Below are 57,671 nucleotides of genomic sequence, written 5' to 3'. Positions count from 1 at the left end.
CGCGCCGGCGGTGGGGGGCGGCTGGGTTGTGTTTTTGGGGTCGGAGCTGCTCCCGCAACCTGCAAAGAGAACACACATTGCTGTGACGGCAACAGTCAGCCGTGCTGTGTGACGGTATCTATCCATTGCTGAGGCGCCCCTTCCGCCGCTCCGCCTACGCGGAGGTCCAACGGTATCGGGTTCAGTAGCCACCTTGAACTCGATTCGGCCTAGAAGAAGATCTTCACGAGGACCAGAACTACGACGATCACGCACAACACCGCTGCCGCTGCACTCGGTCCGAGTCCGGTGAGTCCTGCGGGATCGACCCCTCGACGCCCGGCAGTCCAACTGGCCCACGGCCGGGGCTCGTCCTCGTCGACGAGATCTGAGAGTCGCCGAACGAAGTAAGGGTCATCTGTTTCGAACTCAACCGATCGGCCCGCCAACCGAATGTCGCGGGCATCTCGGACTCCGGCGGTGAGTTCGTCGATAGCTTGGTCGTCGAGGGGGACATGAACCTCTACGTTCAGGCCTTCATCGTCGGCGACCAGGACCAACAGTCGGACTTCGCCAGTTTCATCGTCAACGACGATGTGGGCGCTATCGCCGAGGATGACAACTCCGTCGGTGCTGTCTTCTTCGGGTGCGGCGTGCGTGTCGGCGATGGCGGCCGCATCGTCGTCGGGTGCGATGTGCTCGAAGGGGGAGGAGTCGTTCGTCGAACCGGTCACTGTCACTGGTCCTTTCCTTGTGGGCTGGACTTGCCCTGCTCGGCTTTCCTGGCCGCGAGCTTGTCCACCGGACTGCGGGGAAGGCGCCGCTGCGCGGCTTCCTTGGCGGCTTCCTTGGCTGCGAGAAGTCGGTAGTCGACGAGGAATTTGGCTTCGCGTGCCTTGGCGGCCGCGCTGTCGACGGGGCGCAACGATCCGCGCTGGTAGGTGGGCATCTTGCCTCGTGCGCCCTGGTAGCCGCCGCGGATCGCGCCGCGAGTGCCGACACCGACGCCGGTGACCAATCGCCTGGCGGCCATCCGTGGCTTGCTGTAGCCGAGTTCGCGGGCCGCTTCGTTGTTCGCCTTGTGCTCGCCGCCGAGTGCGTTTGCGGCACCGACTGCAGCGCCTCCGATGGTTCGGGCACTAGCCTTGCCGGCATTCCACAGCGACCGATCGGAGCCGACCTTTCGCGCGGCGGCCGTGACGCGCCGCCCAAGAGCGGGCGTTCGGCGGCGGCCGCCACCGAGTCGCTGACGGCGAAGCTCGCGAGCGACGCGACTGCGACGATAGGACCGCGAAGCCTGGCTGACTTGCTGAGTGGCCGCCCCGGCGACGTTCATGTTCAGTGATCCACCATCGGGACGGATGTAGTCGTCGATACGATGAATCAGTTTCCAAAACCCGTACAGGATCAGGGCGACCAGCAGGATCTTCATCCCGGCGTAGATCGAGGGGCTGCGGAAGACCAGACAAACGATGTAGATGATCAGTGTCATCGCCAACGAGTAGGTTGCTCGGGCGGTGAAGGTATGGATGACGTCGATCGTCCAGGTGCGCACCACTTGGGTCTTTCCCATGAACGAGCCGATCGCGAAGGTGACCGGTCCGAGCATGAACAGCGCGAACAGCACCATGTGCCACACCAGGGTGATGACGGCGAGGGTGAGCAGGGTGATCGCGATGACGATGGTGCCTACCAGTGCTGAGGATGCCTGGGTCAGCCGTGATTGTCCGTCGCCGCCGGCGTAGGCGGTGTACATGGTCACCGGCGCATCAGAGTCGGCGCCGGTGTTGTTCTGATTCTTGTCGGCCACCCGGATTTTGGTCGAAAGTTGCTTCGCCACAGCGAAATACGGGATACACGCATCGGCGTAGCCGCGTGTGTAGCCGTTGCTACCGCCACCGAGGCAGCTGTTGACCTGCTGGGTGATCGATGGGCCGCCCTGCTGAGCGATCAGGTACGCGCGAAGGTCTTGGCAGTCACCGAATTTCGTGTAGCACGGCAATGAGCCGTCACCGACTTGGATCGGCAGCGGTGACTGCGTCACCGGTGGCGGTGGTTTGGTGGCGGTGGTGCCGTCACCGGCAATGGCTGGGATCGGTTTGGTGCCGGCCGGGCCGAACTGGCCGATCGCCCACGGTTGATAGGCCAAAGTCTCCGCCAGAACACAGGAGGACACTCGCTGGCCGAGGTTCTCCTCGTTGCCGGTCGGGATTCGGCAGAAGGTGTTGTCGTTGGGGTCGGTATTGATATTCGACAGCACCGCCGCCGCGATCGCCGAATTCAGCTGCCCGAGGGTGCTGTCCAGTGTCGAGGCGACCGTATAGAACCCCGATCCGTCGGGGCGCTCTAGCGACGGACCCGCGTCGGTCATCGACAGTCCCCCGAACATGAACCCGCCGAACGCCATCACCCCGATCGAGGCACCAAGCTTGCCGAGGATTTCCCGGCCCGCGCCACCGCGGCGGACAACCCCAACCCCCAGCGCGATGGCGCTGAAGATCATCGCGATGCTCATGCCGGGCACAACCACGCGCACAAACATGCTCGCCACCGCGGAATCGGTGCGATCGTATAGCCAGGCAACAGGATTGGTGCTTTGCGACAGCTCCTTCAGCGCGATCGTCGCCTGCAGCAGATACAGATTGAAAGTGAGAACGGCGTTGCCCGCCATCGTCCACATCCACGCCGACAGCGAACAGTTCTCCGGCTTAGCGCTGTTGCTGCCGGGATCGTACTGCCACGCAACCCAATCCAGCCCGCGCAGCCCAGCGATCTCGTACAAGGTGTAGCGGGACATGTCGTCATCGGTTTTCAGCACGACGTCCTTGGCGTTGTCCGGGATGTGACCGTCGCCAGCGGCGGCCCCGGCGAGATTGCGGTTGGAGAACCACGATTCAGGCCCTGATCCCACTGGCTTCGGCGCCAGACTCGGGGTGGTCACCCCGCACAGCATGTCGTGCACGCTGTCGGAGACGCTGTTGGAGACGATGGAAAACGGCCACATCGCCTGCGCGGTCCCGCTCGAGGAGAACATCAGCGCCGCCGCCAGCAACACCGTCGAGACCGCAGCGAACACCACACGTCGGACCCTGTCAGCGATCCGCCGCGCTCGACGACGCGACACCACTGCGGGCGGGGCCAGCCGGGTCCGCCACCACACCACCACACCCGCCAGCACCATCGCACCGACCGGTGCCGCCGACAGCGACGGATCGATCAGACGCGCGGGCACGGTCGCCAGTACCGCGACATGTGCCAGCACCACGGTGCGACCGACACCGAAATCGCTGCGGCGCGACGCCCACACCGACATAGTGGTCGCCGAGATGACCAGCAGATACGAAACGTAGTAGGCGAACCCGCCCATCCACATGTCCACAGGATCGGTGGCGATCCCGAAAACCCACACCACCGCCCACGCGACCACCGTCGATGCCGCCGACACCACCACACCGCGGTGCCAACGCCACAGCGCCCGAACCGCGACCACCACCGCCAAAGCCGTTGCCACCACCGCCGTCGAACCCCACCCCAGGTTGACCGTGACGGTCACCGCAGCGAGCAGTCCCCCCAACCCAATGATGAAGTGCTGGTACGCAACTCGTCGATGACTTCCGAGCCACACGCTGAACGGCTGGGTTCCTACGGTGGTGTTCACCAGTCCACCTCGCTGCCCGACATCTCATCGCCGGGCACAGGCAACACCACGGGATCGGATTCCTCGCTGCTGTGCTCGCCGCGGTCGGCGAAGGCCAACCACTCAGCGTCGTAATCGATGTCGCCGCCGCTGGCTGCGGAAGCGTCGACGCTGCTGATAACGCCAGTGCGGACTTCCAGCATCGTGGTCGGATCCAGCTCCCACTCCCGTCCATCACTGCTGATCGGAAACGACTGCGCCGTCGGCCGCTCGGTCGCGTTCGTTTCCGTCGCGCGCGCCAACTCGTGGAACATCTGATCCACTGCGACGGTCGCGACGCGACCGTCCGCGTCACGCATGACACACACACCACCACGCAACAGCCCACCCGCCGGTCCCTCTTCGCGCAGATTGCGTGCCAGCGCCCGGATCTCCGCCGGAACCTGGTCTCTGTCCGTGGTTCCCGTGTCCCGAAGCAACGCCAGAGCCTGCAGCGCTTCAGCGAGGCTTTTTTGCTGGAACACCAGCACCGTGCCGAACTGATTGACATCCACGTCCCCGGCGTCCCGCGCGAGCTGCTCGAGCATCTGGATGTCGAAAGCCTGCTGCGACAGGACGAATACCGTCAACTTCAACGACCGGCCCTGGCGAAGGCATATCGATATCACCGCCTGGCCGCGCGGCAACCGCGCGATCATGTAGGCCTCATCGACAAACAACGACCGCGGCGGAACTCCCGGACGTCCCGTGACAGGGTTCGGTCGCATGCTGTCGTCGAACAGCGCATTGACCAAGGTCAGCGCAGTGAACATGCATGCGGCGGCGTTGCTTTCGCCCTCGCTCCAGTGGGCGGGATCCTGCGACACGGGCGGCTTGAATCCATGCAGCGTGAAAACCACCCGCCGACGCGACATATCACCCAAATCGACACGGGTGCCATCACCGATCATCAACTTCGCATACTGCGTGGTAGCAGCACGTTTGAATCGATCCAACACGCGGTCGAACCGCTCGAGTTCCTTCTTCTCCGCGACACCGCGATTGTCGTCCCAGATCGCCTGATATTCCGCGCGCGCGGCCCCGATGAACTCCACGACCGCCCCGAGGCACGGCGTAATCGGTTCGCCATCAATCAACGTGCCTGCCTGCTGACGTTCCCAATGCTCACGCATCGCGACCAGACCCTGCTCCACGATGGCGCGGTCCTCAGCGTGCGGAAACAAGATCTCGAGCTGCCCTCGCGCCAGCTCTTCGGCCTCGGCGTAGTTGCCGTGGATCGACCAAGCATCGAGTTGACCAGCGACGCCCCGGGTCAAATTGACGATGGTGGTGTCCGCCCAGAACTGTTTGTTCACCGGCTGGAACCGCGACCCCTCCAGCCCCAGCGTCCCTGCCTGGGCCTCGGCCTGAAAATCCGGATGCATCACCTGATGCCCGAACGCCAAGTAGTAGCAGAACTTCTCGAAATCGTTCTTCGGATCCAGCGCCACGCACTGCACCCCGGACTCCGACTCCCAGAAGAACGTCAGCAACGCCCACGTGCTCTTTCCGCTACCCGAGGCGCCGATGACCCCGATGCCGGGGCCTCGGTCACGCGCAACCTGCGAATGAGCCATGAAATGCACCGGCAACCCGTGCGCGTAAGTCCATCCGATCGGGAACCCACGAGTGCCGCGCGGGCGCCCTTTGTGCATGCTGATCGAATCACCGACCCGGATCTCGGAGTCCAACCGAGCCACCGCAGGCGCCCACAGATCAGTGGTACGTTCACCGATCGCGACACCGCCACCGCGCGCAGCGACCAACCCACCGATGATCCGGCCGGTGAAATCTCCCGGGAACTGCTCCATCAACAGCGGACGTTGAACGCGCGGTGGTCGAACCATCACGATCTCGCCCATCACCGCACGCACTTCGCGCTCAGCCATCGCCAGCTCCCGAGGGCTCGGCGCCGACAGCACCAACCGCAGACGCCCGATCATCGCGGGCTGCGGATTGCGGCCGGTGTCCTCGAGCAACGTATCGGCGCGCTCGTCCTTGGACGCGAAGAACGAATCCCGTCCGGCACGCCCTTTGAGCCTGTCCTGCGCTTCATCTTTGATGTTGTTCGCCACCTCGACAGCGCGGTCCTTGAACAGCTCGGCGGGAATCAGCTCATACCGCCATGACAGCTCCACCTGCCGCGCATGCCTGGCCAGCAGCGGACCCCACGAGTACGCAGGGTTGAACTCGGTCTCCGCCGGTGCCTCCGCCACCACCAGCGTCGCAGTGAACGAAGACCGAGTGGCACCAGTGTCGGGGTCGGAATCAAACAGCTCGAGATAGTCGTGCCCGTTGCGGCCGTGCACGTTCAACGCCATGTCGAAAAAGCCGTTACGCACCGGCTTCGACGACAGGATCGGCTCCTCAGCCGGGAACCGGTGCCCCGAAACAGTTTTGCGGATCAACCAAATCAGATCACCCCGGGTCATCGGTGTGGCATTGAAGACCGCCAGCTGCCCATGCACCCGCTCCGCGCGATCCCGGAACGGCTCCAGATCCGCCCTGCGGAAGTGCTCGTCGGCGACACCGCTGATCGTAGAAGCGATCGCGGACAACGGATCCGGCACAGACTCAGCAGTGAAATCACCCAACCGAACCATCAAGAACCGCACCCGCTCGGGAGTCGACTCCTCCAACAACGCCGACACCTGCCCGATCAACTGCCGGAACAGTCGCGTCGGATGCCACAACGACCGCATATACATTCGCGCCCACTGCTCCGCCGACGACGGCCGATAGCGGATGACCTCATGGCAGTGCACCGGCTGCCCGTCGAACACCGCCAGCAACGCGTTGTAGGTACCCGCGACCGCGGCCGCCGCGTCGGCCTTCTCCTCGTCGGTGAGGTACTCATCGGTGGTCCCCGCCAACTTGACCCCCGTCCACACCGCGTTACCGCTAATGAACAGCTGGTCATCGGCATACCGGTACGGCAGCCGCAGCGCCTGCGTGGTCTCACGGACCCGCTTTTGCCGGTTCGCCGGGTTCAGCAGCAGCCGCTCCCGCCTCTGTCCCTGCGATCGGCTGATCACATACGCCGCAGGCACAGCAACCACACCGATCAGCATCAAAACGACAACGAGCACCTCAACGCTCCACAACGCGGATGCCGTAGAGCGCGGGCTCGGGAAAGTCGTTGTCGGACTCCGGCATCCACCCCGGCCGCCACAACAACACCTGCAGATGCAGATAGGTCGGCTCATCATCGGAGCCGGTTCCGTCGAACCTGCGCGGCTGCCGCAGGTGATAATCCAAGAACAGGAACAACCGTTCGACCGGCGACACTTTCCCCCGACTATCAGTCGACACCATCGCATACACCGCCCCCGCCGCGGCGACGCCGAGCATCACACCAATCCACCACGGGAACCCCACCAGACTCAGACACACCGCCGACCCGACCGCCACCGCAGCACCAGCGGCGGCACCCCAGGCGAACCCAACCCAGTCGACACCAACCGGAATCGCAATATCGTCGAAGGTGTAGGAGCGGCTCCTGTGCCGGAACAAGTCGGTGTAGTCGACGCTGATGATCTTCGAATCCTCAGACACCACGAACTACTGCCCCTGCACGTTGCTGACCCCAGGGCCGCCATTCGAGCTGTTACCGATCTGGGTGCCGATGGCGACCAGGATGGCTGGTGCGAAGCTGGCCAGGCCGAGAAACACAGCTGAGAAGCCCCATATGCCGAGCTCTTGGAAGACTTCGCGGATGTTGCCTTTGCCGCGGAAGCCGGCCTTGATCCCGAGGACGACCCCGAGGACGGTGAGGGTGCTGATGCCGAGAGTGGTGGCGGGAATCTTGATGGAGTTCATCATGTTGGTGATGCCGTCCCAGCCTTCTGCGGCGAGGATGACGGGTTCGTAGGCCATGAACGGTGGTCCTTAAGTTCGTAGGGGGTTAGTTCCCTGGGGCGGGCAGTGTGGGGGCGGGGATCGTGCCAGTCGTTGTGGTGGGGGCGGTAGATGGTTTGCCGGTCGTGGTTGACGGGTTGGCTTGGGTTTGCACGGGCCCGCCGGTGGGGTCGATCGCGGAGCCGGTGATGTCGAGGACCGCCCATTTGCCTTGGACCTGACGTAGCCGGATTTGGTAGACGGCGGACTGTTTCGTCACGGTCGCGGTGGTGTTGGTCCACTGGACGCTGGTTTGGGCGATGACTTCGTCACCGTTGCTGTAGCGGATATCGGCCGACCCTTCCGCGGAGCGGGCGGTGAATACCGTGACGGTGCCGACGGTGGGGTCGGTAAACAGGCCGCGTAGACCGGTTTTCGCTGTGGCGGTGGCGTCGGTGGTCAGCACCAAGCCGAGTTGTTGGGTGTCGGAGGCGCCCCAGGCGGTGAGGAACGGTTGCAATACCGACGAGGACAGCCGGGAGGCCAATGTCGGGTCTTTGGTGCGGGTTTCGGTGAAGGCGGGCGGTGCGCCGAGGGTGGTGACCGGCATGAACCCGAGGGAGCCGACGATCCGCATCGTGGTGGGGTTGGCGCGGTCATTCACCCATATGGGGAGGACGGCGTTGACGAGGCGGTCGTCGCCATAGGCGACCTGGAACGTCAGGAACGCGGCAGCACCTGATTCGTAGCCTTGAGCGGTGCGGAACTGGCCGGTGAACTCGATCGATCGTGGTGCCGTTGCGGCGGAGGAGGCTGTGTCGGTGTATCCGCAACCGGTATCGGTGCCGCCGGTGGCCATTTGGGTGAGCAGCGCGAGGCGGGCGCGGGCGGCGGCGAGGTCGGAGGCGGCGGGGTGGGTCAGGCAGGTCTGCAGGTAGCGGCGCGCGAAGACCGCGGCGGTGTCCGCGGGGAAGGTCGACAACCGGAACCTCAGTGCGTCTTCCTGGGAGATCGCGCCTGCGGCGGGCACACGGTGGCTCCCGGTGTTCACTCCGCAGGTGAACAGGCTGCCGCCTACCGCGACCAGGACCGCTACGGGGATTCCGAGCCTCATTGCGGCTTGGCGGCTTCGACCGGTCGAGGGTCGGCCGCCGGGGGGCGGGACATCGAAGTCGTCGATCAGGTCAGCAGTTGCTTCTGTGTCGACGGGGCGGGTTGTCGCCCGGAAGCTGCGAAGTGTCCGCAGGCGCAACAACCGCGGCGGCCTCGGCGCTGGGGTAGCTGCTGATGGAGTCGCGGTTGTTGTGCTGTGGCGCAGCGACTTCGGTTGCCGGGTGCTGCTGGTTGCGTCGTCGGGGGATTGTCGAGCGGTGGCGGCTGCGGCATCGGGGTTGCGAATCGGTGTCGCGGGCGGATCTGGCGCGGGGGAGGGGCGCGGGTGTGCGGGCCGGTATCCCGGCGGTGGGGGAGGCGGTGGGTTGGGCATGTGGCGGTCGCCTTATAGCTCGGTGGCGTCGATGTAGTCGTCGCGGGACATCGGTGGGCTGCGGTCTATTGAAGGCGTGGGGTTCTCCACCACCGAATCAACCGGTTTGTGCAGGTCGCCGCTGCCGGGTTCGTCCCAGCTGGTGTCCCAGTCCTCGGTACTTGGGGTCGCTGCGCCGGAGCGCGCCGTCGACGGCAGCGCATTGGGTGGGCTGGTGGCCCAGGGATCGGTTGCCGCGCTGAGCGCCGGGTCGTGACCGGTTGGGTGGGAGTCGATGGCGGCGAGGTCGGTTGGGGTGTCGCAGGCGAGGACGTGCGCGAGTGTGGGATTGGTGCGGAGGGAGTGTTCGAGTGCGGTGATGACTTCTTCGCGTCGGGTCTGAGCGTGCTCGACCTCGTGTGGATCGGCGAAGAAGTCGTGCCGGTATGGCGGTTCCTTCACGGTCACCAGGCGCAGCTTCTCGTACCAGTTGTTGGGGCCTTCAGGCACGGTGTGGGTCGCGGACAGGGTCGGGGTTTTGGTGATCAGGACGAACTCGCGGTGATCGGTCGCCGAGTCGGACACCAACGCCTGCAGCACGCCTGCGGGGACTCGGGTTTCGCGGACTGTGTCGGTGACGCCTGCGTTCATCGACCGCGCTCGGGCGCGGAGCCGGAAGCGGCCGCCGGTGTCGATGGTGTGCTTGACGCGAGGTTTGATCTTGTCGACCTGTCCACCGAACGCGGTGATGATCGCGTCATCGTCTGCGGGGCCAAGTTGGAAGCTGGCGAGGGTGCCGAAGGATTCCAGCGCTTGGTTGGCCCATACGCCGGTGCCGTCGATCGCGACCAGGTCGGAAACACCTTGGGAGGACACGATAGTTCTAAGGCCTTCATCGCTGGCCTTGTTGAGCAGGCCGAGCAGCGCGGCTGCGGCGGCTGGCGACTTCAGCGAGCTGAACTCTTCGACTTGAACGGTGAACGGGTTCCACGGAGTTGTGCCCGCGCTGAGGGAGGTGTCACCGGTGAGTCGGCGGACGTCGATGATGTTGCGCCGCAACGTCGATGCCGCGTTCTGTAGATCCAGCAACACCATGGTCGCGACCAATACCGACAGTGTCCGGTAGTCGTTTGTTGGTAGGGAGAACACGACGATTTCGTTGCGCAGGATCGCTCGAACCAAGTCGATCGTGTCGGCGGGGCCGTGTCCAGGCCGTAGTCTGCCGCCGAGCGCGCTGGAGTTGGCATACATAGAGACCGTGGTGCGGGAGTCGGTGACCGCGCCGCGCAGCAGGTCGTTGCGTTTGGACTTGCCCACGATTTCCTGTACCCGCTGCTGCAGGTCGCTCACTCGCCGCCGTGCGTCGGCTTCGCTCATGTGCGGGTGCGCGGCGAGTACCGCGTCGACGGTCAGGGTGGAGGCCTGCCGGTCAAGGGTGTCCAGGTCCAGCATGCGGGCCAGTGTTTCCAAACCTCCCTTGCCTGCGGAAAGGCCTGTGAGGTCGGCGATGTCGAAGCCGAGCATCACGATGTCCTCGGCGGTGCGCAGGTAGGCGGCCGCGTCGCCGTCACGGTCGACACTGTTGAGCAGCATGTTGGTTTTGCTGTCACCGTTGCCGCGGGTCAGCGGATCGTAGAACGCGGGTGCGGGGCTGGCGTATGGGTGGGGTCGTTTGTATCGGCCACCGGACTTCTCGTTCAAGGTGAAGTGGTGGAAGGTGCGGTTCTCCTCGAGCGCGACCTGTCCCCAATAGGCGGGGATGTCGTCACCGCCCTTGAGATCGATGATGAGTGCACCGCCGCCGAGAACGCGGACCTGTTGGGAGGCTACGGAGTTCGCCAGCCGTGTTTTGCCGGAGCGCGGTACACCGAGGATCAGGAACGCGACGATCAGTGACCGCAACGCCAGCGTCGCGACCGCGCCGTAGGTGCCGACACCGACGGCGACGGTGCCGTCGCCGGGTGTCTGGCTGGCGGTCGTGTGGGCGCCGCAGCGGATCTTGGTCCTGTTGCGTCGGGTGCGTAGGCGGTCGAGCACTCCGACGGGTCGATGGTTGGAATACTCTGCCCCTTCGAGCTTTCCGAGCTGGGCGCGCTCATACCGACGGAATTGGACATAGATAGCGGTGAACAGGAACGCGACAGGTGCCCCGAACACGAGCTGGCCGACGGCAGCGTGGAGTAGGTCGCTTGTGAGCAGGTTGTTCGCGATCTCCACGCTGCTGCCGCGCGCGGCCTGGAAGACCCTGTCACCCAAGAACTTCCGAGCGAGGTAGCCGTGCAGTTGCAGCGGCAAAAGCAGCCACCACTGTGACGAGCCTGCGAGCATGAGCCCAACCGCTGCCGCTACACCAGCCCAGGCAAGCCACCAGGTTGTCCGCACTCGCCGCCGCTCCACTCCCCACAGCATCGACACCACAGCGATCACGAACGCCGCCGGCGCCACCACGAACACGGCGAGCAACGCCACTCGCTGGATGGACGCCCACCGAGGCCGCGGTTGTTCGGATTCCCTGATGTCGTCTTCGTCCTCGACATCGACCATCGACTGGACTCCTCTGCCAAACGAGCTGGGACTGTCCAGAGTCTGGTAAGGCGGTTCTCCATCCGGACTGTGGCTGCGTGGACGTCGAGAGGGGACCCAGCTGAAGGAGTGTTCTTTGAGGAGACCTTTGGTGTTGGTGACAGGTCGCCGGATCCCCTCAAAGTCGCTCTGGCTAGCTCTGTGGAGGTGAGCGACGGGGGCAAAACCGCCAGCGTCAATTGGCGACTGATGCTGCGACTACTTCCGCCTATTCAGCGCGACTTTGAGTGGGTCTTTTGAAGCTTCAGCCCCGCTCAGCGGAGGTGGTATTGGAGTGCAGAGTTTCCTATACCAGACCTCCTGGCCACTGCTCCTAGGACATGGCATGTCGCTGGGACTCTGCGGACGGGTCGAAAACCCCATTTCGTCAACGGGCACCTGCATCGGGGCGCAGGTTCGTCCCGGGGGCAGGTCAGGAGTTGGGATTTGAGCCTGGTGAAGGGGTGACATCGTCTCCGGCTGCGACGATTTTGGCTTCGTGGGTCGTGTGGCTCCGCATGCGGTCCGACCGGTCTTGTGGTTGCTATCTGATTTTACGGTAAACTACATCATGCTACTGGGGTTGGCGTCTTGCGCCAACAAGCGTATGTCCCAGCAACCGGGCCGGGTTGCTGGGACATACGGGTTTGTTTGGCGTCAGCTACGAGGGGTTGAACTCGCCGTCGCGCACCCCTTCGAGGAATGCCTCCCATTCTGGTCTAGTAAATGTCAGAATGGCTCCCGTTCCGTTGTCTTTGGTGTCGCGCACGCCGATCATCCCATGCGTGAGCATCGCGACCTCGACGCAATTTCCTTGGTCGTTGCTGTAGCTGGATTTGCGCCACTGGGGTTTGGCGGTCATGTCTTTCTCATCTCCTTTACTGCTTTCTCAATTGCGGTCCTGGACGCAGCAGGATCCAGGGCGGCTTTCCAGGTCGCTTCGAAGGCGGCGCGATATCGTTCGACCTCGTCGACCTGGTCGGTGTAGAGAGCGCCGGTGAAGCCCTCGGCGTATACCGTTGCTGGCTCGGCTGGCTCTCCGTTGTCGTCTGGCGGGAAATCAAGCAAGACAAACGAGCCACTTAGGACGCCGTGAAACATACCCGCACTGAATGGCACGACAGTGAGGTGAACGTTCGGCAGATCAGCAACTTCGAGCAGACGTGTCAATTGGTCGGCCATTACCTGGCCTCCTCCAATTGGTCGATGGAGGATCGGCGCGTCCAACGCGAAGTGCCAGTGCTGAGGGTCCGAATCGCGGGTGAGCAGCGACTGTCGCTCAATGCGGAGTTGAACGCGTCGGTCGATCTCGGCGTCGGTGATGTTCGGTTGACCCGTACTGATTAGCGATCGGGCATATTTAGGGGTCTGGAGCATCCCAGGCACCAACACGTCTTCATACCAGCGGAATTGGTCTGCGGAGCCTTCGAGGCCTATGTAGAGGTCGAACCACTCTGGGATGACATCGGTGTATTGCGCGTACCAGCTCTTGCTGTTGGCCTTCTTCGCCAAGCGCCCCATCTTCTCGGCCATGTCCGGGCGTCCATACAGATTGCACATCGCGGCGGCATCGAGTGCGCGTAGCCCGTTCTTGCCTGCCTCGATCCGTGACAGCTTCGACTCGGACCACTCCAGCGCTTCCGCGGCGTCGTCCAGCTTCATGTCAGCGTCTCGACGCAGCTGCTTGAGTAGGCGAGTTAGCTGTCGTCGCGCCATCGCCGAGCCACTGCTCCCGACCATCTGAATCGCCCTTTCGATCGGCTTGGTCAGACAGTACCAGTCATTTTGACTGGCCAAGGTTCCCGCTACGTCACAGTGACGGCAAGCCATCTGACTATTGTCTATCTGCCTACTGTATATCTGACGCCTTGCAGATTGATGGTAGGCATGTTTGACTGGAGCTGCGGCTCCGGCCCTCCACACACGGCCGGTCGGGAGATCCGACGGAGTGCGAAATGCCTAGTGAGAGCTATAGATTCCGCTATTGCGGTTGGGGAACCTGTGCTGCAACAGCCGCAAGTGGCGTTGACGACGCAGCCGAGCGATGTGCGCACTGCCGAATGGGCATGGATCCATCCGTAGTCGTCACGCCGTTCGGACGAACCATGCTGCTGTTAGCAACGAATGGCGGGCTTGTCATGCGTCCCGGCTTCGTGAACAAGGCGCGCCACCAACCCGTTTTGGCTGGCGTGTCCTCCGGTGTGTCGACGTTGATGTTGGTCGGTCAGTACGGCTTGTGTTCCATGGCCGGGGTATCCAGGCCGGAACCGATGTTCGTACACCTAGGTTCCCGCCAGTCCACGACCCTGACGGGCTTCAGCGGCGGCAACCAGTACTGGATCTCGGATCCGTTGAGGCTCAGCAGCTTTGCCACGCCTGATCGGATCCATCTGCCCCGAGCCCAGGGTGCTCGAATCTTCCGAAGGCTCGTCGAGCCGCACGGTGTTGTCCAACTTCCCCAACGCGTGGTCGTTGACTCTGCGTTCGAGGAATCGCGATGACGATGTGGGCCTATCTGCAGGTGCGGTTGGTCGGTGATTCTCGTGTGGCCGCTGTGTCTGCTGAGCTCGAAGAGCTGGCCGCATCGTACGGAGGTAGCGTGCGCGGCAACGTGTTCCGTGAATCGGGCTCAGCGGTGGGGGTGCTGTGGGGTCTCGTTGAGGAGCTGAATCTCACCGATCAGATCCAAGGCCTGGCGCAGCGAAAGCATCTGGATCTCCGTCGAGTGATCGGCAGCCCGCCGTCTACTCCGGCGTTGTGGTCGCTGCTTGGCAAGTTGGATGGCGCTCGGGGCGGCTATCTGTTCGTGCCATCACCCGCGCATTTCGGTGGGTTCGGCGTTCCGGAAGCCGTTGTCCTGCGCAGGATTACAGCGATTCGCCCGGCCGTGAGCGTGATCTATCTCGACCCGACCCCGACAGCTCCGCGCCCACGTCAGGCGCGAACTGGGTGGCTGGGGGAGTGGCGGGTGGACGCCAACGGGATCGCGGTCACCATCGCCCAGCACAGTGCCCGGCATCGGCTCAGCCGGGCCGGGCTGGGTGACCTCGTGGACCCGGTGAGCATCCTGTTGGGTGAGCTCGTCGGTGACGCAGTCAAGGCCGCAGCAGCCGACCCGACGGCGCCGCCGAACACATTGACGATTCGACTGTCCGCCGACACGTCGTTGCTGGTGGTGGAGATCGACGAAACCCGACACCACGCCAGCCAACCGGTCAGCGAAGCCGTGCAGGCGATCTGCGCCGTCCGACCCGGCGGCGACTTCACACGCTGTTCCCACCCGCGCGGAACCCTGACCCGCTGCGCTCTGCCGCTACCTGTTGCCGAGACCGCCACAACGACCGAGCCCACCGACGTCAGCCGTATCGAACTAGCCGATGCCCTGCAGCGTTGGCGCGAACTGCGGAGCGAACCATGAACCAACGCTTGGCGTACGCGATCGTGCGAAACGATCGATCCGGCTCCACAGGCGCCGCCGCCGATCACGCCGATCAACTGCAGGCGCTCGCCGAAAAGATCGGGGTCGAGCTGGCCTCCGGCCAAGTCATACACACCCACACCGCTCGGGAGTTCTGCCTGCTGCTGGCGGCATTGCCCGACGACGGTTCGAACGCGGTCCTGGTGCCGTCGGTCGCGAACATCCAGCCTGGCTGGCTGCACGCGCTGCGGTGCCATGCAGACGTATGGACCGCCGACAATCCCGGCTACTGGCCACGCAGACCCACCCCCGCGGAGCCCGCAGACTTCGTCCCCCTAGAGCACCACCGCCAACCAGACCTCACACCGCAGCTGTGTGCCGCGCAGCCGCGTCGAGGCGGCAGTGAACCAACGAACAGGAGTCGATGATGGCCGCGATCGCATCGGCGCACATCCACGGTCTGGCGGCAGCGTCCCCAGCCGCCAGACCGTGGACGACGAAGCTGCTCACGCGTTGCAGCCAGCCCGCCACCGCCTCGGGCCTACTCCTCGAGTCCGGCACGGCACGGTCGTGATCTCCCATGACCGTCTGTCACGTGGCTGTTGAGTTCGGGGTTCACGGGATGCCACTCCAGCACTACCGCGCTGATTCCACCGTCGCTCAAATATTCGCCACCGAAGCTGTCCAGCTCGGCCTCGCGGTCAAGGTCACAATCGACGACCTCCTGGACCTAGCGACGAAAACCCTTCCCTGCCAACGGCTCTTCAACCCATCCTGCGAGGACGTCACCGATGCTGATCGAAAAGACAAGCAGCGCAAGACCTATGACGGTGATCGGACGCTTGCCGACCGTGATCTGCACTGACCTCGGCCACGGACCAGACGACCTGCTTGCACTGGTCATCGCAGCTGCCACGCTGCCGGTGCGGCTGGTCGTGACCTCCGATGAGTTCGGCGGTGGCCAACGCGCGCGGCTGGCCAGATACGTGCTGAATCTGTGCGGGCGGACCGGTGTGCGTGTCATCGCCGGCACGGAGATCGAGGGAGCGGAATCCCGATGGGTATGTGAGGGGCTGGTTCCCGCAGGGGTCGCGCCGACGTCGGCGCAGACAACCGGATCTGTGCGAGACGCCGTGCGTACGGTGCTGCGTGAGCATCCCCGAGCAGCCTGGATCGGGCACGGTCCGCTCACGAACTTGGCGCGACTGGTCACCTGCGAGCCGGACCTGGCCCGCCAGCTGGTCATCACCCAGATGGGTGCCCCTGTCTCCTACCGCACCCCCGAAAAGGCCTCGCGCAACCTGCGCATCGATCCGCACAGCGCGCGAGTGGTGCTCACAGCGCCGGAGCTGACGATGTCGCTGGTGACATCAGACATCTCCCTCGCCAAAGAGATCGAGATTCGCGCCGACAACGAGATCTATCGGCTCCTGAGCGCACACACCGCACCGAGGTGGGCGCGAGTCCTCGCTCAGGGATACAGCCGATGGTTCGCTCACGAACAGACCGGATCCATAGCAGCGGACCCGTTGGCGATCGCCGCGGCCGCGGGGTTGCCGTTCGTGCAGTTCGACACCGAAGCAGTCACCATCAGCCCGGACGCGCGGATGCTTCTGGACCCCAACGGGATACGCCTGCGGATGTCCACAACCGCTGACTACTCCGGATTCCGGAGCTGGGTTGTCATGGTGATGCGCCACGTGCTGCAGGCAGGCATGGGCTACGACCCGTCGCTGATCACCCGCCACCCCGGCGACAGAACCATCGCCCCAGCGGTCCGGGCGGCCCGGATCGGGGTGCGCTGATGAACGAGCAGAGCGAGCACTCCGCTGAGCCCGCGGCCAGCGGCCGCATCCACGACTATCTGCTGGGCGGCAAAGACCACTACATGGTCGACAGGGAAACTGGCAAAAGGCTCGTCGAGGATGTCAGCGAGTTCGCGATGGTCGCACGCGCTGCCCGACGATTCCTGGTCCGCGCAGTGCACTGCCTGGTCGCCGAACATCGAGTCCGCCAGATCGTTGAGCTGGGCAGCGGGTATCCCTGCGAGCCGAATCTGCACCAAGTCGCGCAGGCAGCCAACCCGGCCGCGCGCACCCTGTACATCGACAACGACCCAGTGGTCGCCGCGCACGGGCACGCGTTGCTGGCCAAAGCCGCGCGAACCCACTTCAACCGCGCCGACCTGACCGACACCGCCACGATCATCGACAGCATCCGCGACATCATGATTCCTGATGAGCCGATAGCGATTTGCCTGGGATTCGTATGCGAGTTCATCGACGACCCTTGGGCGGTCCTCGACGCGCTGACGAAGTCGCTGCCTGCCGGATCGTATGTGGTGCTCAGTCACGTCACCGATGACGTCACTGCTCGCGTCGCCGAAATCTACGGCGATAGAGGCATTATGTTCCGGCCGCGCACCTGCAGCGAGATTGCTGGCCTTCTGGCCGGATGCGATCTCCTGGAGCCCGGTCTTGTCGCACCGCATCGCTGGCGCCCAGAAGGCGAGCTGAATCGGATTCGATCGCAGCAGCACGGATGGGAGCCACCGCAAGCGGCGGAAGTCAGCTGCAGAGCAGCGGTCGGGAGGCTGCGATGACCCCCGTGCCCGTCGAGCAATCACAACCAATCCAACACCAACCGCCCCCCGTTCAACCTCGGCGATGTGGAACCAGCCTCGAGCAGCACTGCTCGATACAGGATCGGTAAGGGAGAGCCCTCGAATGTTGCAAGCAACGACGCTGGACACACCGGATGTACTGGTGGTCGACGACGGCTATCTGCAAGCTAAATGGCCTTACCTGCGCGATGCTCTGTGCAGGGGCCTGACTAGCCGGGACCTGACGGTGATGTGGGTCAGTCTGGACCAAGGGAATCGGATTCGAGACCTGCCCGGTGTCGCTGAGGTTCCGGCGTTGGTAGTGCTGGGTATCGAGCCGGAACCCGACGACATCGCGGCACTGCGTGAGCTGGCGGTGCTGGCCGCAGTGACCGGCGGGGCGGCATTGACGGTCGCGCCAGAACTGGCCGCACGCAACATTCCCCTCGTCGTCGGCACGCGGGGACGTAGCCAGTCGCAGGCGGAGCTGGCGATGGCGCTGATGCTCTGTGCACTGCGGCAACTGCCGCGCTGGCACACCAGAATGGTGGCGCAAGGGGCCCAGGCGTGGCCGCACCCGAGTTGGCAGTTCGTCGACCACGCGGGCTACGTCAACGGCACGATCAACGGCAAACACATTGTGGTGCTCGGCTTGGATCCGGTCGGGGCGAAGATCACCCAGCAATGCCTGGCGTTCGGCGCCACCGTCTGGGCGGTAGACCCGAACGCTGGCGATGACGAGTTCACTGCTTTGGGTGTACAACGCATCGAGCTCGACGAAGTGTCCTCGGTCGCCGACATCGTCGTCGTCGCCAGCGGTGGCCCCTCGCTGAGACTGGACGCGAAAATGGTCGAACGACTGGCACGCCGGGCACTCGTGGTCACGGTCAACCACACAGGGATCGACCTCGCCGCAGTGCGTGCCCGCGCGTTGCGCGGCGAGTTGGCTTGGGCCACAGATGTTTATGACCGCGAACCGGTCCCGTCCACCGATCCGATACTGCGCTGCGCCAACATTGTTCACGTGCCCGGCATCGCCGGACGTACCCGCGACGCCAACGTCGCAGTAGCCGATGTGTTGTGCGACAACATAGTTCGTGTCCTGGCCGGCGCTCAGCCTCTTCCCGGCGACTGTATACCGGCCGCCCAGCACCTGTCCGCCGACCGCGATCAGGTGGCAGACCCGTTGCCGGGAGAGGAGGTGAAGTGATGACAACGACAACGAATCTGACGAACCCGAACACGCCTTTCGGCACACCCGGACAGGCGAGCCGGGCCGGACACACCGACGGTGGCCGCCCTCGCGTCCACCCCGGCGGGCATAGGGCTGCTTTACGTGAAGTTCGCCGCCACACAACCACGCAACCTCGGCGCCGACCGCAACACGTTCAACTTCGCCAGCGTGGTGAGAATTTCGGCCGAATCACCGGTGCGTTGTTCCGCAGCAGTTCCCGCCGCAATCGCGGCAAGCCGATCGGATTGTCGGCCCGGTTGAAGGTCGTCGAGGGATCGCGGCCCGGGCGAAAGTGCCGCAGTTCTCGGACACATACGTTCCGGCACATGCGCCTGACCGATCTGGCGCGTGCTGGATGGAGATCGAGGACATCGCCCTGTATGCGGGGCATCGGGACCTGTCGAGCACGCTGACTACGTCAACCTCCTGCGACGGCGCCTGACTGCGGCCTACCGCAAGGCCGACTACTTCGCCCGCAACGTCCGCACCATCGGGGTCCTCATCGACCACGAAACCATCCTCTCCGGCGCGGCAGTCGACGGCGGGCAGCCCTGGACGACCCAGTGCGGCGTTGTTCGTAGCAAGTTGAGACTCGTCGTTCAAGGCTGAGCAGCACCATCTCCCGGCCGAGCACACGCGTTGCTCTACAACCCGACAGGAGGCTGCGCGTCTGCCGGTGCCGTGCGCATCCTCGGCCACGTCACTTCCACACCGAATCCCGCGATCAATACCGCGAATCCGATTGCGACGACCTGAGCGATATGCGATCCGCCGTACTGCGTCACGGCGACCAGATTCCACAACGTGTGCGCCCCGATCAAACCCATGATCGATCGGTACCGGTAGTAGGCATACACCGCGGCCGCGCCCCACAGCAGCGCGGCCGCCGCGGGCCACCCACCCTGATACAGGTGCAACGCAGCTCGCCCACACGCCGAGACGACCACCGCGACGATCAACGCCCCACGCCCCCGCAGCCCGCGAGTCCACCGGATCGGCAGCAACGCCAGACCGAGCACCGGCAGCATCGAGAAGAACGGTTCCTCCAAACACCCGGCCAGCAAAGCGCGAATCTCCGCCAGATGACGTGCGGCCGCTTCCGTGCCGATCCCTCCCGGCCGGACCGGGGCCCCCGGCTCGGCGAACACCTGCGCTCCGATCAACCCCGCCGCCGCGAACATCGCCGCCGAGTACACCCGACGCCTGGTCAGCGACTCCGACGGCACCGCCAACCTGTGCAACACATGTGATGCCCGCAGCCGCGGGACCGCTACCACTATCCCCGCGATGACGACGGCCTGCACGACCACCACGATCAGCGTGCCTATCAGCGACTCGCGTGCCTCGGCGACCGGCAGCGCCGCGTCCGCCGGCCGGGAACCGACGCGCACCGCAGCGAACTCCCGTACCGACTCACACCAATCCGAAATCCAAAACAACACCACCAGCAGCGCCAGCATCCCCCATGCCCCGACGATCACCACACGCACCAACCCGACCGCGGCCTCGCGGGGCACCGACGTTCGGTTCGCGCGCTCACGCGGCTGATCTCGCATCTGCTCCATCCGACGATTCAACCGTGATCACTGCGATTGCGCCGCCGACACCACACCGTCGGTATGACACCTCTGTTGTTCGTGATCGGCTGTCATCGGTGTGGCGGGGGTTGCTCAACACAACACCCCTACCGGTAACTGCTCAGCCGAGCGCCATGCCGCCCCCGGTGGTTGCTGCTGCAGATGTGCGAGCACAGTCATGTGCTGGTCGTATACATCACGGTGAACCGACAGGTGAGCGCGGATGCGGGTGCGGGCGGACTCGGCGTGATCGCGAATCACGCCGCGCCGCTGGGTGATTCGGTCGGCCAAACGCCGTCCCCAGCAGTTCAACCGCACCTGCCGATCGGGTCCGTACTGGCCACGGAACTGCAAAGCGACCGGGGATTGATAGAGCAGCTCCGCCTCGAACATCTCCCGAAGCGCCTGGTCGATCGTCGCTGCCGTCATGGTCGGCAGGTTCCATTGCGCCACCGTGGCAACCGCCGCCACCGCGGTTGTGGAAGCCAGGTAGATCCGGTCATCGAACAAGCCTGCGGATCGAAACTCGGTGTCCCACACCGACATCAGCACCGCCAAGCCGAGCATCGGACACGCCATGCTCTCACGGATCGGGTCGGCGAGCTCGTCCAGACCCGCCTCGAGAACGGCGGTCGCGGTGCGGCCACCGGTGGCGGTGACCGCGACTTCTGAGCTGGGGTTGTTCCATTGTCTGGTCAGTGATACCCAGCTGACCGAACCTGTCGCACAGCGGCGGAAGGCAGTGCCAGCGGGGATCATCAGCCACGGCACACGCAGATCCGGCTCAACGCTGCATGCTGGGATCACGAACCGATGATGCTCTTGGGCAACCGATTCCGGCTTGTCGATGGACACTGAGGTTGCCTTTCACCACGTGGTGGAGGAATCGGTGCCTTGTCGCATGCATCGAACGGTCAGGTGAATGTGATTGCACCGCACGCGATTCAATCCACACCGTCCTGCGATTCGACGTTCGCCTCGGCACCGTCGGTGGTGTCCGGCGGCCAGTCGTGACGTGCGTTGACCGGCGGTGCTCCGAGCCCGCAATCCAGCAGCCAGCACGAGCGCGACAACCGCGCGATCATGGCGAGAACGACCAACGCTCCGAATACCGTCAGCGCCATCGCGGCGCCGCGGGTCAGGTTCTGTGAAAGGGCTCCGCACACAGCGGTCCACCTCCATATCGTTTGTATGCATCCAAATCGGCTCCTTGCCATCGGGTGCGCTGAGGTCGGCAAGAACCCTCGTACGAGCAGACCGCGAACCGCGCTTTCGGCGGAAGTGGTGCATCGGGAGCATTTGGAGCATTTGGAGCAATCGCCAGATCACAACGACTACAGTCGCCCCGCGAAGACACCTCCGATCGGTTGGTGCCCACGCCCAGGGAGGCGAGAAAGGATGACCAGATCACTACTGGCCCAAGCGCTGCAGGAGCTGAACTGGACGTCAGAAACGTTCGCCCACAAGCTCATCCAGTACGCGAACCTGCATGGTCGCAGCAACTACCTCCACCCCAAGACGCCGTACAAATGGGTATCGGGCCACCATCCGCGCCCACCCTGGCCACAGCTGACCGCCGAGCTCCTATCCGCACAACTGCGGCGACACATCACCCCCACCGACCTTGGATGGACCGCCACCGGCCACGGCGAACATCCACACCCGCTCGCCGCTGACAGCGGGCTCACCGGACCGTGGACCGTGGAGAGGGCCTTGCACTCGATGCACGCAGTCACCGACGCTGATCCGATGGAACGGCGCACATTTTTGATCCTCACCGGCGCCGCGATGGGATCCGCGGCTCATCAGTGGCTGCTCGCGACCGAGGAGGCCCCCGATCTCGCCCACTCGGGAGGCACTCGCCGGATCCAGATCAGCACAGTCGATGAACTGGATCTGATGGCAGGCGGTCTGCGGCGGCTCGACGACCACGGTGACGGCGATAGTCTGCTGCCCGTCGTCCGCGCGCACCTGCGCCATGTTGTCGAGTTGCTCGAATCCGGCACCTACACCAACACAGTGGGGCGGCGTCTCTACAGCATCGCCGGCGAACTCCTGCGGCTGGCTGGCTGGCTGTGTTTCGACAGCGGGGCGCACGCCCGCGCCCAACGCTGCTGGCTGGCGGCCTTGCGCGCAGCCCACGTCGCCGGGGATAGGGCGTTGGCCGCCAATGTGATCGGCTGCATGTCCTGCCAAGCCAAAGACATCGGCGAGGTCGACCAGGCGGTCACCCTGGCCGAGTCTGCTCTGGCTGGCTATCGGCGCGCCACTCCACGCGTGTCGGCGATCCTTCATCTACGGGCGGCCGAGGCCCATGCGTGCGCGGGCACCGAACTGCGGACACGCGCGGCAATCGAGGCCGCTTTCACCAACCTGGACAACCACGCTGGCGACGCCCCGGATTGGAGCTACTGGCTCAATGCCGGGCATGCGCACGGTCAGGCCGGCTACGCCTTCCTCCGGCTGGGACACCACCGCGATGCCCGGCGCCACTTGCGGACCGCTATCCGACTGCAAGACCCCTCCGCTACCCGGGAAGCAGCCCTGCGGTACACCCTGCTGGCAACGACCTATCTGCGCGAGCACGATCTCGAACACGCCCTCACCCTCGCTGGACAAGCCGTGAAAGTCCTCGCCTCCGACGTCACCTCCAACCGAGTAACCAGCCACCTGGTCACCTTCATGCGAGAACTCACCCCACACCAACGCAGACCCGATGTCCGACACCTCGCCGAAAGCATCCGATCCCTACAGCCGACAACCTCCACAGCACGCAACTGACACCCTCCGAGCTTCCCGGATCTCTTGGCTGATGTTGATGCGGACATCGAGCGGACAGCCACGTCGCAGCAGGGAACCACCCGCGCCGCGTCGGCGTCGGACTTTCATGGGCGATGACGTACGCAGGATCCTGATCGAACGTGGCCAAGACCCCGACTGCCTGAGCGGTCAACTCCAGATCGCCATTCTGAGATTCCGGCACCGCCGCTGGCAGATCGAGACCGGACAACGCCCACCCCGCCTACGTCGATCTCTATAAGACACCTGCCGTCCCGCGTTCTCGCTCACCGCACGAGGCGAGCGGATTCGCCCGACACAATCGGTTACTGATCGATAGCCCCGTCATCAGCGAGCGCGTCTTTCACGCGCTATTGTCTATCGAAAATATGTTCGATAGACGGGGAAGGGTGACGATCGATGGGCAGCAGCGCGAATCCGCAATCCAAATCAGAAACCGTCGCCGACCTGCGCCAACGCATGGCGGCGGTCAAAGCCCGCGGTGTCGAGGACCGGTCGTCGGTGCCGGACTGGAGTACCCGCGCGATGCTACCGATCCCGGCGGCGATTGCGCAGTTGCTGCCCGGCCGGGGACTGGCCGGTGGGACGCTCGTCGACTATCGGGGTGCGACGTCGGTACTGCTCGGCATCGCCGCCGCAACGACGGCCAGCGGGTATGCGGCGCTGGTGAATATGCCGAATGCGAGTCTGCTCGCCGCAGTTGAAATGGGAGCCCAGCTAGAGCGGCTCCCGTGTGTCACCGCGCGCCATGAGGGATTCGTGCCCGCGCTCGGCGCGCTCCTCGACGGCATGGCCCTAGTCATCGCCGACACCGGCAACCGCAAGCTCACCCCGACCGAGCTACGAGGGCTGCGGGCCCGCGCACACAGCAAAGGCTGCACGTTGATCCTGTCCGGTGCATATCACCATGTCGGTGCCGATCTGCGGATCGTCAGCCGGGTCATCGCTGTGGACGGGCTGGGAGCGGGGAGCGGGCGTGTCACCTCCACACGAATCGCGATCCACGCCACGGCGAAGTTCGGGACGGGGGAAGGTCAGGTGCAGCTCGCCGGGCGCGTAGGCAGAGTCGAGTGGACCAGCTACACAGATCCGACCACTGATGTCGCTGTGTTCGCAACGGACGCAGGATGACTCGATCCTCGGGCTGGCCGGGCTCGGGTGACTACCGGGCGGTGCGACCGGTGACACCACCGATCCTGGTCGATGTTTGGCCTGACCGGATATGGCCGCCGGTCCGCGTCCGCCGACAGAACATCCGCCTGTGGCATCATGCTCGGGGGCTGCGCCTCAACGCAGTCGTTGCTGGCGAGCTCACCGAGCTGGTGATCACCCAGGCCGGAGATCTGCTGTTCAACGTAATATTCTCGATCCCGGTCGACAACAGCGCCCGCACCGAATCGATGTTGCTGCGCGCAGGCCTCGACATGTGGGCGCCGAGCAGCCCCGCGGACCGTCAACGTCTGGCGGGGCTCGTGGCGGAGTTTGTCACCGGGACCTGGTAGCCACGACTACGACAGGCGGTCGGGGAAAGGTACTTCACCGAGTGCGAGGTTCCACGTACTCGACTTCCCATTCGGAGTTCAACATCTCGTCGATATAGGCGGCAACTTGGTGTGCAGTGTTGACAGGGTTGATTCCATCGGGTTCGACCACCAGGGTTCGGCCGACGCCTGTGGTGATGTTCTTCACGACAACGAGATATTTGTCGACGGTCATGGTGTGACTCTCCGGTCGTGATGTCGGTTTTCCGGGCAGGGCGTGCCTGTCATGCCTGGGGCTCCAGTGTGGAGCAACCGTCAGCGGGGAGTTTCTGTGTCGTCGATGTCGATCAACTGACGGTGCACCACGGTGAGGCTGTCAAGGATGTCGGCGACTCGCAAGGTAATCGGGTCGCGCTCCCGTAACGCCATCGCAGGCGCCAGCGCGTCCTGCAGTAGGTGCAGTGAATCGCCGATCTGGTCACGTCGTGCCCGCAGCCGCTCCAGGCCGATCGCGGCTTCCTGTCCCGGCCGCGGAACGGTGGCCACAATCGTGGCCGCGAGAGCAGCGGCTCGTGCGAGCTGGTCGGTGATCTCAGGCCAGTGCGGGCGGCGTTGCGGCCCGGGCGCACCTGGGGGCGACCAGCTTCGATCGATCTCACCCAACGTTTGCAGTAGATCTGTGCGGAACGACTCGATCAGCTGCAGCCGCGGAGAGCCATGTGGCTCGGTGCCGAGGGTGTAGTCGGACTCGAATGTTGCTAATACTTTTCGGCAACTGTCGTGGAGCTGATCGAGGATGGATCGTGCAGTGCGGCAGTCGGTGTCGCAGCCACTGAAGCGCCGATCGTACGCTCGGCGCCTATCTAGGTCGTCGAGGGTCATCTTCAGCAGCTGTTTGTACCCCTCCATACTGGTCAGCATGTCATGAAGGTTCGAACGCCATCGAGGACATCGTCGGCCGTCTAGCCGGCCGCTCGTCTGGCGGGTCGACACCTCGGTGCCGCATTGCTTCGCGGTCGGACCGATCTGTCGCTGCGCAGCAACCTCTGATCTCGACGGCTCCAGCCCCTGTAGTCCGGTCATGGATATCCAATCGGTGTCCAAGGCCCAGACTTGTAGTGTCCAAGTCCAATACGGGCTGTACCGGCGTCCACCCTCGCCCCATGGTCTGCAACATTGGTCGAATCGACCACGAAGAGTCGGCGGCACCTCGATCGAACTCATCGAAACGGACCGCCAATATGACTACACAGGACACATTCGCTGTAGGCGACTACGTCATCCTCGACCACTCTGACATCGCTGCCAGCATCCGACGGACGGTATTCCAGGTCGCCAAGGTCGCCAGGGTGAACCTGCACCTGACCCCAGTCGGCGGAGGGCAAACGTTGGTCGCTCCCAAGCACTTCGCACGGTCCGCAACCGCCAAAGAGCGAGCAACTGCGGTTGCGGCAGCCGAATCGGCTCCGGCACCGCTCTATCTCGGCTCCGTGGTGAAAGTACGCGACCGTACCGGCCTCTACGTCGTCATCAGCCTGCCCAGCAGCCGGTCAGACCACTACCGTGCCGCGCCGCTTGGCGGCAGCACGAACAACTCCTACTGGTCGGCCGCCCGGCGCTGTTTCGAGCTGGTCGACCACAACACGGTCGGCATCGCTTGACCCCCCGGGGGTGCGGGCCTGCCAAGCGCATTCGGCTGCCCGCACCCGCGCGAGTCCATCGCTGCGTGAACGGAAGTGATTCAGCTCTAGCCTCGCAAGCTCGAGGACGCCCGCACTGTCCACCTGCAGGCCGACTGCTCCTGTGATCTCGAATGGATCCGATCGGGCAACAGGCAGGATTGCCGACTGGCGCCTGGCCGCTTGGTGGCCGGATCACTCGCGATGCCGATGTACCCGCGCGAAGACGTCAGGGTGACCATGCTCGTTCAGCTGACGACACTCGCGGCTGACCGGCGGCTACTTCGCGGCCTGGGCTTCGAGTTCGGCGAGCTGGTCCAGGATCTCGAACAGCTCCGCGCGGGCCTCGCGAGTCAGTGCCAGTACGTTGAGGTCTTCCAGTGACACCGTGACCGTGCCCGCGCCACCGAACCGGTACAGGCGCCGCGACCGCGCCGGTTCGACACAAGCATCGTCAGCGACGACGTCGCTGACGATGTCGGAATGGGCAGCAGGTTCGAAGGGTGTGATCGACCCTGCCGACCTTATGAGTGAGTGCTTCATTGCACGGTTGGATTGTTTTGGTGGCATGCGGCAAGCCTGTCCTACCAAGTGCCTGGGCGTTAGCTAATTCGCTGCGCGTGTCGGGTTCGTGTCGATTTCGGAAGCTGTGAACTCATTGCGCGAGATCACCACTGGTGTACACAGGTGCCACCATCGTGTCCATGAACACGCGCCAGGACACGACCGCTGTCGATCCGACCGCATGTGAAGCCGAAATGTGGGTGCCCGCCTTCATGACGCTCGGCGGTATGTCCGACCTTCACCTCGTGTGCCACCGCCCCGCAGGACACAACGGCAAACACCAACAGGTCGCTTCCCACGGTCACATCTCCGATTGGTCGCAAGCTCGGTCCGAATCCGAACCAGGCCCCAAGGCCTCGCGATGGGGCGGAAGCTCAGGCTCCACCTCTACCCGGTCGAACAGGCGGCAATCCCCCGACATATCGAATCGTCGAGGCGAAACGACTCGCCGCCGATAGCGTCGACCTCCGTCCCGCGCTGAAATGGGGAATCAGGATGCCCAACAACTCGTTCGTCGTGCTGCCTTACGACATGAACGGCCGCTCGCTGCACGACTACTGTTGTTCCAGGTGGCGCTCGACCGATTCCAGCTTCGTATGCAGGGTGTCGGTGTAGCCAGGGCGAATGTCGGCTTTGATGACAATGCTCGCTCGCTCGCTGTCCTTCATGACGGCATCGGTCGCTTGCTTGATGACCGCCATGACTTCGTCCCATTCGCCCTCGATCTCGGTGAAGCTCGCCGCTGTGCGGTGGGGGAGCCCGCTTTCGCGGATGATGCGGACGGCTTCGGCGACCTGACGGCCGACAGTCACCCCGGATCCGACCGGGGTGATCGAGAATGCTGCGAGCATGATTTGTCCCTCCTGAGGGCGAAATGCGTTCCAGCACTACAGGCTACGCAACAGCCCCAGCGACGCTCGGCGAAGCTCGGCAACCTTGTGGGCCTGCTTGATCCGGGGTGTGCCGGTGAGCTGGTAGATCTTGACGATGTTGTCGGTCACGCGCCGCGACGTCGTTGCGGCCGCCTTTTCGACGACCTTGGTGGCCAGTGCGACACCTTCGTCGACATCGCCGCGGCGCAGGTGGAGAGCGGCCAGATGAGCTGTGCTGATCAGGCGTGACCGGGCGTGTTCGTCGGACAACTGCATCGTGGTGTGGAGACGGTCGATCGTCGGTGACAGTTCGACTCCGTGATCGAATGCCAGCTCGTACAGCCCGTGGGCCAGGTCGCCGCACAGAAGCTTGTGGTTGTAGTAGGTCTTGAAATCTTCGAAGGCGGTGTCGGGGTGGTCCTCGTCCTGTGCCTCGGTGAAGAACTGCTCTGCCTCGATCACCGCGCGGACGCATTCGCGCCGGTTGCCTTGTTTGCCGAAGGCGCGTGCTTTGACTGCGGCGATGTCGGCTCTGCGGAGCAGGGAGAGTTTATCGGCCCGGACGCTGGCGAGGCCGAGCTTGTCGAGCGCGGTCTCCATGTCGCCGCGGTAGATGGCTTGGCGGGCGATGCACGTGAGGAGGGCAGCGCGGACCCACCACGGGCCGTCCTTCTCGACTAGATGCCATCCGAAGTCGAAATCTTCGCGACCGTGAGCATGCTCGCCTCGGTCGAAGGACGCCCAACCAACCACGCGGTGAAAGGTGGCCACCGCCGTGATCAGGTCTCTGTGCACATGGGGTGGCATGCTGGCTTGGAGGTAGGTGTCGGCGACGCGGAGCTGTGCATCCATTCCCGCGGCGATGGCAGCGCCGGCGTCGTCGGCTTGCCGGAACAGCGCGGCCCATCCGGTGACTCGGTCGACATGCTCCATCCCGATGCAGCGTGGGCTTGGCGGGCTCGGCTGGCAGGCGGCCTCGCGGACTGGAGCTGGTAGTGCTGCTGCGATGGGTAGTGCGACGACGCCTCGCAGGAACTCCTGGCGACGCATATCGACCTCCTCAGGGCCCCCTCGGGTACGGCAAGCGCGCGAGTTGTAGAGCCCGAGTTCGGCGGGGGTGCTATCGAACAGTTCGCATAATGCGTTCCGGTAGGGCGCGTGCGGCCAGGTCGTCAGCCCGCGCAACAACTTTCGTATGGATTCCTCGCTGTAGCTGCCGAGTCGGCCGGTATTGGCCGCGACGTGCTCGTTGATCCGGGTAGCGAGCTGCTTCTGTTCCCAGCCTTCGGCAGTGATGCGCTGTTCGAGCCGGACGTTGGGCACCGGCTGGTCGACCACCTCGGCGAACCTCCTACATGAGACGACTGTGGCCAGGGAGTGCAGGGCCTGTCCAGCCCTCATTTTCGGAGCTGTGTCCACCCCTCGTTTTAAGTATGAATTCGAGGGGTGGAATTCGGGGGTGTATTTGCCCTGTGGCGCGGTGTGGTCGCTGTGTGAACCTCGGAGATGCCCGGGACCTCAGCTGGGATTCCGTTGAGTAGCAGGGAGGTTCTTCGATGACGACCGGACAGGGTCGGGAGTCTGTTCCGACCACCGCGCGCGCTTCGACCGACCAGCTCGCGGCCGAGCCGCGGGCCTCGGCCGCCACGACCGACCGGCCAGATCAGCACCGCACGGTCCAAGCGTGGTGGAACACCGCGCGGACGCCATATCGGCGGCGATGCGTGCACCGCATGATCGAAGCCGTCGCAGCCGAGCAATCGAGCTTGCTGGCTGTGGAATTCGGCGCCACGCGCCTGACCTATCGACAGTTCAACGAAGCGGCCAACCGGTTGGCCCGTCACCTGGTCGCGGTCGGCGTCGGACCGGGGCAGATGGTAGGGGTCTGCATGGATCGCTGCGTCGAGCAGATCGTCGCGATCGTGGCGGTCCTGAAGGCCGGAGCGACAGTACTGCCCTTGGACGCGACCTATCCGCCGCAGCGGTTGGCCTACATGCTCGCCGACTCGGCAGCCGTGGTCACGATCACCACTGCGGCGCTTCTGAGGCGCGAACCGGTGCTCGCACAGCAGCTGCGTGGCCTGACACAGGTGCAGCTCGACACGCACGCTGCCGCAGTCGATCGTCACGACGACGCCAACCTGACCGAGGAGCCTCCTGCGGAAACGGCGGCCTATTGCATCTACACCTCCGGATCGACCGGAGAGCCCAAGGGTGTGCTGGTCGAGCATGCCACCCTCGCGAATCTCGTGGGCTGGCACCGGGATACGTGGCTGTCCGCCCCGGGGACGCGGACGCTGCTGTATTCGCCGATCAGCTTCGACGTCGCTTTTCACGAGATCCTGGCCGGGCTGTGTACCGGTGCGACGCTGGTGCAGGTCGACGACGACACCCGCCGCAATCCGATGGCGTTGCTGAAGTTCGTCGCCAGCGCGCAGATCCAGAAGTGGTATCTGCCGTTCGTGGCATTGCAGCAGGTCGCGCAAGCGGCTCGAACAGTGCCTGTGCCAACGGATCTCGCCGAGTGCATCGTCGGCGGGGAGGTGCTGCGGGTCACCCCGCAGATCCGAGACTTCGCCCGGCGCACGGGCTGTGTCATCCACAATCACTACGGGTCGACCGAGTGCGTGGACGCGGCGACCTACACCTTGTCCGGCGACCCGGATTCCTGGCCTGACATCGTCCCGGTCGGGCGGGCCAGCGTCGCCAACACCAATCTCTACATCCTGCGCCCCGACGCCACGCCCGCCGAGCCGGGCGAGATCGGCGAGTTGTATGCCGAAGGTGACTGCCTCGCGCGCGGCTACCACGACCGTCCAGCCCTGACCGCGTCCCGGTTCGTCGCCAGCCCCTTCGGCGTGCAGGGTGACCGCCTGTATCGGATGGGGGATCTGGGCCGGTACCTGCCCGACGGCACCATCGAATGCCTCGGCCGTGTTGACAACCAAGTCAAGATCCGCGGGTTCCGTGTCGAGCCGAGCGAAATCGAGGCCGTGCTGGCCGAGCATCCCGACGTCGCCGAATGCGTAGTCGTCGCAACGACTGCCGCGCACTCCAGCCGCCGACTCGTCGCCTACGTGGTACCCGCCGGCCCGCGCGACGCCACGCTGGCGACACGGTTGCGTAAGCACGCGGCATCGGTCCTAGCCGAGCACATGGTGCCCACATCGGTGACACTCGTCCAGGCCTTACCACTGACCCCGAGCGGCAAGGTCGACGCGCGGGCCCTGGCAACTCGGTCGGCGGCCTACCCACCCCCAGCGAGCCCGCACTCCTCGCCCACGACAGTGCGAGACCGGGTGACGGCGATCTGGTGCGATCTGCTCGAAGTCGCCCAGATCGACACGCGCACCGGCTATTTCGAGTTGGGCGCCGACTCGCTGATGCTGGTCCACGCCCATCAGCGCATCTGTGCCGAGTTCAAGCGTGAGCTGCCCGCCGAGACCCTGTTCCGATACCCGACCGTGGAGGCGTTGACCAGCTTCCTGTGCAGCGACAGCGAAACCGAGGTCCTCGGTTGTTCGGACGCGCCCGCGCACGGCCCAGCCGCCGCGGGTGACGGGGCGGTGGCGATCATCGGCATGGCCTGTCGCGTTCCCGGCGCCGACACCCTCGAGCAGTTCTGGTCGAATCTGCGTCAGGGAGTGGAGTCCATCACCCCATTGACCGATTCCCAGGTGCTGCGGCTTCCACACGACCAGACCAGCGATCCGCACTTCGTTGCGGTGGCCGCATCCATCCCGGGCATCGAGTACTTCGATGCGGACTTCTTCGGCTACAGCCCCGCCGAAGCCGCCGTGATCGATCCACAGCAGCGGCTGTTCCTCGAATCCGCTTGGCAGGCACTGGAGAACGCCGGTGTCGACGTCAACCGCTATCGGGTCGGGGTGTACGCGGGGGCGGCCATGAGCACCTACCTGATCAACAACGTACTCCCGATCAAAGCACGGTCCGGAATCTTCTTGAGCCATCGCTATTTCGACGACGCCACCGAGTTGCGGATCGAGCAGGGCAACGCGCGCGATCACCTGACGATGCGCGCCTCGTACAAGCTGGGGCTGCGGGGGCCCAGTGTCAACGTGCAGTCCACCTGCTCGACCTCGCTGGTCGCCGTCCATCTGGCCCGGCAAGCGCTGCTGGCCGGTGACTGCGAGGTCGCCCTCGCCGGAGGGGTCTCGATCATCACCCCGCAGAACACCGGATACCTGTGGCGCGAGGGCATGATGGTGTCGCGCCACGGCCACGTACGCGCGTTCGACGCAGACGCCGACGGCACCGTGTTCGGCGACGGGCTCGGCGTCGTCGTCCTCAAACCGCTCGCCGCCGCGCTGGCCGATCACGATCACATCTACGCCGTGATCACCGGATCGGCAGTCAACAACGACGGCGCCGACAAGATCGACTACGCGGGCCCCAACGTCACCGCCCAAGCCGAAGTCATCGCCGCCGCCCACCGCGATGCCGGGATCAGCGCCGCCGACATCTCCTATGTCGAAACCCACGGCACAGCAACGATATTGGGCGACCCGATCGAGATCGCGGGGCTGACCGAGGCGTTCGGCCGCAGCACTGACCGTGCAGGGCAGTGGTGCGCGATCGGGTCGGTGAAAACCAACATCGGCCACCTCGACGACGCAGCCGGGGTCGTTGGACTGATCAAAACCACGCTCGCCCTGCATCACCGCCAGATCCCGCCGAGTCTGGGCTTCACCACCGCGAACCCACGCGCCGGCATGGAGGCCACCCCGTTCACCGTCAACACCGCGCTTGGTGAGTGGACGAGTGCGGCCGGTCAGCCGCTGCGCGCCGGAGTCAGCTCCTTCGGCATGGGCGGCACGAACTGCCACCTCGTACTGGAGCAAGCCCCACCCCGGCAGCCGCGCTCCGCCCCGGCTGCGGAGCGGACCGCGCAGCTGCTGCCGATCTCCGCGCGCACCCCGCAGGCGCTGCGCGAGAACCTGCGCCGCTACCACGACCACCTCGACAATCCCGACAGACAAGATTTCGCCGACGTCGCGTTCTCTGCCGCGACCGGGCGACGCCACTTCGACTGCCGGGCCGCGATCGTGGCACGTGACAGCGAGGATGCCCGTGCTGAGCTGGCGCAGCTGCTGAACACGCCCGACCCGGGTGTCACGATCACGGGTGAGCGACCAGCGGTGGCGTTCCTGTGTGCCGGTCACGGCGCGCAGTACCCGCAGATGGGCCGGTCGCTGTATGAAACACAGCCGGTGTACCGGGCCGCGTTCGACCGCTGCGACGCGATTGTGGGTCCGCTGATCGGCGCCTCGCTGATCGAGATGCTCTATGGGCGGGACCCCGCGGAGCGGATCGACGCCAACCCCATCGCGCATCCGGCGCTGTTCAGCGTGGGCTACTCCCTGGCCGCGCTGTGGCAATCGTGGGGTGTGCGACCGGATCTGGTGCTCGGTTACAGCCTCGGTGAATACCTCGCCGCGTGCCTGGCGGGCATCCTCACCGTCGAAGACGGCCTACGGCTGGTCAGCACCCGCGCGCAACTGGTCGACGAGCTCACCGGTCCCGGCGCGATGGTGTATCTGCCCGCTGACGAGCACACCGTCGCCGCCGCCCTGGCCGGGAACCCACGGGTGTCTATCGCGGTGCTCAACGCGCCCGACGGCACGGTCATCTCCGGTGACCTCGACGCCGTCGACGCGGTTGTCGCCGACTTCCGGGCCCGCGGCCTGGAACCGATGGTTCTGCCGGTCTCGCGGGCCTTTCATTCTCCGGCTATGACCGCGGTGGCGGAGGCGTATCGCGCTGTTGCGGAATCGGTTTCGTACTCACCACCCCACTGCAACATTATCGCCAACCTGACCGGCGAGCTGGCCAGTGCCCGCGAACTGCAGACTGCCGACTACTGGGTCCGGCACATGGTCGACCCCGTGCGGTTCACCCGAACGATGACCGCGGCCGGCCGGTGCAAGATCGATGCCTTCGTCGAAATCGGTCCCAAGGCAACGCTGTCGAGCCTGGGGCGGCGCTGCCTGCCCGACAGTCCCGCGTTGTGGCTGCCCAGCCTGGCGCCGCGCGACCCAGAAGCCACGTTGTCGGCCTGCCGGTCGCTCTACCTGGCCGGGGTACCGGTGGACTGGCAGGGAATGCACCGTCCACACCCGCGCCGACGGGTGCCGGTACCCACCTACTCCTTCCAACGCCGCCGCCACTGGCTCGACGCTCCCGACGCTCCTGCCCCGAGCGGTCCAGTGACCAGTGCAGCCCCGAGAGCCGAACGGCTGCCCCACCGGCCGGTCGCCGTGAAGGACCTGTCGGCTTTCGAGATCATCTGGCAGCCCATGCCGCAGCAGACCATGGAAGCGGTCGACGAGGGGGCGGCAGGGTTTGTGTTCATCGGCCCGTCGGGGGATTTGACCGCCCAACTGGCCGCCCGTCTCCGCACGGGCGCAACACCATGTGCGGTGATCCCGATGGACTGGAACGCCGCCCCTGACCATGCCGCACTGGTGGTACAGATGCAGCATCTGTCGCATCTGCCCCGGCCGATTCGGATCGTCCTGCTCGCCGACTGTTACACCGGCGCCGATCCCGCACCGGCCATGGTGTCGATGATGGCCGCGGCGCGCACCGTACTGTGCGCGGCCGCCGACTCGACTGCGGCACCGGCGTTGTGGTTCCTCACCTTCGAGGACGATCCGTGTGGTGCGGGACTGGCCGCGCTGGCGCGCACGCTGGTCGCCGAGCACCCCGAGCTCGTCTGTTCCGCGCTCACGCTGCCTGCCGAGCTCGCTGCCCTCGATCTGGAGCGGTTGCTGAGCTGCTTGCACCATGGTGGCGAGGCCGCAGAGCAGCTGACGCTGCGGCCCGACGGCCTGTACCGGGCTCGCCTGGCCGCCAGGTCGCCGCTGGCCGAGGCGCAGGCTCTGGTGCGTGCCGAGGGGACTTACGTGATCACCGGCGGCACAGGAGCATTGGGCTTGCAGGTGGCGTGCGCTCTCGCTCGGCACCGGCCCGGTCGGCTGGTGCTGATCAGCCGCACCGGCACGCCGCGCGATTCGCGCGCCTGGCAAGCTCTGGTCGACAGCGGCGTGCCGACGCAGCTCGTGCGCGCCGATGTCACCGATGAATCCCAGCTGCGGGCGATCCTGGACGACTGCGGGGACACCCTGCGCGGTGTCATCCATTGTGCGGGCGTGCTCGATGACGCAATCTTCGTGCGCCACACCATGTCCCGCATCGATGATGTCCTGGCCGCGAAGGTGCGCGGCGCATGGCTGCTGCACACCCTCACAACTGGCCTGGATCTGGACTTTTTCGTCCTGTTCTCCTCGCTGGCCTCGGTAGTCGGTTACCGCGGGCAGGCCGCCTACGCCGCCGCCAACGGATGCCTCGACGGGCTGGCCGCCTACCGCCGCCGCCAGGGGCTGGCTGCGACGGCCATCAGCTGGGGCAGCTGGGACGGTCCGGGCATGTCGGCGACCCTTTCCCGGGCCCAGCGCGCCGAGGTGCTCGCCGACGGTGAATCGCTGCTGCCGCCGGACCAGGCGGCAGCCGCCACCGTGGCGCTGACGAGCTGCGGTGCAGCGCATCTGGTGATCGCCGCCGTCGACTGGGACCACTTCGCACCCACCCACCCCACCCCGACGATCGAGGCCCTGGTGACCCACTATCCGACCACACACGCCCTCGGCGGACCCGCGCCTGGCCCTTTCGCCGCCCAGCTGCGCAACGCCACTCCCGAACAGGCCCGAAACCTCGTGCGACACACAGTGATCGAGGCCATCGCCGCGCAGTTGGACTGTGACGGTGCCGAACTCGATCCCCGTCGAGGGCTCGAGGACATGGGACTGGACTCGCTCGCCGCGCTGGACCTGCGCACAGCCCTGCAGACTCAGCTCGGTGTGCCGCTGTCGGCCACCGTCGCCTTCGACCACCCCAACGTCGACGCACTCACCGCCTACCTCGCCGACCGCCATTTCGCCGAGGACATCGCCGCGGCTGCCCGTGAGATCGCGCCGCTCGTCGACCAGCCCTCGCCCGCACCGGCTCTGGGTTCCAGCGATACGGCGGCCGCCGTTGGCGCGGAGAGCTCTGTGGCGATCGTCGGCATGGCCTGCCGGTTCCCCGGTGCCGACAACCCAGCGGATTTCTGGCGGCTGCTGCTGTCGGGCCACGACGTGGTCACCGATATCCCGGCCGACCGCTGGGATATCGAGGGGCTCTACGACCCGTCGCCCCAGGCTCCGGGCCGGATGTATGTGCGGCGCGCCGCTACGATCACCGACCTCGATTGCTTCGATGCCGGGTACTTCGGGATCTCACCGCGCGAGGCCGCCGCTATGGATCCCCGGCATCGGCTGTTGTTGCAGTCGACCTGGCATGCCCTCGAGGACGCGGGCATCGACCCGACCTCGTTGCGCGACAGCGACACCGGGGTATTCGTCGCCGCCGATGAATTCCTCAACGATTACCTGCGTGGCGCCCATGTCGATCTGGGCAGCGACCCGTACCTGGCCACCGGCACCACGCTGAGCATGACCGCGGGCCGGCTGTCCTACAAGCTCGGCTGCCACGGCCCGAGCCTGGTGCTGGCCACCGGATGCTCCTCGGCGCTGGTCGCGGTGCATACCGCGGTGCGCGCGATCCGTGCCGGGGACTGCGCGGTCGCGATCGTCGGCAGCGGGAAATTGCTGCTGGACCCGGCCGAAACCGTGCAGCTGTGCAAGCTGGGCGCTATGGCCCCGGATGGGCGATCGAAGGTGTTCTCCGCGCTGGCCGACGGATACGGCCGCGGCGAAGGGGTGGCTACGATCGTGCTCAAACGCCTCGCTCGGGCACTGGCCGACGGTGATCCCGTCCACGCGGTCATCCGAGGGACCGCGATCAACCACGACGGCCCCTCCTCCGGGCTCACCGTCCCCAACGGTGCCGCACAGACCGCCGTGATCACCCGCGCGATGCGCGACGCGCACGTGACTCCCGATCAGGTCGGCTTCATCGAAACCCATGGCACCGGCACGCAATTGGGCGACCCCATCGAACTCAACGCCCTAGCGACGGTATTCGGCGGCCGTGAGCGGGCGGTGTTCGTCAGTTCGGCCAAAGCCACGATCGGACACCTCGAGGAAGCCGCCGGGCTGGCCGGGCTCCTCAAGGCCGTGCTGGTCCTGCAGCACGGCGTCATCCCCGCCCAACCGCACAGCCAGCCACTCAACGACAAGGTGGACTGGGCGTCGGTGCCGTTGACCGTCAACGCCCACACCACAGAATGGCCGAACGGCGCAGCCCGGATCGCGGGCGTGAGTTCCTTCGGGCTCAGCGGCACCAACGCCCACGTCGTTATCGAATCCGCGCCTGTCCCACCACCTTCGACGCCCAGCCCGGAACGAGCGCATCTGTTCGTGTTCTCCGGGCGCGACCACGCCGATCTGCACGCCGTGGTGGCCCGCGCCGCCGCCGCGATCACCGACAGCACCGACTCCGCGCAGATCGCCTACACCCTGCAGGTCGGCCGCCAGCATCACCACCACCGGCTCGCGGTCGTCGCGGCAACAGCCGCCGAAGTGCGTATTCGCCTGCACGCGGTCCTGAGCAACGCCGCGGTGGCGGCGTGCGTTCACCGCGGCCAAGCCGCACCCCAACCTCAGAGCCTGACCGCCGCTGTCGCCGAGCGCCTGTACGCCGAGCGGGATCTGCCCGGGCTGGCGGCCCACTGGTGCCAGGGATACACCATCGCGTGGGATCGCCTCTACCCCGATCGAATCCCCCGCAGAATCAGCCTGCCGGGCTACCCGTTCAAGCGCGAACACACCGGTCCGAAACTGTCGGCTGGCCCCGCCGCACAACCAGAACCCGTGCAGGCCGCCGCGGGCGCGCTGTCGTCCGCAGTCTCGGTCCGCAGTACGCCTGACCCATCCGGCATCCACGCCGCGGTCGCTGCCCTACTGGGTTTCGCGCCCGACGGCCTGGACCCGGAGGCGAGTCTGGAAGCGGTAGGCGCGGATTCGCTGATGTTCACCCGGCTCGCCCACCTGCTGCGCGACGACTACCAGATCGAAATCCCGTTCCAGCAACTGCTCGAGGACGCCACCTCGGTCAACACCATCCTCGCCCTGGTCCAGGCGCACCAGCCCGGCGCGGGCCGAGACAAGCCGACACCTGCCCCGCCGGTCAGCGCACCGATGCCACAGTCGGGCCCCGCCACCCTGGCGGGCACCCCGGCCCCGGCGACTGCGTTGACCGAGCGGCAGCAGGCATTTGTGGACGAGGTGTCCGCCGCCTACTCCGCACGCACCGCCGAGTCGAAATCGCGTGCCGCACAGGACCGCCCGCGCATGGCGAACTGCCGCACGACACCGTTCCGGCCGCTGTTGAAGGAAATGTGCTACCCGATCATCGCCACACGCTCACAGGGCGCCCGCTTCTGGGATGTCGACGGTAACGCCTACCTGGATCTCGCGATGGGCTACGGCACCCATTTCTTCGGCTACCAGCCCGCTTTCGTGCTCGATGCCCTGCGTGAGCAGATCGCCGACGGGGTGCATATCGGCCCGCAAGTCTCGCGCGCCGGGCATGTCGCGCGTCTGCTATGTGATCTGGTCGGCGCCGAGCGGGCGGTGTTCTGCAACTCCGGCACCGAAGCGGTCATGGCCGCACTGCGTTTCGCGCGAGCCGCCACCGGCCGCAACCGGATCGTCATGTTCGAAGGCTCCTACCACGGCTGGTCGGATCTGACCCTCGCGTTGCCGGGCGGCACGCAGCGCTCGCTGGCGATGGCCCGCGGTATCGGATCGGGTGCGATGGGTGATGTCGTGGTGCTCGAATACGGTGCGCCGCACAGCCTCGAGGTGATCGCCGAACTCAGTGGCGAGCTGGCGGCGGTGCTGGTCGAACCGGTACAGAGCCGTCGCCCCGACCTGCAGCCGCGCGAATTCCTGCAGCAGCTGCGGGAGCTGACCCGGGCGGCCGGGACAGTGTTGATCTTCGATGAGGTGGTCACCGGCCTGCGTGTCGGTCCGCACGGCGCGCAGGGATGGTCCGGGGTGAGCGCTGATCTGGCCACTTACGGCAAGATCCTCGGCGGTGGCCTGCCCATCGGTGCCGTGGCCGGACGGGCGGAGCTGCTCGACACCATCGACGGCGGAGCGTGGGACTTCGGCGACGATTCGTGCCCGCGTGTTCCGATGACCTTCTACGGCGGCACATTCAACCGCAACCCTTTGTCGATGGCCGCCGCCGAGGCCGTCCTGACCCGTCTGGCCGCTGACGGCGCACAGCTGGCGCAGCAGGCCAGCGATCACGTCGCGTGGCTCACCGAGGAGTTCAACACCTTCTGCCAACGCGAGGGCTACCCGCTGCGGATCGTGGCCTTCACCTCGATGTTCCGGTTCATCACCGACGGCGACTATCGGCTGCTGCACAGTTCATTCGAACTCGAACTGTTCTTCCACTTGCTGATCCTGCACGAGGTCTATGTTCTGGAAACCAGGGTGTGCTACCTGTCGGCCAGCCACACGACCCAGGACATGCACTGCATCGCCGAGGTCGCGAAAGACTGCCTGCGCCAGATGCGCCGCGGCGGGTTCTTCCCCGCCCCTGTCCCGGCACTCACGGTGAGCGAACCGACATCTCAGATACTTGCTGACGCACGCCTGGAGCTGGCCGTCGCGACCGGAGCTGGGCCCGACGGTCACGACCGGCCCGAGCAGGTGCTGCTCACCGGGGCGACCGGATTCCTCGGCCGGTTCCTGTTGCGCGAGCTGTTGGCGCACACCGGCGCACCGATCCACTGCCTCGTGCGGGCCCGCGACCCTGAGCACGCCACCGCCCGCGTGCTCGCGGCACTGGCCACCGCCGGCGACCTGGACGATGGATGGGCCGACCGAATCGAGGCGGTGCCCGCCGATCTGAGCGCGCCCCGGTTCGGGCTGTCCCAGCCGCGATGGCAGCAGTTGGCTGCCGAGCTGAGCGCGATCTATCACTGTGGGGCACAGGTCAATTCGCTGTCGTCCTACACCAAACTCAAGCCCGCGAATGTCACCGGCACCCGGGAGCTGCTGCGCCTGGCCGCCGAGCACCACCCGACACCGCTGCACCATGTGTCCTCCGACGCCGTATTCGACGCCTACGGATATCTGCGCAACAGCGTCCTCTACGAAGACCAGCCGCTGACACACGGCGAAACCCTCTACGGCGGCGGCTACGCCGAAACCAAATGGGTGGCAGACAAACTCATCGAAGCAGCCCGCGCGCAAGGGCTGCCCGCCAGCATCTACCGTCCCGGCGCCATCATCGCCGCGACCAGTGGCGGGTGCGGGCAACCCGCGGACTTCATCACCCGCTTCCTGCGCGGCATCATCGCCCTGCAGGCCTGCCCGGAAATGGACGCCACCATCGACTTCGCACCGGCCGACTATGTCGCTGCGGCGATCGTGGATCTGTCCCGGCGGCGCGAGCCCGGCATCACCTTCCATCTCACCCACCCCGACCCCGTCCGCTACGACGACCTCATCGCCATGCTGCGCGCCACCGGCTACCCCCTCGAGGTCGTGGCGCTGCATCACTGGCAGGCCAGGATCGAGCAACTGCGCTTCGAGGACGACAACCCGCTCTACCCGCTGATCCCGGTGCTGACCGCCGCGCAACCCTACTTCCGCACCAGCCGTCTGGACGTCAGCAACACCCGCGCCGCGGCGCCGCTGCTGCGGATGTCGTGCCCGCCGCTGAGCGAGCTGATCCCGATGTACCTCGAACGTCTTCGCACACACGGATTCCTGCATCCGGCACCGCAGCCTGCCGAGCAGGTGATGACTCGATGAACTCGCACGTGCCGATCCCGCAGGCCGGTGATATCGGCCATTTCTGGCTGCATCAACGACTGGGCTGGCCGGTCGGAGACGGCGATCTCGTGGAGATCGAGTCCCTCTCCCGCACCGGCGGTGTGATGGGCACGGTGCACAGGATCCGCTGCGGTAACCGCTCACTGATCTACAAGACCAGCTCCCACCACGACAGCGAATGGGGCCGATGGGCCCACGACGCCGCAGCGCTCGAGCGCGAAGTACGCATGTATCGCTGGCTCCAGACCACTCCCGCGCACACCACCTCGATCGCACCGCACTGCTATTGGTCGGCCATACGCCCGGACGGTCATGGCGCGCTCGCGCTGCAGGACCTCGGTGCGGGGATCATCCCCAACTCGGCGATGGCTCGCGGACTGACCTACCCGCAGGCGCGTGCCGCGGTGCGCGCGCTCGCCCTGCTGCATGCCCACTCGGCCTGCACCGGGGCACCCCGCCAACCACCACACCCCTGGCTGCTGACCGCGCGCTCGCCCCACCTGCTCGACGCGATCCGCATGGGCCTCGAGGAAGCTTCGGTCAACGCGTCGCTGTGCGCGACAACCACGGGACCTACTGCGGCACAACACTTCGCGCACGCCGACCTGCCGACGATGTTGGTCGACGCACACCACGGTGCGCGATTGGCGGCGATCTGCCATGGCGACATGTGGGCCAGCAATCTCGTCTTCGCCGAGCCGGGGCGCCCGCAGGGAGCGCCGTCGGCGTTCCTGATCGACTGGCAGTTCGCGATGTGGGGAAATCCGCTGTCCGACCTCGCGCTGTTGCTGCTGTCCTCGGTGCACCCCGACGCACGGCGCAGGTGGGAAGACCAGCTGCTGGCGCACTACCACCTCATCCTGACCAGCACCACAGCTCTGACCTACAGCCCGGCCGACTGCTACAGCGACTACCAGCGTGCGCTGCCGTTCGCCACGCTCGTCGCGCTGGCAGCCTTCGACGGGTTCGTCGCCGGCATGACCCACACGCAACAACTTCAGTTCGCGCCCAGGGTCACTGCCGCGCTGACACCGCCTCAATTCTGCGCGCCCGGCACATCCGGGCCCGGCTTCGACGAAGGTAAGGAATAGATGTCGGACAACGCCGAAATCGTCGTCGTCGGGGCCGGTATGTTCGGCTCCGCCGCAGCCAAGTACCTCAGCCGAGAAGGCGCCGATGTCGTGATCGTCGGCCCCGCCGAGCCCGCCGACGGCCAGCCGGTCAGCCAGCACACTTTCGGTGCCCACTTCGACCAGGCCCGCATCTGCCGCCGCCTGGGCTGGGATCCGGTGTGGGAGACCCTGGACAGCCGCTCTCTCGAACGATTCGGCGATATCGAAGCCGCATCGGGCCGCCAGTTCTTCCACGACTGCGGATCGCTGATTCTGATGGCGGGCTCGATCGAGCACCGCACCTCGACGATCTTGCGCCGTTGCCGGGACGAGGGCATCGGTGTCGAGCGCCTGTCGTCGCAGCAACTGCGCACCGAGTTCCCCGAGCTCGGGCTCCCGGACCTGAACGGGGGCACCGTCGGATTGCTCGAACGCGCCTCCGCGGGCTACTTGAACCCGCGCGGCCTGGTGTCGGCGCAGCTGTCGCTGACCACCGCCGCGGGCGGGCGATGCCTGCGCGCCGCTGTCCTCGGCCTGTCCGGGCGTGCGGGGCGATGGCGGCTACAGGTCCACGACGGCACCCACACCCGCGAGATCACCGCGGAGAAGGTGCTGTTGGCCACCGGCGCATTCACCAACCACAGCGGCCTGATGCCCGCGGCTACTCGGCTGGCGATGCATGCGTTCGGGGAGCCGAACCTGCTGTTTGCCCTCGATGATGCCCAGCGCGATCGCTTAGCGAGCGTGCCGCCGGTCGTTGTTGTCGATCCGGACGACACCGGCGATGCGAACATGTCGCTGTATCTGCTGCCGCCGGTGCGATACCCGAACGGCCGCTGGTACCTGCGGATCGGGCCGGGCATGCAACCGCTGGTCCCTCAGCTGGCGACCGTGCGGGAAATGGTGGCGTGGTGCGCACGCCAGCAGATCACACCGCGTCAGCACCGCTTCCTGTCCAGCGCAATGGGGACCATGGTGCCTGGACTCGGACCCGCCGTCAGCAGCCCAGCATGCTGCATCATCGAGAAAACCCTCACCCGCTACCCCTACCTCGGCCACCTCGACGAGAGCCTGGCCGTCGCGGTGGGCGGCAACGGCCATGGCGCTCGCGGTTCCGACGAGATCGGCCGCCTGGCCGCGATGCTGCTGCTCGGCAAACCCTGGGACAGCACCATCGCCCAGGACCTCTTCGCCCCGATCATCACCACGGGTGAGGACCGCTGCGCCGAAATAGCCACGCTCAAACCACCTTTCGGCCTGTGCTGAACCGCACACCGATCCACCCACGAAGAAAGGGACCACGCCATGAAGGATTTAGCAGAGGTCGTCGAGCCGTTGTGCTCGCTCGATTGGGAGGACATCGACACCGTAGAGACAGCGTGCCGCAGCGTGCTCGAATATCTCGGCGCACATCGCGCAATCCTGCGCGGCGCCTTGGCTGCGCTGCCGACCCGGCCTGACTTGCTGGCACTGTGCGAACATCCCGACTCCGAGGCCACGGCCGGGCTCGGGCAGCAACTGGACAAGATCGTCCTGTATCAGGATCCGTCCGGGTTCCGCGTCCGGATGCACATCTTCTGGGCGGGTTGCGACGATCTGCCGCACAACCATCGATGGACCTTCGCGAGCATGATCCTCAAAGGCCAGTTCCGGCACTCGCAGTACGGGCTGGAAAACTACTCCGACACAATGGATCTACCGATCCCCATACCGCTGCAAGTGCGCATGGAACGCGTCGGATCGACCTACGCGCTACACCATACGATCCTGCACGCCCTGGTCGCCGACGAAGCCACGGTGTCACTGGTCGTCCGCGGTCCGGCGGTCAAGGACCGCGGTTACCTGGTCGACCCCAAGACCGGCCGACGCCACTGGCATCTGGCCGCCGCGGATGAATCGCCCGAGGACATCGCACGCAAACGAATGTCACCGGAATTGCTCTGCCAGCTCACGGCAAAGTTGGACGAGTGGGGACTTCTGGGGGATCCCGATGGCAACTGAGAACCATCCGTCCACGACCGTGTGGAGGGGAAGTCGCCGCGAACAGGTCGCGGACGATTCGTGGCAGGCGCTCACCACAGACCGCGACAAACTTGAACGTCTCACCGTGGACCCGGATTTCACGCAAGGACTGGCCTGGGCACGCAACGCCCTCGGCGCCGAGACCGGCGCGATTGTGCGCCGACACGCACTGCTACTGATCCAGCCCGATTGCCTCGCCGGGCGCAAGACCGACCAATGCATCAGCTTCTTCGCCCACCACGGATTCCAGCCGATCCACACCGTGCGCGTGCACCTGAGTCCGCGCGTCGTGGGTGCGCTGTGGTCCCACCGCCTGTCCGACTCGCCGACACTCGACAGCGACACCATCGCCGAGCTGGTGTGCGGTCGCAGCGACTCGCTGCTACTGCTGCTGCGAGACAACGCACCCGAGCCTGACACCGCGGCGAGTGTGCGGCTGGGCCGGTTGAAGGGCCCGGCCAGACGAGAGCGCCGTACCGCTACCCAGCTGCGCAGTCTCATCGGCGCGCAGGACCGCCTCGTGGTCTTGATCCACTCACCCGACGAGCCAGCCGACATGATCCGGGAATCCACCATCATCTGCGGGCCATCGGCCTGCGAGCTGTATCCCAAGATGGCCGCCGCGGTCGAGGACGACGCCGCCGCTCGCCTGGCCACGCACATCGAGACCTTGCACCGGCAGACGCACGCGCACGACCTGGACCCGTACGCGGCGATGAATCGACTGTGCGCGGTGCTACGCGACGTCAGCGCGACCCCGCATCTGGAAGCGACCGCGCAGATGCTGCTGTCGACGTTGGCGCATGTGCGAGCGGGCGAGGGCCCCTTGCACTGGGCGCCGCTCGCGCACGGCCTGCGCCAGGTCGGCATCGATCCCACCCAGTGGGACCCGGTGCTCGTCGGCAGCCGATACGTCAAACAGGCCAAGTGAAGTCGACGACCGGCCCCACCCTGCCTGCTCGTCTAGGAGAGCAACAAATGATCAGTGCCTCGGACATCCGGACATATGTGGTCAATCTTCCGCGCCGGAGCGATCGCCGCGAACGAATGACCGCCATCCTGCCGCCGCAGCTGCACGTCAGCTTCACCTCGGACTGGTCCGAGGAGTTCGACGGACGGCTGCTGCACGCGGACACACTGCGCACCAGGGGAATCCAGCTGTTCGCCTGGCAAACCGACTCCGACATTCGCTGGTGGAATCGGCCGTTGAAATACGGCGAGATCGGCTGCACACTCGCCCACCTGGCCTGCTGGAAACACGCCGCCAGCCATGGAGACGAACCCTACGTGCTGATCTTCGAAGACGACGCTGTATTCGGCCCGACGTTCCTCGACGATCTGCTCGCGAATCTGAATCGACTGCGCGCCAACGATATCGGGTTCGACCTGCTCTACCTGGGGCGCAAAACCTACACACCAGATCAACCTCTCGCGCCGGGCATCGTCGAGCCCGGCATGAGCTACTGCATGTACGGATATCTGCTCACACGGGCGGCTGTTGATGTGCTGCTGGCGGCGAATCTGGAAACCGCGATCGTCCCCGCCGACGAATTCCTGCTGGCACTGTATTTCGATCACCCCCGCGCCGATGTCCGCACCCGCTTCCCGCGGCAGCTGTCGGCGGTGGCGCTGGTCCCCCCGATCGTGACCCAGGACGATGCCGGAAGCGACACCGAGGCAACGGACTTCATCGAAACAGCGTCCTTGCCGCTCGCGGTGCCGAACTCGGACACACGGCCAGCGAACAGCACGCATGGACTCATCGCATGCCCACCGGTGCACCCGGCGACGGGCGCCGCGGTCACGACGGTCGACCAGGCCCCTGGTTAGACGAAGCCGAAACCGATGGATTCGCAACGAAGGACCGGGTCGATGTCGAACACCGTCGATAGTCGCAGCACAGGACGGACACGGCCACCGCTGGCCATGCCGTTGATTGTCGCCGTGGACATCGACGGCACAATCTGCCACCCGGACGCACACCGGGACCGCGACGCACACACGACCGTCACCGCCGTCGTGCGTGACAGGATCGCCGCCGTGCTGCGGTCCGACGCCAATCTGGTGCTCTGCACCGGGCGACTCGCGCCAGCGACAATGCCGTTCCTACGCGCACTCGACATCGGCAAGGGATACGCGGTGTGCTCCAACGGTGCGGTAGTCCTCGATGCCGGAACCGGTGAAGTGTTGCACCAGAACGCATTCGATCTCACCGAGGTCGTCACTGATCTTCGTCACCGGATACCAGGCGGTGTTTTCGTCGCCGAGGATCCAGGTGTGGGAGTTCGCGTCACCGGCCAGGTATCCGATGTAGACACCTTCTTCGGGGTCGTGCGTTCGGTCGATCTCGACCGCTTGGCCTGCGAACCGACGACCCGGCTGGCGGTCCATTGGCCCGGGCACAGCGCCGACGAGCTCGCCGAGGCACTGGCGGAGTCTTCCGTCGCGGGCGTTCATTGCTGGATATATCCCGGTGAGCCCGTCGTCGATCTGACCGCGGAAACGGTGAACAAGGCGTCCGCGCTGGAGACGCTTCGCAAAGACCTGGGGATCGCGGCAGATCGGACACTGGCCATCGGTGACGGCGTCAACGATGTCGAAATGCTGCAATGGGCCGGATGGAGCGTTGCCATGGGCCAAGCACCGCAGTCTGTGCACAACGCCGCCGACGACATCTGCCCGCCGGTGAGCGAGGACGGGCTGGTGACCGCATTGGCCAGGTGGTTCAGCTGAGCGTCAGGCGCCGTGACGGGCTGGGGTACGCTCATCCAGTGGATGACACCCCCAAGGAATCTTGTGGTGTATTCGGGCTATACGCCCCCGGAAGTCCCGTCTCACACATGGTCTATCTGGGGCTTTTCGCGCTACAGCATCGCGGGCAAGAAGCCGCCGGAATCGCGGTCTGCGACGGCGACAAGATCTGGGTGGACAAGGACACCGGGTTGGTGTCGACCATCTTCAACGACCGCCGCCTGCACACCCTGCAAGGCGACATCGCGATCGGCCACACCCGCTATTCGACAACCGGTTCCGGCGACTGGAGCAACTGCCAACCGGTCTACCGCGACGCCGGGCAGCACCAGTTCGCCCTCGCCCACAACGGCAACCTCGTCAACACCGCCGCGCTAGCTGCGGACCTCGGACTCGACTACGACGGACTCGGCAGCGACAGCAGCGTCGCCGCCGAGCTGCTCGCACGCCAGCTCACCACCACCCGCCCGGCCACTGGATCTTCCGCACTGGTCGAGGCATTCATCAGCGTTCTCCCACAGATGAGCGGCGCGTACTCGTTCGTACTGCTCGGCAGCGGCTGTCTGGTCGGGGTGCGCGACCCGCATGGGGTGCGTCCACTGTTTCTGGGCAAGCTCGACAACGGCTGGGTTTTGGCATCGGAGACGCCCGCGCTCGATGTCGTCGGCGCCACGGTTGTCCGGGAGATCGAGCCAGGCGAAATGGTCGTGATCACCGACTCCGGTGTCGAGTCCCGGTCACCGTTCCCCGCCGAGGCGATCAATCCGAAGCTGTGCTCGTTCGAGTTCGTCTATTTCGCTCGCCCCGACGGAAACCTCATGGGGCACAACGTCCACCGAGTACGGCAACGTATGGGGGAAGCGCTAGCGCGGCAATCACCGGTCGCCGCCGACGCGGTGGTCCCCATCCCGGAATCGAGCGTGCCCGGCGCGCAGGGCTACGCCCACGAGTCCGGCATCCCCTACGTCGACGGCTTCGTCAAGAACCGCTACATCGGACGAACATTCATCGCGCCGACACAGGAACTGCGACGCAACGCCGTCAAGATCAAGCTGAACCCCATCAAGGAAAACATCACTGGCAAACGCCTTGTGGTGGTGGAGGATTCGATCATCCGCGCCACCACTTTGATCGAGACGATGCGGATGCTCCGCGACGCCGGCGCCGCGGAAATCCATCTGCGTGTGCTGTCGCCGCCATATCGGTGGCCGTGCTGGTACGGCATGGACACCACCGACCGATCACGGCTCGTGGCCGCCCACAACACCGTCGAGCAGATCCGGCAGATGCTGGGCGCAGACTCACTGGCATACCTCGAGATCGAGCCGATGCTTGAGGCGATCAGCCCCACCGGAACCAAAAAACTGTGCACAGCGTGCCTGACCGGCGACTACCCGATCCCAGTGCCCAGGAACGACATAGGGGACAAAATCCCGGCTGCAGACCAGTCTGTTGTGGCCTCCAGGTAGCGATCTGGGTTGCATGGAGATCTTTCACCCAAATCCGAGACTCGTGGGGTAACTTCCTCGCGCTACAGTCGCCCCCGGACGAGTAAGTGCGTTGCAGACAGGCGGATGTATCCACTACATCAAACCTTCGTAGGACTCGGCATTCGGAGGGCGAACTCGCTTCCACTGGCTCTTAGCTTGAGCCTAAGGTCGCCTGCTGATCACTTTCGGCGAGACAGCTTATTATTAGCAAATGCCCATCGAGCGGTTGTTTGGAGATGTGGTCACTGGAGGCGACGGTGTCGGCCTGACCGATCGGCGACGCCAACCGGTCACTGTCGGTTTCGCAGGAGGTCACTGTCAGCAAGGGGTGCTATGCCCGAACTGACAGAGGATGTTGTGTGCGCGGATCGCCTATCGACGACCGTGCAGCCGACCATCGACGCAGACTGCGGATTGATACTGCGGCCGTGGGCGCCCAGAGACGCACCGGTGGTGTTCGAGGCCTACCAGGACCTCGCAATCCAGCGCTGGCATGTGCGTACCGCAGCTTCAGTCGCAGAAGCTGAATGTTGGATTGACGGGTGGAACAGCGCATGGCGCAGCTTGGTTCACGCGCACTGGGCGGTGGAGGACATTCGCGCGAGGCGGATTGTCGGCCGGGCCTCCCTGAAGCAGATGGACCTGGCGGGTGGACAAGCGGGGGTGGCGTACTGGGCGATGCCAGCTGATCGTGGCCGTGCCGTCGTTCCACGCGCCGTTGAAGCACTTGCCGCTTGGGCGTTCGGCGAAATCGGCTTCCACCGGCTCGAACTAACGCATTCGGTTTACAACCAGCCATCGTGTCGTGTCGCTGTGAAGACCGGATTCCATTGGGAAGGAACTAAATACAGCTCCGGTCTGCATCTCGACGGCTGGCACGACATGCACTTGCACGCTCGCACCAATTGACATGCTCGCGTAGTTCGGCCTTCCGCCGTGATCGACGTGGAGCGCGGTCTCGGCGGTGGATGGCGGGCCTTCCAGCTGACGCGGCGGCCGGGGCAGGTTGGGACTGCGCGGCGAGAGCGGCGCAGCGTCGTCGACGACGTCGAGGCGGGCACACGTGGGTGCAAAGTGACGGTGGTCATGGCCGATTTGCTGCCCACCTGGGCGCGGCGTGCGGGTTCGACCCGATGATCTGAAGTGGCGTCAATGAGGTCGCTGCGGCCATCGGCACGACAAGTTCAATAGCATCTTGCTACATGGATATGCGCATTCGACCGTGAATCTCCTCGCGTCGGCCGGTGACCGAGAATGTAGTAGTGCGCGATCGTTTCCTGCAACTGCCCCGAGGGTTCGAGTGTAAGCAGGCGATCACGCAGCTCGGCTTCGAAACCCTCAGCGGTAGAAGGGGTCTCGCGAATCGGGCCCGCGATCGAGGTCGACCACAGAAACCCGACGAACTCGTCGAGTGTCCACGTGTGTGGTGTCGGGAACCGATGCTCTGCCACCTGCTCGAACCCTGCCGCGATAAGCACGTCCTCATGGGTGAGCCGCACCGGTGCCTCACCGCCAGCGACCGCCGGGCCCGCGGGACGGTGGGGGTGACCTGTCCATCGGTCGATCACCTCGACCGCGGCGGCCTGCCACGCTTCGGTGCCGCTCCACGGAGTGCTGCTGCCCAGCACCGCGATACAGCCATCCGGCGCGAGCCATTCCCGTGCTTTGCCCGCGATCAGCGGCCGGTCCAGGCGGTGAAATGCGTTGCCGACGGTGATCAACTGCACGGGTGCGGTGACGTGGAGATCCTCGGCCTTGCCGACGCTCCACTCGATGTCGGTAGCACCGACATCAGCGGCCTTGGCGCGGCCAACCTCGATCATCTCCGGTTCGATATCGACCGCTTGGACATGCGTGAAATGCCCGTGCAGGGGGATAGCGATCTCACCGGTGCCGCACGCCAGATCAACCAGGTGCCCGCCGCGCTGTTCACCGACGCGCGCCAATAGGTCGGTGAACAGCGCGGCGGGATAGGCCGGTCGAAACGCCGCGTAGAACTGCGCGGCACCGTGGAAAAGACCGTCTCGATAACCGGGGGTCACCGGCCAGCTCGGCGCTGCCGATGACGACATCTCAGTCATCGCTCCATTGTTCTATCGATGGACGTGGCGGCGAGATTCGGGGCCATATCCACGTCGGAGCGGGCACTGCGCCTGCGGCGACCCGCAGAAGTCACTTTCGGCGTTCTGCGCACCGTGGCGGAACCGGAGAGCGTAGAGGAAAGCAGGGCTCAGATCTCGACCCACTCCATCCGAGAGACGTCACCAACCCGAGGCTCGGCTGAGCCGCTGCCCCTCGCGGCTTGAGCTGCATCGACTGTGGTCAAGCTCGGGAGAACTTGCAACATTCGGCGAGCGCGTCCATAGCGTTGCCGCCAGATTCATTTCCTGTGTTCGAGAGAGGCCACCACATTGATCGCCGACGGCAGCAGGCCATCCACCCGCCGGACATTCACCATCGAGCTGACGTTCGAACTGAACGTCAACATCACCAGCGACAACGACCCTCAGATGCTTGGCGAAAGTCTCGCTCGCGATGCACTGGCGCACCTGCGATCAGCCTATCGAGGGTCCGACCCGGACGATCGAAAGTACTTCAACGCTGGAGCTGCGCGAGTCATGAGCTCGAAGGTCGAGGACGAAACGAAGTTTTTGTAGATGGGTTGGCCGCCGCTCCCGGCGTGATTCTCCCGCCGGTGGTGGTGAGCCACCGTGCAGCAGCGATCCTGTCGATGGCCCGCTTGGCGGCACCATCACCGAGTTGAAGCTAGTTCAGACCTGCTGGATGTCGCCGACTACTAGGTCGGTCCTGCGCCGACACCACCGCCGCGTGCCTGTCAGGCCTGAGCAGACCGAACTCACCACACGAACTTCACGACGACCCCGACGGAGCAAACAGCGACTGAACTGGCGTCCCCCGTCAGTGCAACATTCGGAAATGGCCTCCATAGCGTTGTCAGCAGATTCATTTCCTGCGCTCGAAAGGCCAGCTCCTGTGATCGTCGACCAATGCCCGCCGAGTACCGCCGATCATCCGGACGCGGTACCAGTTTCGATCAACTTCTCCTTCAAGCTTGAGTTTGACCTGCCGACTCTGATCGAGATCGTTGCGGGCCTGCATGCCATTCATGGCTTCCGGAACTACCGGAAGCGAGCATTAGTCAATGCCATCAGAGAGCACGTGATCACATTCGGGCGCGCGAATCTAGCTGGCTGGCAGCACGGGCTCCCTGAAGATCGGCAACGCACACTGCGAGAGCAAGCGTTTACGACGGTCGTGTTTGCGCTGCGCTCTGACGTGTTCCCCGGCATAGCCGTCGGCGAGGTTAAGGGCTACCGGCAGCGCTTGGACGAGTGGAGACAAAGCCTCGACCGGGAGCAGTTGCGGCGCTACACCAGCGGCAAGTTGAAGGCATTCAGCGAGCCAGGGAGATGCCGACGCAGCTGATGCGGCTCTGATCGCCGTTCCCCTGAAATGGCGTCAATGATGGCGCCGCAGCCGTAGCAACAACCACCGGCCACAACGGGCCCGCGCGGGTTCTTCAAGAAGTTCAGGGATATCAACAACCCCCTTCTCCGCAATATCAGATTCGATGATATCGAGGGACCATGGCTCCCTATTCGCCGACGCAGGCACATGCATACATGTCCTTTCACCACGAAGATAGACGCGATGCATTGCCAATGCGTTGACGGCGGCACCGTACGAACTCATGAACAATGAAGAGTTCGCGGAGTATCTGCGAAACAAGATAGTGGAGTCGGAAGCAATTACGAGTTTCGAAGAATGAGAAAAGAGGCATTAGTGACACCGCGAGGATGCAGGATATGCAGTCGCCTGATGTTCGACAGCAATGAAGTAGCGGCAGGTGTACACAAGGTTTGCGCGAAGGAACCTCGGTGTACTTGTCCGTATCGAAATGTCACAAGTCAGAGCCTTCCACTCGGACCGGAATGACATACGGCGAATTGTGAAATCGTCAAGAACCTTCCCACGGAAGCAGAAGCGTTGGGTATGCCCTTGGAGCCCGCAGGAGAAGTCATCGGTAGCGAAGCTGTGATGGAAGCGCGCGAGGAAAGACTGTGGGACGACGACGCTGACGAGTAAAAGAGATCGAACGTGAAACCCTCCCCCCCTCCGGCGATCTGCGCACCGTGGCGAACCGGAAGCAAGCAACGCCCAGATCGCGAACCACTCCAGAGAGACGTCACCGACCCGCGGATATGACTCGGTTGCGGGTCAGGCAGTTTCGCCCCGACCTGGCTGCCCCCGACCGGGCGCCGCACGGTCGGGGGCAGCCACCGTGGCAGTTGCGGCGCTACACCAGCGGCAAGTTGAAGGGTTCACCGAGCCAGGGCGATGCCGACCTCGTTGGGTCCGACGGACGCTGAGGCTACGACACGACGTCGGGCAGTCACACGTCACCACTGACGTTTTCGTCGATTCCCGCTTGGTCCAGGATTCGGTCGTCAGCGAGCCTCACCGTTGAACCGGTCACGCCTGACGTCACCCACGAGCGCCGCGTTTGTGAGTGACGAATCTGCGGGCTATCTGGCGAGATCGAATCACAGGTCACATCCTCGGCAGTGGCGCGCATTCCGCGTCCTGGACCGTTTGCACCGCGATCGGCAGTCGGGCGTCGGCGTGTTTCCAGATCGCTGACTGCGGTAAGCTCCCCGGTTGAGTACGGCGGTGTGTCCGCCGGTTCCGAGTCAGTTGATGCCCGCATCATCGTTGACGTCGAGGACGAAGGTTCAGCCCTGCAGGGCGGAGGAATCGCACAGGTTGATGCTCGGCCACTGACCAAAGTGGACGACGGATGCGGGCTGTTGTCGACTGACAGGGATCGGTGGATCGATGAGTAAGAATCGTTTGCAGCATGCGGCCCGTGAGCTTTCCCGCAACAGCGGTGTCTCCTACATGAGGGTGCTTGGGCTACTGCGCCGCCACGGCAGGCTCAGCGACTTGCCGGATGAGCTCTTCACAACCTCTGACCCAGATCGAGTGATCGCGATCCTCACCGAGCAGGCCGGATCATGACGAAGAATCGTCGCGTCAAACAGAAGAACCGGCGCAGCGCCGCGCGCACGAGCGGCTACTTCGAAGGAATGGTCGCCCGGCTCACCGCCGCAGGCAAACAGCATCTGATTCCCCAGTTCACCGGTTGGCTCACCGCAGAGCACGGGGGATACGTGCTGGCCGGCCTGAGTCGAAAAGGCGGAACGGGGCGCACAACAACAACGCTGCACCTGGGCGCGGCCCTCGCCGCGAAAGGCAAGAAGGTGCTGTTGATAGACCTCGACCCCCACCTCTACTTGACCGAACTGTGTTCGGTCGAACTCGACGCGCTCGGCCTGTCCTCTTGGATCAGCGACAGTGCGACGGCATCTGTGAGTGAACACACCACTGTCGTCGCGTACGACTACTCGGCAGGAAACCTGAGCGTCCTCGGCGGAAGCTCGCGCGCTGTCGAGAAGCTCTTTGGATCGGACACACCAGAGAACCGCGGCTTGCCCGAGTTGCTGGCGCACGCGCGCCGCGAATTCGATGTAGTCCTGGTGGACGTGGGGCATTTGAACCACCATCAGGAGCAGGTTTCCCTGCTCGCCGATGGTGTGTTCTCTGTCCTGCGCGCCCCCAGCGGCCTACTTGGAAAGACGACCTACACATACTCCGACCGCTACAAGGCACACGCGGCCGCCCGGCTAGCGGCCGAGCAGATCCGCAGTGACATCTTCGAATGGCTGGATGAGAAGCTGTCTGAGCTCGATGACTCCGATGACAACCTCGAGCTCACCGAGGCGACGATCGTGCAGATGCTTCGCCAGGTAGGCGACCAAGCACTGGCTGAGTTCGGCGCTGAATGGGAGCCCGCCAGCAGGCACTGGATCGCGCAACTTGGACTGGGACTCGGATTCAGCATCGACGACGAGGACCGCCGACCCACCGGATATGAGGACATTGAGGAAGCCGTCGACGCCGCCTATCCCGTCGATGACACCGACGTCATCGCCACCCACATCGCTACCCCAACTACCGAACTAGAGATCCAACTCGCTGCGGCCAATGCACGATTGGGGTTCCGGCCCCAATCGAATCAGGTCCAAGTCCTCGGAACCGTACTCACCTTCGTTCCCACGTCCGACATACGCGAGCTCGAGCAACACCGCGGCAGTATCGGATTCCTCCTGCCGCCGCTGCCCGACATCCGCACCGCAAGTCTGGACGTGCAGGGCCTCAACGATATCCAGGACCAGGAGAAGGGACTGGAAATCTTGCGAGCGGCGTGCACGCATCTTGCCCACGAGCTCGACGGGCGGATACAAGCCGGATCTCTCGCCGAGAGGCGAGAATGACTATGGAACTCGGGTGGGTCCGGCCCCGTCGAGGCGGTGTGCCGAACATGCCACGCACCTCGTCTATCAAGATTGGCCACCTGCCACGTTCGTGGGAAAGCGCCACAGCAAGGCCGACCTCGCGGCACCGACCGGCCCGTCATTTGGAGGGCATCGTGGTCAAAGAGCTGGACTCGATCTACCTACCCGGGGTGCGCAGTCCGGTGTGGATCAAGGTCGCCTTTGCCAAGACCACCGAGGTGATCGTCGTCGGTACGCTCCCGAGCTCGAGTAGCCGGTTGCGTGGTGAGTTCGGGTCGCTGCTGATCGCCGCTCAGAACGTCGACGGAGAGCTGGTCCTGCTGGGGGCGGTAGGGTCTGGGATTTCCGCTGCCGAGCGTCGCAGGCTGCGGCCCCAGCTGGAGAGGTTGGCGATCGCGGAGAGCGTGGTTGAGGATCCGCCGGGGTGGGCGGCGTCGGCCAGCTGGTGCTATCCAGCCCTGGTCGGAGAGGTCCGTTACAAGGAGCGCACATCGAATGGCGTTCTGCGCCAACCTGTTTGGGTCGGTCTGCGGTGGATCGCGATCCGTCGAGTGTGTGGCTGCCATCGGACTGACGCCGCAGGGTATCGCTGCGCGTTCGCGGTCGGGTGTCGCACCGCCGGTGGTGTAGCGAATGGTGTTGTGCCCCATTGTGATATCTGGTCGAGGTCGGTGGTGGACGGGATCTCGGTTGGCCGTGACGATCGAGCCGCCGCCACTGCGGCGTTGTCCGCACGGTCGATGTGGTCACGTAGCGGGATGGAGCCGAATCGAATCAGCAGCCGTCACCAACGACCTTCCCGATGCGCGCGCGTGTCACGCCGAAGCCGGGCGCGCAATGGACAGTAGATGGCGAGCTGGAGCCGCGATCCTCCGCTCGGTCCGCACGACGGCTTCGCCCTACCGAGAGTGGACGAACAGCACACGCGGGTGACCGGTCACGACTCTGGACCCGCACACTACGCACCACCTGTCAGGTTTTCGATATCGAAAACCTTGACGACGCGGGTTGACCTCCTCTAGGTTTTCGATATCGAAAACCTAGGAATGGGAGGGTTGTGAACATCAACAAGGGTGGTCGACCGCAGATCGGCAACACCATCACCGTCGCAATAGGCGACCTGCTCCCATTAGTAGAGGACTGGGCGATCAACCACGGCCAGTCGCGCGCCGAAGGGATTCGCGACCTGGTGCGGCGTGGCTTGCAGTCTGCGCCCGGCGAACGAGCGCTGCACTCGTCGTGGGACAAAGCGATGTTCACCTATGCCGACGACGCGGAGGTGCTCGAGCGGTATGCAGCCGCTATCGAGCAGGGACGCATCACACGTGAGAGTCAAGACACCGGTCCCGAAACCTACAGTTGGGTTCGGCTGATTCTTATCACCGATCCTCGCGATGGCACTGATCGGTGGCTCGTCGACGCGCGGCAACCCAACGGTGGCGAATGGATCGACTATCCGGCCAGCCAGCAGGCCGTCGCCGATGCACGTTACGAGCGCACTGTGCGCTCACTGGCCGAGGTCGACTACCTGTTCGACGCGACCGATGTCGACGGCGTGCCGGTCAACGAAGTCGCCGACTAGAGACTCGGGGACATCGTGACGCGAACCGGATTCCCTACCGCTAGGAAGGGCATCAGTCCGGTCAGAACTGATCGGCCCGGAGCTCGCACCACGGTGTCGTAGGCCAGCAGTACGGTAGGACCCATCGATGCCCCCAGTGGGCATGCTCCCCGCGCACGCGGGGATGAGGTCGTCTCTGTGTGGTGCACAGGGATTCGTACCCGCGCAGCGGGTTTCGGTATACGGCCGCCGTCGGCCGATACCGCTGACAATCATGTGCCAGCACCGCCGAACTACAGCGCCTGCCGGTGCACGTTCTCGGAGCCGACCGAAGGAACATCGGATGACGAAATTGACGAATCTGACCGCTGGTGACGTCGTGCATGGCCGTACGGTGGCCGACGCGGCGCTGCGCACGGTTTACCGGCGCGTGCATGTCCGCCCGCTCGCGATGCGAGAGACTGCGGAGACGTTGGCACCTCGGGTCGGCACTGTCGTGGTGGACCGGGGCCGAGCTCGGTTGCTCGTGCTGGAGTGCCGCGTCGAGCAGTGGTCTCAGGACGAGGTGGATGATCAGACCCTCGCTCCTGATGGTGAGCCGGATGCGGGCTGGCTGGCGCGGTTGACCGGTGTGTACGTGGTGCCCACCGGCGAGGAGATCGCCGAGGACCGGGCCGCCGCGGAGCAGGCGGCCTCGCTTGGTCGTCGCGAACTTTTGCAGCAGCGCATCGGGGCGCTGCTCGGACGTGCCACGGACCGGGAACTCCCCGCCTCCGACAGCGCGGAGCTGCGCGGCTATCAAGATCTACCGCGGGTCCCGACGGGCCACATCGGCGTGGGTGGAATGTCGCATCCGCATGCGGACGCGATCCATGTCGACGACGACAACGACGTGCTGTGGTTGACGGTCTACGCTGGCCGCGACGGCGACTCCTGGGCGAACCACAACCGGCCGGGTTTCATGGTCTTCCGGATGCCTTACACCCCGCAGCGGCGTGCGCTGGTCGCCGATCTGCGCCGGGAGTACGAGCTCGAGCAGTGGGAGCAGCGAGGGATCGGGTCGGCTGCGGCGGCGGTGCTCATCGGCGCCGGCTGGTCGGCCGCGTCCCCGCCGTTGCCGCTGCGGGTCTTCCGGATCACTTCCGCGGACGACGCCGCGGCCCTGCTGCAACGGACTCCCGAGCAATGGCGCGAGGTCGGGTGGGACGAGCCGTGGCCGAGTGATCCGGGCAGGTTCTCACCCGCCGATGCCGCGCGCCTGGCCGATGCCGGTATCGGCTGGCGTCGCGCTGCCAAGCTCGCCGTGTCCGGGCACCACGACGTCGAGGCGATCCTGACCGCGACGCCACCCGCAATCCCCTCCGACGCGACCCGCATCATCATCACCCCGCGGCGGCCGATCGGCTTCGGGTCCGGCCGCTCCATGACCTCCGACCCCGCCGCCGCGCGGGCCTACCTGCAACGCCACCCCGAGCAGTGGGACGCGACCATTACCGCCGACCAGATCGGCATCGTGCATGCGGAGAGTGGCTGGGGGTTGTGCGAGAACGGCGAGGTGATCGACGCCGACTGGATCGTGTTGTGGGACTGGGACACCCGCGTCGATGCCGCGCCAGCGCGCCCGTCGTCACTGACACCGGTGGCGGCACAGGCCATCGCTCTGGTCGTCGGTGCCCGCAACGCCGAGCAGTTCCTGGCCGAGCTGGCGCCGTGGGTGTGGCTGCGGGCCGCGCGCACCCATACCACCACCACGGTCGAGCACCGGGCCGACCGCCGCCCCCAGTGGGGGATGTCG

The 57,671-nt window shown here is 65.2% G+C and carries 44 protein-coding genes (1 of these 44 running past the window's edge); 26 read left to right on the top strand and 18 right to left on the bottom strand.

The features are described 5' to 3' along the window. Window positions 1-209 precede the first annotated feature (209 nt). The 9 genes from ACIG5A_RS22955 to ACIG5A_RS22915 all read right to left on the bottom strand — a co-directional run bounded on the left by ACIG5A_RS22955 (window position 210) and on the right by ACIG5A_RS22915 (window position 13,235). A complete protein-coding gene (locus ACIG5A_RS22955; protein ID WP_397243155.1) occupies window positions 210-719 on the bottom strand; it encodes a hypothetical protein in 510 nt (169 codons plus the stop codon). After that, entirely contained in the window at window positions 716-3,637 is a 2,922-nt protein-coding gene (locus tag ACIG5A_RS22950; protein WP_397243153.1) for a hypothetical protein, read from the bottom strand. Before ACIG5A_RS22950 ends, ACIG5A_RS22955 begins: the two co-directional genes overlap by 4 nt. Then, a complete protein-coding gene (locus ACIG5A_RS22945; RefSeq protein WP_397243151.1) occupies window positions 3,634-6,744 on the bottom strand; it encodes an ATP-binding protein in 3,111 nt (1,036 codons plus the stop codon). The genes ACIG5A_RS22950 and ACIG5A_RS22945 overlap by 4 nt, the downstream gene beginning before the upstream one ends. A gap of 1 nt (window position 6,745) precedes the next feature. After that, a complete protein-coding gene (locus tag ACIG5A_RS22940; RefSeq protein WP_397243149.1) occupies window positions 6,746-7,213 on the bottom strand; it encodes a hypothetical protein in 468 nt (155 codons plus the stop codon). Between the two features lie 3 nt (window positions 7,214-7,216). Next, complete coding sequence (locus ACIG5A_RS22935) at window positions 7,217-7,531, bottom strand: hypothetical protein (protein WP_397243147.1); 315 nt, start codon at window positions 7,529-7,531, stop codon at window positions 7,217-7,219. A gap of 28 nt (window positions 7,532-7,559) precedes the next feature. Continuing rightward, on the bottom strand, window positions 7,560-8,606 hold the full coding sequence (locus tag ACIG5A_RS22930) for a hypothetical protein (protein ID WP_397243145.1): 1,047 nt from the start codon (window positions 8,604-8,606) through the stop codon (window positions 7,560-7,562). 384 nt (window positions 8,607-8,990) lie between these two features. Continuing rightward, window positions 8,991-11,501 carry a hypothetical protein gene (locus ACIG5A_RS22925; RefSeq protein WP_397243143.1) on the bottom strand — a complete coding sequence of 837 codons (2,511 nt, stop codon included), beginning with the start codon at window positions 11,499-11,501 and terminating at the stop codon, window positions 8,991-8,993. 679 nt (window positions 11,502-12,180) lie between these two features. Next, window positions 12,181-12,381 (bottom strand): DUF397 domain-containing protein, encoded by a 201-nt coding sequence (locus ACIG5A_RS22920; protein WP_397243141.1) that lies wholly within the window; start codon window positions 12,379-12,381, stop codon window positions 12,181-12,183. Further along, window positions 12,378-13,235, bottom strand: a complete 858-nt coding sequence (locus ACIG5A_RS22915) for a helix-turn-helix domain-containing protein (RefSeq protein WP_397243964.1) — start codon at window positions 13,233-13,235, stop codon at window positions 12,378-12,380. Before ACIG5A_RS22915 ends, ACIG5A_RS22920 begins: the two co-directional genes overlap by 4 nt. A gap of 344 nt (window positions 13,236-13,579) precedes the next feature. Between ACIG5A_RS22915 and ACIG5A_RS22910 the strand changes: the two genes are divergently transcribed. The 7 genes from ACIG5A_RS22910 (at window position 13,580) to ACIG5A_RS22880 (ending at window position 18,749) form a co-directional block, all read left to right on the top strand. Further along, window positions 13,580-14,020: a hypothetical protein gene (locus tag ACIG5A_RS22910; RefSeq protein ID WP_397243139.1), complete on the top strand. Its 441-nt coding sequence runs from the start codon at window positions 13,580-13,582 to the stop codon at window positions 14,018-14,020. Then, window positions 14,017-14,937: a hypothetical protein gene (locus tag ACIG5A_RS22905; protein ID WP_397243137.1), complete on the top strand. Its 921-nt coding sequence runs from the start codon at window positions 14,017-14,019 to the stop codon at window positions 14,935-14,937. The genes ACIG5A_RS22910 and ACIG5A_RS22905 overlap by 4 nt, the downstream gene beginning before the upstream one ends. Beyond that, window positions 14,934-15,365, top strand: a complete 432-nt coding sequence (locus ACIG5A_RS22900; protein ID WP_397243135.1) for a hypothetical protein — start codon at window positions 14,934-14,936, stop codon at window positions 15,363-15,365. Before ACIG5A_RS22905 ends, ACIG5A_RS22900 begins: the two co-directional genes overlap by 4 nt. A gap of 167 nt (window positions 15,366-15,532) precedes the next feature. Further along, a complete protein-coding gene (locus ACIG5A_RS22895; protein WP_397243133.1) occupies window positions 15,533-15,802 on the top strand; it encodes a hypothetical protein in 270 nt (89 codons plus the stop codon). Then, window positions 15,789-16,742, top strand: a complete 954-nt coding sequence (locus ACIG5A_RS22890) for a nucleoside hydrolase (protein ID WP_397243131.1) — start codon at window positions 15,789-15,791, stop codon at window positions 16,740-16,742. The genes ACIG5A_RS22895 and ACIG5A_RS22890 overlap by 14 nt, the downstream gene beginning before the upstream one ends. Continuing rightward, on the top strand, window positions 16,742-17,539 hold the full coding sequence (locus ACIG5A_RS22885; protein WP_397243129.1) for an SAM-dependent methyltransferase: 798 nt from the start codon (window positions 16,742-16,744) through the stop codon (window positions 17,537-17,539). Before ACIG5A_RS22890 ends, ACIG5A_RS22885 begins: the two co-directional genes overlap by 1 nt. Window positions 17,540-17,663: 124 nt before the next feature. After that, window positions 17,664-18,749: an NAD(P)-dependent oxidoreductase gene (locus ACIG5A_RS22880; protein WP_397243127.1), complete on the top strand. Its 1,086-nt coding sequence runs from the start codon at window positions 17,664-17,666 to the stop codon at window positions 18,747-18,749. A gap of 668 nt (window positions 18,750-19,417) precedes the next feature. Here the strand turns inward: ACIG5A_RS22880 and ACIG5A_RS22875 are convergent. From ACIG5A_RS22875 to ACIG5A_RS22865, 3 genes are all read right to left on the bottom strand, one after another. Further along, entirely contained in the window at window positions 19,418-20,338 is a 921-nt protein-coding gene (locus tag ACIG5A_RS22875; RefSeq protein WP_397243124.1) for a type II CAAX prenyl endopeptidase Rce1 family protein, read from the bottom strand. 105 nt (window positions 20,339-20,443) lie between these two features. Then, window positions 20,444-20,908 (bottom strand): hypothetical protein, encoded by a 465-nt coding sequence (locus ACIG5A_RS22870; RefSeq protein WP_397243122.1) that lies wholly within the window; start codon window positions 20,906-20,908, stop codon window positions 20,444-20,446. A gap of 386 nt (window positions 20,909-21,294) precedes the next feature. After that, on the bottom strand, window positions 21,295-21,516 hold the full coding sequence (locus ACIG5A_RS22865; protein ID WP_397243120.1) for a hypothetical protein: 222 nt from the start codon (window positions 21,514-21,516) through the stop codon (window positions 21,295-21,297). A gap of 232 nt (window positions 21,517-21,748) precedes the next feature. Here ACIG5A_RS22865 and ACIG5A_RS22860 point away from each other — a divergent pair, with 232 nt between their 5' ends. The 3 genes from ACIG5A_RS22860 to ACIG5A_RS22850 all read left to right on the top strand — a co-directional run bounded on the left by ACIG5A_RS22860 (window position 21,749) and on the right by ACIG5A_RS22850 (window position 24,651). Beyond that, window positions 21,749-23,131 carry a hypothetical protein gene (locus ACIG5A_RS22860; protein ID WP_397243118.1) on the top strand — a complete coding sequence of 461 codons (1,383 nt, stop codon included), beginning with the start codon at window positions 21,749-21,751 and terminating at the stop codon, window positions 23,129-23,131. A gap of 417 nt (window positions 23,132-23,548) precedes the next feature. After that, on the top strand, window positions 23,549-24,280 hold the full coding sequence (locus tag ACIG5A_RS22855) for a hypothetical protein (RefSeq protein WP_397243116.1): 732 nt from the start codon (window positions 23,549-23,551) through the stop codon (window positions 24,278-24,280). Between the two features lie 50 nt (window positions 24,281-24,330). Continuing rightward, entirely contained in the window at window positions 24,331-24,651 is a 321-nt protein-coding gene (locus tag ACIG5A_RS22850) for a hypothetical protein (protein WP_397243114.1), read from the top strand. A 34-nt stretch (window positions 24,652-24,685) separates the two neighbouring features. Here ACIG5A_RS22850 and ACIG5A_RS22845 read toward each other — a convergent pair whose 3' ends face one another. Next, the gene (locus ACIG5A_RS22845) at window positions 24,686-24,865 is read right to left on the bottom strand and encodes a hypothetical protein (RefSeq protein WP_397243112.1); all 180 of its coding nucleotides are present in this window, start codon (window positions 24,863-24,865) and stop codon (window positions 24,686-24,688) included. Between the two features lie 80 nt (window positions 24,866-24,945). Further along, a complete protein-coding gene (locus tag ACIG5A_RS22840; RefSeq protein WP_397243110.1) occupies window positions 24,946-25,551 on the bottom strand; it encodes a hypothetical protein in 606 nt (201 codons plus the stop codon). 242 nt (window positions 25,552-25,793) lie between these two features. On the opposite strand from ACIG5A_RS22840, the gene ACIG5A_RS22835 reads away from it, so the two are divergent. Beyond that, window positions 25,794-26,291: a hypothetical protein gene (locus tag ACIG5A_RS22835; protein WP_397243108.1), complete on the top strand. Its 498-nt coding sequence runs from the start codon at window positions 25,794-25,796 to the stop codon at window positions 26,289-26,291. Window positions 26,292-26,588: 297 nt separating this feature from the next. Here ACIG5A_RS22835 and ACIG5A_RS22830 read toward each other — a convergent pair whose 3' ends face one another. The 3 genes from ACIG5A_RS22830 to ACIG5A_RS22820 form a co-directional block, all read right to left on the bottom strand. Then, the gene (locus tag ACIG5A_RS22830) at window positions 26,589-26,852 is read right to left on the bottom strand and encodes a hypothetical protein (RefSeq protein WP_397243106.1); all 264 of its coding nucleotides are present in this window, start codon (window positions 26,850-26,852) and stop codon (window positions 26,589-26,591) included. Window positions 26,853-27,427: 575 nt separating this feature from the next. After that, complete coding sequence (locus tag ACIG5A_RS22825; protein ID WP_397243104.1) at window positions 27,428-27,724, bottom strand: MTH1187 family thiamine-binding protein; 297 nt, start codon at window positions 27,722-27,724, stop codon at window positions 27,428-27,430. Between the two features lie 36 nt (window positions 27,725-27,760). Next, on the bottom strand, window positions 27,761-29,083 hold the full coding sequence (locus ACIG5A_RS22820) for a hypothetical protein (protein WP_397243102.1): 1,323 nt from the start codon (window positions 29,081-29,083) through the stop codon (window positions 27,761-27,763). Window positions 29,084-29,301: 218 nt separating this feature from the next. Between ACIG5A_RS22820 and ACIG5A_RS22815 the strand changes: the two genes are divergently transcribed. The 9 genes from ACIG5A_RS22815 (at window position 29,302) to ACIG5A_RS22775 (ending at window position 48,847) form a co-directional block, all read left to right on the top strand. Next, window positions 29,302-40,542: an amino acid adenylation domain-containing protein gene (locus ACIG5A_RS22815; RefSeq protein WP_397243100.1), complete on the top strand. Its 11,241-nt coding sequence runs from the start codon at window positions 29,302-29,304 to the stop codon at window positions 40,540-40,542. After that, complete coding sequence (locus ACIG5A_RS22810) at window positions 40,539-41,654, top strand: oxidoreductase family protein (protein WP_397243098.1); 1,116 nt, start codon at window positions 40,539-40,541, stop codon at window positions 41,652-41,654. The genes ACIG5A_RS22815 and ACIG5A_RS22810 overlap by 4 nt, the downstream gene beginning before the upstream one ends. Continuing rightward, window positions 41,655-42,941, top strand: coding sequence for an NAD(P)/FAD-dependent oxidoreductase (locus ACIG5A_RS22805; RefSeq protein ID WP_397243096.1), 1,287 nt, complete (start codon window positions 41,655-41,657; stop codon window positions 42,939-42,941). A 39-nt stretch (window positions 42,942-42,980) separates the two neighbouring features. Then, window positions 42,981-43,676 (top strand): hypothetical protein, encoded by a 696-nt coding sequence (locus ACIG5A_RS22800; protein ID WP_397243094.1) that lies wholly within the window; start codon window positions 42,981-42,983, stop codon window positions 43,674-43,676. Then, a complete protein-coding gene (locus tag ACIG5A_RS22795) occupies window positions 43,666-44,628 on the top strand; it encodes a hypothetical protein (RefSeq protein WP_397243092.1) in 963 nt (320 codons plus the stop codon). The genes ACIG5A_RS22800 and ACIG5A_RS22795 overlap by 11 nt, the downstream gene beginning before the upstream one ends. A 47-nt stretch (window positions 44,629-44,675) precedes the next feature. Beyond that, window positions 44,676-45,527, top strand: a complete 852-nt coding sequence (locus ACIG5A_RS22790) for a glycosyltransferase family 25 protein (protein ID WP_397243090.1) — start codon at window positions 44,676-44,678, stop codon at window positions 45,525-45,527. A 42-nt stretch (window positions 45,528-45,569) separates the two neighbouring features. Beyond that, on the top strand, window positions 45,570-46,430 hold the full coding sequence (locus ACIG5A_RS22785) for an HAD family hydrolase (RefSeq protein WP_397243088.1): 861 nt from the start codon (window positions 45,570-45,572) through the stop codon (window positions 46,428-46,430). 38 nt (window positions 46,431-46,468) lie between these two features. Continuing rightward, window positions 46,469-47,917: an amidophosphoribosyltransferase gene (gene purF, locus ACIG5A_RS22780; protein WP_397243086.1), complete on the top strand. Its 1,449-nt coding sequence runs from the start codon at window positions 46,469-46,471 to the stop codon at window positions 47,915-47,917. A gap of 354 nt (window positions 47,918-48,271) precedes the next feature. Continuing rightward, on the top strand, window positions 48,272-48,847 hold the full coding sequence (locus tag ACIG5A_RS22775; RefSeq protein WP_397243084.1) for a GNAT family N-acetyltransferase: 576 nt from the start codon (window positions 48,272-48,274) through the stop codon (window positions 48,845-48,847). Window positions 48,848-49,122: 275 nt separating this feature from the next. Here the strand turns inward: ACIG5A_RS22775 and ACIG5A_RS22770 are convergent, their stop codons facing one another. Then, the gene (locus tag ACIG5A_RS22770) at window positions 49,123-50,019 is read right to left on the bottom strand and encodes a class I SAM-dependent methyltransferase (protein WP_397243082.1); all 897 of its coding nucleotides are present in this window, start codon (window positions 50,017-50,019) and stop codon (window positions 49,123-49,125) included. Window positions 50,020-50,349: 330 nt separating this feature from the next. Between ACIG5A_RS22770 and ACIG5A_RS22765 the strand changes: the two genes are divergently transcribed. The 6 genes from ACIG5A_RS22765 to ACIG5A_RS22740 all read left to right on the top strand — a co-directional run. Beyond that, entirely contained in the window at window positions 50,350-50,595 is a 246-nt protein-coding gene (locus ACIG5A_RS22765) for a hypothetical protein (RefSeq protein ID WP_397243080.1), read from the top strand. A gap of 280 nt (window positions 50,596-50,875) precedes the next feature. Continuing rightward, entirely contained in the window at window positions 50,876-51,385 is a 510-nt protein-coding gene (locus ACIG5A_RS22760; protein WP_397243078.1) for a hypothetical protein, read from the top strand. 1,589 nt (window positions 51,386-52,974) lie between these two features. Then, on the top strand, window positions 52,975-54,294 hold the full coding sequence (locus ACIG5A_RS22755; RefSeq protein ID WP_397243076.1) for a ParA family protein: 1,320 nt from the start codon (window positions 52,975-52,977) through the stop codon (window positions 54,292-54,294). Beyond that, entirely contained in the window at window positions 54,291-55,163 is an 873-nt protein-coding gene (locus tag ACIG5A_RS22750) for a hypothetical protein (RefSeq protein ID WP_397243074.1), read from the top strand. Before ACIG5A_RS22755 ends, ACIG5A_RS22750 begins: the two co-directional genes overlap by 4 nt. A gap of 209 nt (window positions 55,164-55,372) precedes the next feature. Then, the gene (locus tag ACIG5A_RS22745; protein WP_397243072.1) at window positions 55,373-55,897 is read left to right on the top strand and encodes a hypothetical protein; all 525 of its coding nucleotides are present in this window, start codon (window positions 55,373-55,375) and stop codon (window positions 55,895-55,897) included. A gap of 322 nt (window positions 55,898-56,219) precedes the next feature. Further along, a protein-coding gene (locus ACIG5A_RS22740; RefSeq protein ID WP_397243070.1) for a hypothetical protein crosses the window boundary here: on the top strand, window positions 56,220-57,671 show its 5' portion. It continues 171 nt past the right edge of the window; the window shows 1,452 of its 1,623 coding nt (coding positions 1-1,452); it begins with the start codon at window positions 56,220-56,222; its stop codon lies off the right edge, out of view.

The organism is Nocardia sp. NPDC052566 (assembly GCF_044547285.1).
Lineage (GTDB): Bacteria > Actinomycetota > Actinomycetes > Mycobacteriales > Mycobacteriaceae > Nocardia.
The sequence above is the reverse complement of the archived record's forward strand: the minus strand, read 5'-3'. Positions and strand labels throughout refer to the sequence as shown.

Bases quoted from the DNA above. Each gene is read 5' to 3' on its own strand.
- ACIG5A_RS22835 (WP_397243108.1), top strand. From the start codon at position 25,794: ATGGTCTGCAACATTGGTCGAATCGACCACGAAGAGTCGGCGGCACCT.
- ACIG5A_RS22800 (WP_397243094.1), top strand. From the start codon at position 42,981: ATGAAGGATTTAGCAGAGGTCGTCGAGCCGTTGTGCTCGCTCGATTGG.
- ACIG5A_RS22770 (WP_397243082.1), bottom strand. From the start codon at position 50,019: ATGACTGAGATGTCGTCATCGGCAGCGCCGAGCTGGCCGGTGACCCCC.
- ACIG5A_RS22785 (WP_397243088.1), top strand. From the start codon at position 45,570: ATGTCGAACACCGTCGATAGTCGCAGCACAGGACGGACACGGCCACCG.
- ACIG5A_RS22860 (WP_397243118.1), top strand. From the start codon at position 21,749: ATGACCAGATCACTACTGGCCCAAGCGCTGCAGGAGCTGAACTGGACG.
- ACIG5A_RS22935 (WP_397243147.1), bottom strand. From the start codon at position 7,531: ATGGCCTACGAACCCGTCATCCTCGCCGCAGAAGGCTGGGACGGCATC.
- ACIG5A_RS22930 (WP_397243145.1), bottom strand. From the start codon at position 8,606: ATGAGGCTCGGAATCCCCGTAGCGGTCCTGGTCGCGGTAGGCGGCAGC.
- ACIG5A_RS22830 (WP_397243106.1), bottom strand. From the start codon at position 26,852: ATGAAGCACTCACTCATAAGGTCGGCAGGGTCGATCACACCCTTCGAA.
- ACIG5A_RS22750 (WP_397243074.1), top strand. From the start codon at position 54,291: ATGACTATGGAACTCGGGTGGGTCCGGCCCCGTCGAGGCGGTGTGCCG.
- ACIG5A_RS22855 (WP_397243116.1), top strand. From the start codon at position 23,549: ATGGGCAGCAGCGCGAATCCGCAATCCAAATCAGAAACCGTCGCCGAC.
- ACIG5A_RS22815 (WP_397243100.1), top strand. From the start codon at position 29,302: ATGACGACCGGACAGGGTCGGGAGTCTGTTCCGACCACCGCGCGCGCT.
- ACIG5A_RS22825 (WP_397243104.1), bottom strand. From the start codon at position 27,724: ATGCTCGCAGCATTCTCGATCACCCCGGTCGGATCCGGGGTGACTGTC.
- ACIG5A_RS22795 (WP_397243092.1), top strand. From the start codon at position 43,666: ATGGCAACTGAGAACCATCCGTCCACGACCGTGTGGAGGGGAAGTCGC.
- ACIG5A_RS22760 (WP_397243078.1), top strand. From the start codon at position 50,876: ATGGCCTCCATAGCGTTGTCAGCAGATTCATTTCCTGCGCTCGAAAGG.
- ACIG5A_RS22840 (WP_397243110.1), bottom strand. From the start codon at position 25,551: ATGCTGACCAGTATGGAGGGGTACAAACAGCTGCTGAAGATGACCCTC.
- ACIG5A_RS22755 (WP_397243076.1), top strand. From the start codon at position 52,975: ATGACGAAGAATCGTCGCGTCAAACAGAAGAACCGGCGCAGCGCCGCG.
- ACIG5A_RS22790 (WP_397243090.1), top strand. From the start codon at position 44,676: ATGATCAGTGCCTCGGACATCCGGACATATGTGGTCAATCTTCCGCGC.
- ACIG5A_RS22925 (WP_397243143.1), bottom strand. From the start codon at position 11,501: ATGGTCGATGTCGAGGACGAAGACGACATCAGGGAATCCGAACAACCG.
- ACIG5A_RS22920 (WP_397243141.1), bottom strand. From the start codon at position 12,381: ATGACCGCCAAACCCCAGTGGCGCAAATCCAGCTACAGCAACGACCAA.
- ACIG5A_RS22885 (WP_397243129.1), top strand. From the start codon at position 16,742: ATGAACGAGCAGAGCGAGCACTCCGCTGAGCCCGCGGCCAGCGGCCGC.
- ACIG5A_RS22775 (WP_397243084.1), top strand. From the start codon at position 48,272: ATGCCCGAACTGACAGAGGATGTTGTGTGCGCGGATCGCCTATCGACG.
- ACIG5A_RS22805 (WP_397243096.1), top strand. From the start codon at position 41,655: ATGTCGGACAACGCCGAAATCGTCGTCGTCGGGGCCGGTATGTTCGGC.
- ACIG5A_RS22915 (WP_397243964.1), bottom strand. From the start codon at position 13,235: ATGGCGCGACGACAGCTAACTCGCCTACTCAAGCAGCTGCGTCGAGAC.
- ACIG5A_RS22875 (WP_397243124.1), bottom strand. From the start codon at position 20,338: ATGGAGCAGATGCGAGATCAGCCGCGTGAGCGCGCGAACCGAACGTCG.
- ACIG5A_RS22905 (WP_397243137.1), top strand. From the start codon at position 14,017: ATGACGATGTGGGCCTATCTGCAGGTGCGGTTGGTCGGTGATTCTCGT.
- ACIG5A_RS22810 (WP_397243098.1), top strand. From the start codon at position 40,539: ATGAACTCGCACGTGCCGATCCCGCAGGCCGGTGATATCGGCCATTTC.
- ACIG5A_RS22900 (WP_397243135.1), top strand. From the start codon at position 14,934: ATGAACCAACGCTTGGCGTACGCGATCGTGCGAAACGATCGATCCGGC.
- ACIG5A_RS22910 (WP_397243139.1), top strand. From the start codon at position 13,580: ATGGGCATGGATCCATCCGTAGTCGTCACGCCGTTCGGACGAACCATG.
- ACIG5A_RS22845 (WP_397243112.1), bottom strand. From the start codon at position 24,865: ATGACCGTCGACAAATATCTCGTTGTCGTGAAGAACATCACCACAGGC.
- ACIG5A_RS22880 (WP_397243127.1), top strand. From the start codon at position 17,664: ATGTTGCAAGCAACGACGCTGGACACACCGGATGTACTGGTGGTCGAC.